The organism is Streptomyces sp. NWU339, from assembly GCF_003143855.1.
GTDB lineage: Bacteria > Actinomycetota > Actinomycetes > Streptomycetales > Streptomycetaceae > Streptomyces.
Genome location: NZ_QFRK01000008.1, coordinates 115,343 through 168,465, shown reverse-complemented (window position 1 = coordinate 168,465; position 53,123 = coordinate 115,343). Strand labels below are relative to the sequence as shown.

General features: G+C 70.6%; 63 protein-coding genes, 1 tRNA gene and 1 riboswitch (1 of these 65 cut by a window edge). Of the genes, 24 read left to right on the top strand and 40 right to left on the bottom strand.

Going from position 1 to position 53,123, the window contains the following annotated elements; translation table 11 throughout:
• A protein-coding gene (locus tag DIZ27_RS12270; RefSeq protein ID WP_146228934.1) for a sel1 repeat family protein crosses the window boundary here: on the top strand, window positions 1-114 show its final stretch. 981 nt of this gene lie to the left of the window's left edge; only the last 114 of its 1,095 coding nucleotides appear in the window; the start codon falls outside the window, past its left edge; it ends in the stop codon at window positions 112-114.
• Between the two features lie 94 nt (window positions 115-208).
• Here DIZ27_RS12270 and DIZ27_RS12265 read toward each other — a convergent pair whose 3' ends face one another.
• Entirely contained in the window at window positions 209-610 is a 402-nt protein-coding gene (locus DIZ27_RS12265) for a DUF2809 domain-containing protein (protein WP_109378400.1), read from the bottom strand.
• Between the two features lie 125 nt (window positions 611-735).
• Complete coding sequence (locus DIZ27_RS12260) at window positions 736-957, bottom strand: immunity 21 family protein (protein WP_258308338.1); 222 nt, start codon at window positions 955-957, stop codon at window positions 736-738.
• A gap of 204 nt (window positions 958-1,161) precedes the next feature.
• Between DIZ27_RS12260 and DIZ27_RS12255 the strand changes: the two genes are divergently transcribed.
• Together DIZ27_RS12255 and DIZ27_RS12250 are read left to right on the top strand one after the other, a co-directional pair.
• Window positions 1,162-1,710 (top strand): SigE family RNA polymerase sigma factor, encoded by a 549-nt coding sequence (locus tag DIZ27_RS12255; protein WP_109378398.1) that lies wholly within the window; start codon window positions 1,162-1,164, stop codon window positions 1,708-1,710.
• Window positions 1,707-2,645 carry a hypothetical protein gene (locus tag DIZ27_RS12250; RefSeq protein ID WP_109378397.1) on the top strand — a complete coding sequence of 313 codons (939 nt, stop codon included), beginning with the start codon at window positions 1,707-1,709 and terminating at the stop codon, window positions 2,643-2,645. The genes DIZ27_RS12255 and DIZ27_RS12250 overlap by 4 nt, the downstream gene beginning before the upstream one ends.
• Window positions 2,646-2,892: 247 nt before the next feature.
• Here DIZ27_RS12250 and DIZ27_RS12245 read toward each other — a convergent pair whose 3' ends face one another.
• Window positions 2,893-3,441, bottom strand: coding sequence for a GNAT family N-acetyltransferase (locus tag DIZ27_RS12245; protein WP_109378396.1), 549 nt, complete (start codon window positions 3,439-3,441; stop codon window positions 2,893-2,895).
• A gap of 473 nt (window positions 3,442-3,914) precedes the next feature.
• Between DIZ27_RS12245 and DIZ27_RS12240 the strand changes: the two genes are divergently transcribed.
• Together DIZ27_RS12240 and DIZ27_RS12235 are read left to right on the top strand one after the other, a co-directional pair.
• A complete protein-coding gene (locus DIZ27_RS12240) occupies window positions 3,915-5,129 on the top strand; it encodes a glycosyltransferase (protein ID WP_109378395.1) in 1,215 nt (404 codons plus the stop codon).
• A gap of 310 nt (window positions 5,130-5,439) precedes the next feature.
• Entirely contained in the window at window positions 5,440-7,611 is a 2,172-nt protein-coding gene (locus tag DIZ27_RS12235) for a TerD family protein (RefSeq protein ID WP_109378394.1), read from the top strand.
• Between the two features lie 166 nt (window positions 7,612-7,777).
• On the opposite strand, the gene bla is transcribed toward DIZ27_RS12235, so the two are convergent.
• Window positions 7,778-8,704: a class A beta-lactamase gene (gene bla, locus DIZ27_RS12230; protein WP_109378393.1), complete on the bottom strand. Its 927-nt coding sequence runs from the start codon at window positions 8,702-8,704 to the stop codon at window positions 7,778-7,780.
• Between the two features lie 135 nt (window positions 8,705-8,839).
• Between bla and DIZ27_RS12225 the strand changes: the two genes are divergently transcribed.
• Window positions 8,840-9,490: an ATP-dependent endonuclease gene (locus DIZ27_RS12225; RefSeq protein ID WP_109378392.1), complete on the top strand. Its 651-nt coding sequence runs from the start codon at window positions 8,840-8,842 to the stop codon at window positions 9,488-9,490.
• A 93-nt stretch (window positions 9,491-9,583) separates the two neighbouring features.
• On the opposite strand, the gene DIZ27_RS12220 is transcribed toward DIZ27_RS12225, so the two are convergent.
• On the bottom strand, window positions 9,584-10,060 hold the full coding sequence (locus DIZ27_RS12220; RefSeq protein ID WP_258308336.1) for an N-acetyltransferase: 477 nt from the start codon (window positions 10,058-10,060) through the stop codon (window positions 9,584-9,586).
• Window positions 10,061-10,548: 488 nt separating this feature from the next.
• Here DIZ27_RS12220 and DIZ27_RS12215 point away from each other — a divergent pair, with 488 nt between their 5' ends.
• From DIZ27_RS12215 to DIZ27_RS12205, 3 genes are all read left to right on the top strand, one after another.
• On the top strand, window positions 10,549-11,013 hold the full coding sequence (locus DIZ27_RS12215) for an LAETG motif-containing sortase-dependent surface protein (RefSeq protein ID WP_181383496.1): 465 nt from the start codon (window positions 10,549-10,551) through the stop codon (window positions 11,011-11,013).
• Between the two features lie 73 nt (window positions 11,014-11,086).
• Window positions 11,087-11,713 (top strand): SigE family RNA polymerase sigma factor, encoded by a 627-nt coding sequence (locus DIZ27_RS12210; protein WP_181383502.1) that lies wholly within the window; start codon window positions 11,087-11,089, stop codon window positions 11,711-11,713.
• A complete protein-coding gene (locus tag DIZ27_RS12205; RefSeq protein ID WP_109378389.1) occupies window positions 11,710-12,117 on the top strand; it encodes a hypothetical protein in 408 nt (135 codons plus the stop codon). Before DIZ27_RS12210 ends, DIZ27_RS12205 begins: the two co-directional genes overlap by 4 nt.
• Before the next feature lie 72 nt (window positions 12,118-12,189).
• Here the strand turns inward: DIZ27_RS12205 and DIZ27_RS12200 are convergent, their stop codons facing one another.
• Complete coding sequence (locus tag DIZ27_RS12200) at window positions 12,190-12,858, bottom strand: histidine phosphatase family protein (RefSeq protein ID WP_109378388.1); 669 nt, start codon at window positions 12,856-12,858, stop codon at window positions 12,190-12,192.
• Window positions 12,859-13,012: 154 nt separating this feature from the next.
• On the opposite strand from DIZ27_RS12200, the gene DIZ27_RS12195 reads away from it, so the two are divergent.
• Both DIZ27_RS12195 and DIZ27_RS12190 read left to right on the top strand, forming a co-directional pair.
• Complete coding sequence (locus DIZ27_RS12195) at window positions 13,013-13,228, top strand: hypothetical protein (RefSeq protein WP_109378387.1); 216 nt, start codon at window positions 13,013-13,015, stop codon at window positions 13,226-13,228.
• A gap of 158 nt (window positions 13,229-13,386) precedes the next feature.
• Window positions 13,387-13,872 (top strand): carboxymuconolactone decarboxylase family protein, encoded by a 486-nt coding sequence (locus DIZ27_RS12190; protein WP_109378461.1) that lies wholly within the window; start codon window positions 13,387-13,389, stop codon window positions 13,870-13,872.
• A gap of 138 nt (window positions 13,873-14,010) precedes the next feature.
• On the opposite strand, the gene DIZ27_RS12185 is transcribed toward DIZ27_RS12190, so the two are convergent.
• Window positions 14,011-14,385, bottom strand: coding sequence for a VOC family protein (locus DIZ27_RS12185; protein WP_109378386.1), 375 nt, complete (start codon window positions 14,383-14,385; stop codon window positions 14,011-14,013).
• 133 nt (window positions 14,386-14,518) lie between these two features.
• Between DIZ27_RS12185 and DIZ27_RS12180 the strand changes: the two genes are divergently transcribed.
• Entirely contained in the window at window positions 14,519-14,809 is a 291-nt protein-coding gene (locus DIZ27_RS12180) for a hypothetical protein (RefSeq protein WP_109378385.1), read from the top strand.
• Between the two features lie 177 nt (window positions 14,810-14,986).
• On the opposite strand, the gene DIZ27_RS12175 is transcribed toward DIZ27_RS12180, so the two are convergent.
• From DIZ27_RS12175 to DIZ27_RS12135, 9 genes are all read right to left on the bottom strand, one after another.
• Window positions 14,987-15,859 carry an urea transporter gene (locus DIZ27_RS12175; RefSeq protein WP_181383494.1) on the bottom strand — a complete coding sequence of 291 codons (873 nt, stop codon included), beginning with the start codon at window positions 15,857-15,859 and terminating at the stop codon, window positions 14,987-14,989.
• Complete coding sequence (locus tag DIZ27_RS12170; protein ID WP_109378384.1) at window positions 15,856-16,632, bottom strand: urease accessory protein UreD; 777 nt, start codon at window positions 16,630-16,632, stop codon at window positions 15,856-15,858. The genes DIZ27_RS12175 and DIZ27_RS12170 overlap by 4 nt, the downstream gene beginning before the upstream one ends.
• Window positions 16,629-17,333 carry an urease accessory protein UreG gene (gene ureG, locus DIZ27_RS12165; protein ID WP_109378383.1) on the bottom strand — a complete coding sequence of 235 codons (705 nt, stop codon included), beginning with the start codon at window positions 17,331-17,333 and terminating at the stop codon, window positions 16,629-16,631. Before ureG ends, DIZ27_RS12170 begins: the two co-directional genes overlap by 4 nt.
• Entirely contained in the window at window positions 17,323-18,018 is a 696-nt protein-coding gene (locus tag DIZ27_RS12160; RefSeq protein ID WP_109378382.1) for an urease accessory protein UreF, read from the bottom strand. The genes ureG and DIZ27_RS12160 overlap by 11 nt, the downstream gene beginning before the upstream one ends.
• 2 nt (window positions 18,019-18,020) lie before the next feature.
• Window positions 18,021-19,760, bottom strand: a complete 1,740-nt coding sequence (locus DIZ27_RS12155) for an urease subunit alpha (protein ID WP_109378381.1) — start codon at window positions 19,758-19,760, stop codon at window positions 18,021-18,023.
• Entirely contained in the window at window positions 19,757-20,122 is a 366-nt protein-coding gene (locus DIZ27_RS12150) for an urease subunit beta (RefSeq protein WP_109378380.1), read from the bottom strand. Before DIZ27_RS12150 ends, DIZ27_RS12155 begins: the two co-directional genes overlap by 4 nt.
• 8 nt (window positions 20,123-20,130) lie before the next feature.
• Window positions 20,131-20,433: an urease subunit gamma gene (locus DIZ27_RS12145; RefSeq protein ID WP_109378379.1), complete on the bottom strand. Its 303-nt coding sequence runs from the start codon at window positions 20,431-20,433 to the stop codon at window positions 20,131-20,133.
• Between the two features lie 282 nt (window positions 20,434-20,715).
• Window positions 20,716-21,216 carry a DUF2267 domain-containing protein gene (locus tag DIZ27_RS12140; RefSeq protein ID WP_109378378.1) on the bottom strand — a complete coding sequence of 167 codons (501 nt, stop codon included), beginning with the start codon at window positions 21,214-21,216 and terminating at the stop codon, window positions 20,716-20,718.
• Between the two features lie 114 nt (window positions 21,217-21,330).
• Window positions 21,331-21,753, bottom strand: a complete 423-nt coding sequence (locus tag DIZ27_RS12135) for an Hsp20/alpha crystallin family protein (RefSeq protein WP_181383493.1) — start codon at window positions 21,751-21,753, stop codon at window positions 21,331-21,333.
• 225 nt (window positions 21,754-21,978) lie between these two features.
• On the opposite strand from DIZ27_RS12135, the gene DIZ27_RS12130 reads away from it, so the two are divergent.
• Entirely contained in the window at window positions 21,979-22,281 is a 303-nt protein-coding gene (locus DIZ27_RS12130) for a hypothetical protein (RefSeq protein WP_109378376.1), read from the top strand.
• A gap of 81 nt (window positions 22,282-22,362) precedes the next feature.
• On the opposite strand, the gene DIZ27_RS12125 is transcribed toward DIZ27_RS12130, so the two are convergent.
• On the bottom strand, window positions 22,363-22,722 hold the full coding sequence (locus tag DIZ27_RS12125; protein WP_109378375.1) for a VOC family protein: 360 nt from the start codon (window positions 22,720-22,722) through the stop codon (window positions 22,363-22,365).
• A gap of 45 nt (window positions 22,723-22,767) precedes the next feature.
• Window positions 22,768-24,150 (bottom strand): DUF445 domain-containing protein, encoded by a 1,383-nt coding sequence (locus tag DIZ27_RS12120; RefSeq protein ID WP_109378374.1) that lies wholly within the window; start codon window positions 24,148-24,150, stop codon window positions 22,768-22,770.
• A 223-nt stretch (window positions 24,151-24,373) separates the two neighbouring features.
• Between DIZ27_RS12120 and DIZ27_RS12115 the strand changes: the two genes are divergently transcribed.
• Window positions 24,374-25,741 carry an SGNH/GDSL hydrolase family protein gene (locus tag DIZ27_RS12115; protein ID WP_109378373.1) on the top strand — a complete coding sequence of 456 codons (1,368 nt, stop codon included), beginning with the start codon at window positions 24,374-24,376 and terminating at the stop codon, window positions 25,739-25,741.
• A 30-nt stretch (window positions 25,742-25,771) separates the two neighbouring features.
• On the opposite strand, the gene DIZ27_RS12110 is transcribed toward DIZ27_RS12115, so the two are convergent.
• From DIZ27_RS12110 to DIZ27_RS12095, 4 genes are all read right to left on the bottom strand, one after another.
• Window positions 25,772-26,617 (bottom strand): DUF1707 domain-containing protein, encoded by an 846-nt coding sequence (locus DIZ27_RS12110; RefSeq protein ID WP_109378372.1) that lies wholly within the window; start codon window positions 26,615-26,617, stop codon window positions 25,772-25,774.
• 50 nt (window positions 26,618-26,667) lie between these two features.
• Window positions 26,668-27,702 carry an ATP-binding cassette domain-containing protein gene (locus DIZ27_RS12105; RefSeq protein ID WP_109378371.1) on the bottom strand — a complete coding sequence of 345 codons (1,035 nt, stop codon included), beginning with the start codon at window positions 27,700-27,702 and terminating at the stop codon, window positions 26,668-26,670.
• A gap of 3 nt (window positions 27,703-27,705) precedes the next feature.
• Window positions 27,706-28,470: an ABC transporter permease gene (locus DIZ27_RS12100; protein WP_109378459.1), complete on the bottom strand. Its 765-nt coding sequence runs from the start codon at window positions 28,468-28,470 to the stop codon at window positions 27,706-27,708.
• A gap of 67 nt (window positions 28,471-28,537) precedes the next feature.
• A complete protein-coding gene (locus tag DIZ27_RS12095; RefSeq protein WP_109378370.1) occupies window positions 28,538-29,323 on the bottom strand; it encodes an ABC-2 family transporter protein in 786 nt (261 codons plus the stop codon).
• Window positions 29,324-29,725: 402 nt separating this feature from the next.
• On the opposite strand from DIZ27_RS12095, the gene DIZ27_RS12090 reads away from it, so the two are divergent.
• A complete protein-coding gene (locus tag DIZ27_RS12090) occupies window positions 29,726-32,197 on the top strand; it encodes a transglycosylase domain-containing protein (protein WP_109378369.1) in 2,472 nt (823 codons plus the stop codon).
• 24 nt (window positions 32,198-32,221) lie between these two features.
• On the opposite strand, the gene sugE is transcribed toward DIZ27_RS12090, so the two are convergent.
• The 3 genes from sugE to DIZ27_RS12075 all read right to left on the bottom strand — a co-directional run bounded on the left by sugE (window position 32,222) and on the right by DIZ27_RS12075 (window position 33,450).
• Window positions 32,222-32,542, bottom strand: a complete 321-nt coding sequence (gene sugE / locus DIZ27_RS12085; protein WP_109378368.1) for a quaternary ammonium compound efflux SMR transporter SugE — start codon at window positions 32,540-32,542, stop codon at window positions 32,222-32,224.
• 33 nt (window positions 32,543-32,575) lie between these two features.
• Window positions 32,576-32,643: riboswitch (guanidine-III (ykkC-III) riboswitch) on the bottom strand.
• A 71-nt stretch (window positions 32,644-32,714) separates the two neighbouring features.
• The gene (locus DIZ27_RS12080; protein ID WP_109378367.1) at window positions 32,715-33,071 is read right to left on the bottom strand and encodes a co-chaperone GroES; all 357 of its coding nucleotides are present in this window, start codon (window positions 33,069-33,071) and stop codon (window positions 32,715-32,717) included.
• Window positions 33,072-33,120: 49 nt separating this feature from the next.
• Window positions 33,121-33,450: a DUF3618 domain-containing protein gene (locus DIZ27_RS12075; protein ID WP_109378366.1), complete on the bottom strand. Its 330-nt coding sequence runs from the start codon at window positions 33,448-33,450 to the stop codon at window positions 33,121-33,123.
• A 145-nt stretch (window positions 33,451-33,595) separates the two neighbouring features.
• On the opposite strand from DIZ27_RS12075, the gene bcp reads away from it, so the two are divergent.
• The 4 genes from bcp (at window position 33,596) to DIZ27_RS12055 (ending at window position 35,601) form a co-directional block, all read left to right on the top strand.
• Complete coding sequence (bcp, locus tag DIZ27_RS12070; RefSeq protein ID WP_109378365.1) at window positions 33,596-34,063, top strand: thioredoxin-dependent thiol peroxidase; 468 nt, start codon at window positions 33,596-33,598, stop codon at window positions 34,061-34,063.
• Window positions 34,064-34,197: 134 nt separating this feature from the next.
• Entirely contained in the window at window positions 34,198-34,848 is a 651-nt protein-coding gene (locus DIZ27_RS12065; protein ID WP_109378364.1) for an HNH endonuclease signature motif containing protein, read from the top strand.
• Window positions 34,845-35,552, top strand: coding sequence for an HNH endonuclease (locus tag DIZ27_RS12060; RefSeq protein WP_109378363.1), 708 nt, complete (start codon window positions 34,845-34,847; stop codon window positions 35,550-35,552). Before DIZ27_RS12065 ends, DIZ27_RS12060 begins: the two co-directional genes overlap by 4 nt.
• Window positions 35,518-35,601, top strand: a tRNA-Leu gene (locus DIZ27_RS12055). The genes DIZ27_RS12060 and DIZ27_RS12055 overlap by 35 nt, the downstream gene beginning before the upstream one ends.
• Before the next feature lie 52 nt (window positions 35,602-35,653).
• Here the strand turns inward: DIZ27_RS12055 and rdgB are convergent.
• From rdgB to DIZ27_RS12035, 4 genes are all read right to left on the bottom strand, one after another.
• The gene (gene rdgB, locus DIZ27_RS12050) at window positions 35,654-36,256 is read right to left on the bottom strand and encodes an RdgB/HAM1 family non-canonical purine NTP pyrophosphatase (protein ID WP_109378362.1); all 603 of its coding nucleotides are present in this window, start codon (window positions 36,254-36,256) and stop codon (window positions 35,654-35,656) included.
• 49 nt (window positions 36,257-36,305) lie between these two features.
• Window positions 36,306-36,704 (bottom strand): hypothetical protein, encoded by a 399-nt coding sequence (locus DIZ27_RS12045; RefSeq protein ID WP_109378361.1) that lies wholly within the window; start codon window positions 36,702-36,704, stop codon window positions 36,306-36,308.
• Window positions 36,705-36,844: 140 nt separating this feature from the next.
• Window positions 36,845-37,582, bottom strand: coding sequence for a ribonuclease PH (rph, locus tag DIZ27_RS12040; protein WP_109378360.1), 738 nt, complete (start codon window positions 37,580-37,582; stop codon window positions 36,845-36,847).
• Between the two features lie 114 nt (window positions 37,583-37,696).
• Window positions 37,697-37,930 carry a glucose PTS transporter subunit EIIB gene (locus DIZ27_RS12035; RefSeq protein WP_109378359.1) on the bottom strand — a complete coding sequence of 78 codons (234 nt, stop codon included), beginning with the start codon at window positions 37,928-37,930 and terminating at the stop codon, window positions 37,697-37,699.
• Between the two features lie 584 nt (window positions 37,931-38,514).
• On the opposite strand from DIZ27_RS12035, the gene DIZ27_RS12030 reads away from it, so the two are divergent.
• A complete protein-coding gene (locus DIZ27_RS12030; protein WP_109378358.1) occupies window positions 38,515-39,780 on the top strand; it encodes a PTS transporter subunit EIIC in 1,266 nt (421 codons plus the stop codon).
• A gap of 88 nt (window positions 39,781-39,868) precedes the next feature.
• Here the strand turns inward: DIZ27_RS12030 and DIZ27_RS12025 are convergent, their stop codons facing one another.
• Window positions 39,869-40,618: an MBL fold metallo-hydrolase gene (locus DIZ27_RS12025; RefSeq protein ID WP_109378357.1), complete on the bottom strand. Its 750-nt coding sequence runs from the start codon at window positions 40,616-40,618 to the stop codon at window positions 39,869-39,871.
• Between the two features lie 221 nt (window positions 40,619-40,839).
• On the opposite strand from DIZ27_RS12025, the gene DIZ27_RS12020 reads away from it, so the two are divergent.
• Window positions 40,840-41,358, top strand: coding sequence for a type II toxin-antitoxin system PemK/MazF family toxin (locus DIZ27_RS12020; protein WP_109378458.1), 519 nt, complete (start codon window positions 40,840-40,842; stop codon window positions 41,356-41,358).
• Between the two features lie 132 nt (window positions 41,359-41,490).
• Here the strand turns inward: DIZ27_RS12020 and DIZ27_RS12015 are convergent, their stop codons facing one another.
• The 7 genes from DIZ27_RS12015 to clpS all read right to left on the bottom strand — a co-directional run bounded on the left by DIZ27_RS12015 (window position 41,491) and on the right by clpS (window position 46,459).
• Window positions 41,491-42,441: a PLP-dependent cysteine synthase family protein gene (locus DIZ27_RS12015; RefSeq protein WP_109378356.1), complete on the bottom strand. Its 951-nt coding sequence runs from the start codon at window positions 42,439-42,441 to the stop codon at window positions 41,491-41,493.
• 6 nt (window positions 42,442-42,447) lie between these two features.
• Window positions 42,448-42,735, bottom strand: a complete 288-nt coding sequence (locus tag DIZ27_RS12010; RefSeq protein WP_109378355.1) for a MoaD/ThiS family protein — start codon at window positions 42,733-42,735, stop codon at window positions 42,448-42,450.
• 123 nt (window positions 42,736-42,858) lie between these two features.
• Complete coding sequence (locus tag DIZ27_RS48715; RefSeq protein WP_323056066.1) at window positions 42,859-42,954, bottom strand: putative leader peptide; 96 nt, start codon at window positions 42,952-42,954, stop codon at window positions 42,859-42,861.
• 96 nt (window positions 42,955-43,050) lie between these two features.
• Complete coding sequence (locus tag DIZ27_RS12005; RefSeq protein ID WP_109378354.1) at window positions 43,051-43,473, bottom strand: Mov34/MPN/PAD-1 family protein; 423 nt, start codon at window positions 43,471-43,473, stop codon at window positions 43,051-43,053.
• 96 nt (window positions 43,474-43,569) lie between these two features.
• Window positions 43,570-44,997 carry an amino acid permease gene (locus DIZ27_RS12000; RefSeq protein ID WP_109378353.1) on the bottom strand — a complete coding sequence of 476 codons (1,428 nt, stop codon included), beginning with the start codon at window positions 44,995-44,997 and terminating at the stop codon, window positions 43,570-43,572.
• 485 nt (window positions 44,998-45,482) lie between these two features.
• Complete coding sequence (locus DIZ27_RS11995; protein WP_109378352.1) at window positions 45,483-46,085, bottom strand: DUF2017 domain-containing protein; 603 nt, start codon at window positions 46,083-46,085, stop codon at window positions 45,483-45,485.
• Window positions 46,086-46,141: 56 nt separating this feature from the next.
• Window positions 46,142-46,459, bottom strand: coding sequence for an ATP-dependent Clp protease adapter ClpS (gene clpS / locus DIZ27_RS11990; RefSeq protein WP_109378457.1), 318 nt, complete (start codon window positions 46,457-46,459; stop codon window positions 46,142-46,144).
• 166 nt (window positions 46,460-46,625) lie between these two features.
• Here clpS and DIZ27_RS11985 point away from each other — a divergent pair, with 166 nt between their 5' ends.
• Together DIZ27_RS11985 and DIZ27_RS11980 are read left to right on the top strand one after the other, a co-directional pair.
• Entirely contained in the window at window positions 46,626-47,978 is a 1,353-nt protein-coding gene (locus tag DIZ27_RS11985; protein ID WP_109378351.1) for a nicotinate phosphoribosyltransferase, read from the top strand.
• A gap of 218 nt (window positions 47,979-48,196) precedes the next feature.
• Entirely contained in the window at window positions 48,197-48,790 is a 594-nt protein-coding gene (locus DIZ27_RS11980) for a nicotinamidase (RefSeq protein WP_109378350.1), read from the top strand.
• A gap of 14 nt (window positions 48,791-48,804) precedes the next feature.
• On the opposite strand, the gene DIZ27_RS11975 is transcribed toward DIZ27_RS11980, so the two are convergent.
• Both DIZ27_RS11975 and DIZ27_RS11970 read right to left on the bottom strand, forming a co-directional pair.
• Complete coding sequence (locus DIZ27_RS11975; RefSeq protein ID WP_109378349.1) at window positions 48,805-49,149, bottom strand: hypothetical protein; 345 nt, start codon at window positions 49,147-49,149, stop codon at window positions 48,805-48,807.
• A gap of 123 nt (window positions 49,150-49,272) precedes the next feature.
• Complete coding sequence (locus DIZ27_RS11970; RefSeq protein WP_109378348.1) at window positions 49,273-51,633, bottom strand: immune inhibitor A domain-containing protein; 2,361 nt, start codon at window positions 51,631-51,633, stop codon at window positions 49,273-49,275.
• Between the two features lie 359 nt (window positions 51,634-51,992).
• Here DIZ27_RS11970 and DIZ27_RS11965 point away from each other — a divergent pair, with 359 nt between their 5' ends.
• Window positions 51,993-52,286: a hypothetical protein gene (locus DIZ27_RS11965; protein WP_109378347.1), complete on the top strand. Its 294-nt coding sequence runs from the start codon at window positions 51,993-51,995 to the stop codon at window positions 52,284-52,286.
• 106 nt (window positions 52,287-52,392) lie between these two features.
• On the opposite strand, the gene DIZ27_RS11960 is transcribed toward DIZ27_RS11965, so the two are convergent.
• Entirely contained in the window at window positions 52,393-53,073 is a 681-nt protein-coding gene (locus tag DIZ27_RS11960; protein WP_109378346.1) for an RDD family protein, read from the bottom strand.
• Window positions 53,074-53,123 lie beyond the last annotated feature (50 nt).

Below are 53,123 nucleotides of genomic sequence, written 5' to 3'. Positions count from 1 at the left end.
CGGGCCCTGTCGTCGCTCGACATGGACGAGCTGGCCCTCCGCAGACCGGACCGGGGCAGGGTGCGCCTCGTGTGGCATCCCGGAACCGGCAGGTGGCGCATCCGCGGGGAATGACCCATCGTGTGCGCGATCTGGTGTCGTGACCGCGTGGGGAGGCCCGTGCGGTTCCGTCGCGACGGAGTTCGCGGTTCGGGGCGAGTCGGGGAACTCATCCTTGACGGATGGCGGTGACCACAGGACGCTGTGCCGCTGTGTGGACGAGCGCCGACAGGACGGCGCCGACCGCGTACCAGAGCAGGTCGGGCGCGTTGAAGGTGGAGCCCAGGACGAGCCTGGCAGCAAGGCTGTGCACCGCCAGCTCACCGGGGATTCCGGTGAGCTGGAACAGCTCCACCGCGCAGCTGAAGCCCAGGGCCGCACCGGCGGCCGCCGTCGGCTTCACCCGGGGCACGACCAGCACCACGAGCACGTGGATCAGGGCCGTGTAGAGCGCGTCGCCCGCGTACTTGGCGATGTCACCCGTCATCACGGCCCTGATCCCCAGACCCGCCGCCAGGGTCGATAACGCTGTCGCGCAGGCGATCAGGCGCGTGCGCGTGAAAAGTCCCATGCCGGAACCCTACGCGGCCACGCTGTTCAGAAAATGGGACGGCAGTGACCGGCCGACGGGGACCTCGGCGTGATCAGGGCCGGCCTCCACCGGGACGGGAGGCTCGGAGAGGATGTCAACCACGATCAAGGCGAGCACCAGCAGCAGCGTGGATCAGAGGGCACTGGAAGATCGAAGATCTTCTGCACCACGTCCGGGACCGGACCTTCCGCGAGCACGATCTCGGCCGCGGCCCTCAGCCCGGTCTCACCGTCGGCAGCGAGCCGGCGCAGGAAGGCCCGGCGTTCGGGCAGACAGCAGCTCGTGGTGGGCTCGTCCCCCAACACCAGCGCCTGCGCGCCGCCCACGGGCGATCCTCTCCTCGGCATGACCGACCAGAAGACCGTCCCAGGCCGGTCAGCCGACGTGACGATGTCGTCCCAGGAGATGCTCGACGCTTCGGTCCCCGCTGGTGGTTGTCAGTGGCCCCACTCACCTGTCCGACGAGACACCGGATCCCGGGCAACCGAATCCGCCGACACCGTGGTCTGGAGGGCGAGGGAGGGTGCTTGATGCAGGCCAAACAAGAGGCCGAGTTCAAAGAGTTCGTCACGGCGCGGTGGTCCCATCTCGTACGGACCGCGTATCTGCTCACGGGCGATGTGCACCACGCCGAAGACCTGACTCAGACGGCGCTGGCCAAGGCGTACCGCTCATGGCGGCGCGTCTCACGCAGCGACAGGCCGGAGGCGTACGTCCGGCGGATACTGGTCAACTGCAACAGCGACCGGTTCCGCAAGCGGCGGGTCACGGAGGCGCTGACCGCGGTGCCGCCGGAGGTGGCCGGGCGCGACGAGGCCGTCTCGTGGGCCGACGAGCGCAGCGCCCTGCTCGCGGCGCTGGCCGGACTGCCGCCGAAGCAGCGGGCGGTGGTCGTCATGCGCTACTGGGAGGACCTGTCCGAGGCCGAGGTCGCCGAGGTGCTCGGCTGCTCGCCCGGCACGGTCAAGAGCCAGGCGTCCAAGGCGCTGGCGAAGTTGCGTACGCATCCGGGACTCGCGCAGGTCGTGGACGAACCTGTCCGCAGCCGAGTGCCGTCCGGGCAGGGAGGCAGGAAGTGAACGAGGAGCAGAAGCAGCAGGGGACGGGAAGCAGCGGGGACTTCGAGGAGCAGCTGCGCGAGCTGCTCGCCGAGGACGCGAACACGATCCGGCCCGCGCCGGTGGCGTACCCGGCGATCCGCCGCCGGGGCGCGATCGAGCGGCGGCGCCGGGTGGCGGCGGCCGGGGCGGCCCTGGTGACGCTGGCGGCGATGCCCGTGGGGGCGTACGCGCTGGCCGACGGGGATGCGGGCGGGAACACGGTGGCATCGACACCGCCGGTCCTCGCCCCGCCGCAGACGTCGGCGGCGCCGTCCGCGTCGTCGGCGGGGCCCGAGCGGCCGGCCACAAAGGACCAGCTCCTCGACGGGATCACCTTCGGGCAGGCCGTCGACGGGCTGGAGAAGTGCCTCGCATACGACCAGTCGCACGCAGGCGGCCCGTCCGACTTCCGCACGGACCTGGGCGCGGCCGAGGACTACCGGATCATCCTGGCGATGAACAGCATCGGCAACTCCAACGCGCCCGGCGACGGCGTGTACGTCGTCGCGGTGAAGGAGCAACCGAAGCAGACCCGGCTGATCTGCAACGTGAAGGACGGCGAGGCAAGCGGCCTCAACACCAGCGTGGGCTCCGACGACGTGCCGGGCGCCGGCCCCGTGATGGCCGACATCAACGGCGGCAAGCTCTACCAGCAGTCGGTCCTCGACCGCGGCAACTGGAAGCTTCCGTTCCGATGGGGTGTCATCGGCACCGTCGAACCGTCAGTGGCCCGGGTGACCGTCACCTACGGCGGCGCCACCAGCCAGGCCGCCCTGGACCACGGCTGGTTCGTCGCCTCTGACGTCCTGGACCAGCAGGTCACCGTGGCCCCGCGCATCAAGGGTTATGACGCCGACGGCAAGCTGGTCTACGACTCCGACGAGGACGAGGGCTACGAGAAGCGGCTGCCGTAGCGCCACCCGGCCGGGGGCGCCGCACAGGGGACGGCGCCCCCGGATCTCGGTCAGCGGTGCGGCACGGGGGCCTTTCTGGTCGCCGGTGCGGATGTGGCGATCCACACCGAACCGGCATCCGTGATGCCGTCCGGCTGCGCAGGTGAGAACGAGGTTCTGACGCCTCGCGACGGTGATGGCGTCAACTCGTCGGCGTCCGAGGGCCGATCGGGGGCCCCGTGGATCCGTCGCGCTGTCGGGTACGAGCTCAACCGGACGGCGTGACCGAGGACCACACGCCGAACCACTGCTCGGCGCCGAACTCCTCGAACCGCTCCACCTCGGTGAACCCCAGCTTCGCCGCGAGGCGCATCGAGCGGTCGTTGGCGGTCTGGGTGCAGAGCACCACAAGCTCGCCGGGAAACGCGTCGGCGAACCAGTCGAGTGCCGCCGCGCACGCCTCGGAGGCGTACCCGCGTCCCCACGCCTCCGGCAGGAACAGGTAGCCGAGCTCGACTTCCCCGGCATCCGGACGGAGGTGTCCCGGACGCTCCGCGTCGCGCCGGTCGAGCGTGACCGTGCCGATCACCGCTCCGTCGAGCTCGATCACGAAGACGCCGGGGCGCCGCCCGGGTACCTCGGGCACCGCGCGCTCGAGCTCATCACGCGGTCGAGGGCCACCGAGGTAGGTGCACACCTCCGGCGAGGCGAACAGCTCGATGAACGCCGCACGGTCCCGGGCCTCGGACTCACGGAGCACGAGCCGCTCGGTCCTGATCGGGGCAGGTGGCCAGGCGACGGGTCCGAGCTCGGTCATGGCGGGCAACTTATCGCACGCCGCCTGCCAGAGCGGAAGCCTCGAACGCGGCCAACGCCTTGGTCACACTTCCCAGTTCGGCGCAAACCGGTTCTCCCGGGCGGAGCGCCGAAGTAGCCCCGGCAACGCCCTGCCGGTGCGTGCCGCGTGGCGTACGGCGCGAAGTGGCCGACGACCCGGCGCCCGGATGCCGGGTGCAGTGGCCCACGCCGCTCCGATGTCTCGGACATCCGGAGTCCTGTGCCCAACTTCTTTACCCCTGTGACCCGTTCACCGAAGGTCTTCCAACTGGCTTTGTTCACGAGTTCTGGACAGCGGATGTACGGGGCTTTGAGCAGCACGCCGACGTGGCGGTGTTCGATGTTCATGAGCAACGACAGCACAGACGACCGGGGTTGCAGCAGACAGGTGCGCTGAGAGATCCCCTGGCCGGAGACGGTGACCGGGCGGCATTCACCGAAGAGAATCGCTCCATGCGGATTCTGATCATCACCGCCGGTTCACGGGGAGACGTCGCGCCCTTCACAGGCCTGGGGCGGCGCCTGCTGGACGCGGGCCATCAGGTCGTCGTGGCCGCTCACCCGTCCTTCGCCGCACTCATCGGCGGGTGCGGTCTCGACCACCGGCCTGTGCCGGGAGACCCGCAGAGGCTGATCCGGGACTGGGCCCGGGCGACGTCGCGGGATGAGGCCCGGGCTCTGACGAGGGCGTACGCGGACGGACTCGCCGATGGGGTGGCGGAGGCCGTGGCGGGCGGAGCCGACCTGCTGCTCACCGCCTTCGGCCCGGCACCGCTCAGCCGGACGGCCGGTGAAGCGCTCGGCGTCCCCGTCGTCGGCACCTACCTCGTACCGGCGTTCGCCACCGGCCAGTTCCCGCTGCCAGGCGCACGGAGCACCGGCGGCCCGGGGCCGGAGGGAAACCTCGCCGCGGGCCGGGATGTGCTGAGGCGCGCAGAAGGGGTCTTCGCGGGCGCAGTGACCCGGCTGCGGGCCCGCCTCGGGCTGCCCGCCGGCACGCCCTCGGCACCGGTGGACATCCGGCCGGTCTTCCACGGCTTCAGCCCGCTGGTGGTGCCGCGCCCCGAGGACTGGCCGGCCCGGGTCGAAGTGTCGGGCTACTGGTGGCCCGCGCGGCCGGACGGCTGGCAACCCGCGGCCGAACTGGTCGACTTCCTCCAGGCCGGTCCGCCCCCGGTGTTCATCGGGTTCGGCAGTATGGCACCGGGGCAGGGGGAACGGCTCAGTGAGCTGGTGGCCGCGGCGGTGGAGCGGGCAGGCGTGCGCGCGGTGGTGCAGGCGGGGTGGGCCGGACTGAGCGGCTGCGGCGCCGACGTCCTGGCCGTCGGCGACGTCCCGCACGACTGGCTGTTCCCTCGCACCGCCGCCGTCGTCCATCACGCCGGGGCGGGTACCACCGCGGCCGGGCTGCGGGCCGGAGTGCCCGCCGTGCCCGTACCCGTCATGGCCGACCAGCCGTTCTGGGCGTCTCGGCTGTACGAGCTGGGAGTCGCCCCCCGGCCCGTGCCGTTCCAGGACCTCACCGCCGAAGCCCTCGGCGACGCGATCACGGCCTGCCTGTCCGAGCCGTCCCACCGCCGCCGCGCGGCCGAACTCGCCCGTGGAATCGCCGCAGAGGACGGCATCGCTTCGCTTCTCGCCCACATCGGCTCGGAGAGCGCCGGGTGAACCCGGGCCTGCGCCGGTCAAGAGCCCGGGGGCGGCCAGGGGTTCTCGTGGCGGGCGACGGAGAAGTCGACCTGGAGTGCGTAGCGGTGGGCGAGGTAGGAGCTGACCGTGTATTCCAGCGGGGCTCCGTGCTGGTCGGTTGCGACTGCAGACCTCGGTTCGACTGCCGTGCGGGCGGCCCGGCCAAGGGCTGTCCCACGGCGGTCGGTCGCGGATGAGGTGATCCTGCTGTGGCAGGTGTGAGCGCGGCGTCGGAGCGCGTACGAAAACTCCGGTGCGCCGACTCGAACGCCTCTGCGATCATCCCCGGATGGCGCACAGTCTCGAATCGCTGGTCATCCGGCACACCCACCGCCTTCCCTCCCCCGGGGGTTCCGCCGGACAAGGAGCCACCGCCGCGCGGCAGTTCGACGCGGCGCTGACGTCCGTGGGCTTCAAGCTCTCGGCGGAGCTGCTGGAGCGGCTGTCGGGGCTGTCCGAGGCCGCGGTCGTGCACACCGCCCAGCGGACGCTGCGCACCGTGAGCGAGATGGTGGGCGACCACGTCCGGCACAACTCGTACTTCATCGACTTCCCGGCGAACGTGCCGGACACCGAAGAGTTCTGGATGCGGTGCGTGGCGGAGGCGCTCGGCGACGGCACCTCGCGCGAGAGCGTGCTGACGCAGCTGGCACACGGGGTGCTGGACCTGCTCAGCCTCCCCACGTACGGCCGGTACCAGCACACCTACGAGGAGATGCTCGCGGCGCAGGACGAGCTGATCGCCTCGGCGGGCGACCGGGTGACCGTCCTGCACCTCGGGCGGGGCCTGGACGACGAACTCACCGACCTGTACCTGGCCCTGGCGGGCAGCACGACACCCCTGGGCGAGGAGCACCTGCGCGACCTCAGGACCCTCGCCGAGTGCTGCGCGCTCGGCCCCCAGCCGGAGTCGATCCCGGTCCGGGAGAACCGGGCCGTCGTCAACGAAGCCCGTCTCGCCGTCGGCACGGACCTCCTGCTGGACACCGTCACCGACGTGCTGCGGCTGGCCTGCGCACTGTCGGGCGGCGACGTGACGCTGCAGGAGCCGACCCGGTTCCGCACTCTCCCGCGGCCGGCCCGCCGTGCACTGCTCGCGGGCCTCGACGCCGTGGTCGCGGCGAACCCCGCCAAGCTGGCCGACGTCCACGCGCACCGCGAGCCCTTCAAGCGGCTCGGTGAGCGTCTCCACCCGCACGAGTACCCCCGCTGGCCGCACGCCGCCGATGTGTTCGCCGTGGCGCGGGGCGAGAAGGAGGCGCGGTCCTTCGACAGCCGTGTCGAGGAGCTGCTCGGCGCGTCCGACGTCCCCGGTGCGGTGCGGCTGCTGGAGTCCGCTCCCGGCAAGCTGTTCCGCGCCCTGGACCTCCTGCTGCGCAGCGCCGCCGGCCAGGACGAGCGGGACGCGGTGGTGGCCGCCGCGGTGCGGGTCGCCCCCGAGGTCTCCGGCCGGGTCGTGCTCTCGGTCCGCGAGCACTTCCAGAACCGGGAGCGGGAGACCGGCGCACCCCGGATCTTCGTCAACCGCCGCGGCCGCGGCTGGGCCACCCCCGACACCCGGCCGCCGGTCCCCACCGCCGACCGCGACCGTCTGATCGCCGCCCTCGACACCGAGCTGCGCCACAGGCTTCCCGCACCGGGCCGGCTGCTGCTCGACCCCGACGTCCTCGACGTGGCGCTCCCGCTCAGCGGCAGGGCGACCGCGGCCGGGCTCGGCGTACTGCCGCGAGGTTCGCTCTCGGCGGTCGACGGCGAACGGCTGCGCTTCTTCGTGTACTGGAAGCAGACCGAGCACCGGACCGACTACGACCTCTCGGCGCTGCTCCTCAACGCGGACTACAGCACCCGCTCCTGGCTCTCCTACACGTCCCTCAGGGCTGCCGGGGGCAGGCACTCGGGCGATGTCACCGAAGCGCCCGACGGGGCCTCGGAGTTCATCGACCTGCCCCTGGGCCGGGTACGCGGCGCGTTCATCGTTCCGCAGGTCAACATCTACGCCGGCGAGGGCTTCGAGGAGGTCGAGGAGTCGTTCTTCGGTTTCATGCTGCGCGACGGCGAACAGAAGGGCCGGCCGTTCGAGCCGCGCACGGTGCGGATGAAGTCGGACCTCCGCGGGACGGGCCGAGTGGCGCTGCCGCTGGTGTTCCGGCGCGAGGACGACGGCCGGTGGCGCGCGAAGTGGCTGCACCTGTACCTGAAGGGCATCTCGTCGGCCAACCGGGTCGAGCAGAACCAGGTGTCGGTGTCCAAGGTGGTGCGCGCCGTCGTGGAGCGCGAGCACCTGACTGCGCGGTACCTGGCCGACCTGATGTCCGGCGACACCACGGCCGTGGATCTGTGGGACGGCGGGCCGGTCCCGGACGAGCCCGTGACGTACATCGGTCTCGAACGTCCCGAGGGGCTGCACCCGGACTCCCGGGTCATCACCCTCGAAAACCTGCGCGACGTGGTCCCGGGCTGAGTGCTAGCGTTGCCCGCGGCGAGGCCATGAAGGGGCTTCCTTCTCAACTCCTTTCCTGAACAAGTCCTTTCGCTTTCCTCGCCCTCCACATCGACATCGCTCCGGGCGGTGCCCGCGCTCACCGCGCGGGCACCGCCCGAGCCGTTTCCAGATCCTGTTCCAGGGGTCAGGTGAGCGCTCTCGCCAGGAGGGTGGCGGTTTCGGCGATCAGCGGGTTGTCGGGGGAGGCGTCGGGCTCGTGTTTCGTCGTGAGGACCGCCATGACCAGGGGTGAGCGGCCCGGGGGCCACGCGATGCCCACATCGTGGTTGGTCCCGTACATCCCGCCCCCCGTCTTGTCGGCGACGGTCCAGTCGGAGGGCAGGCCCGCCCGCAATTTCGCACCGCCCGTGGTGTTGGCGAGCAGCCAGTCGGTGAGCCGTTCGCGGTCGCCGACCGCGAGTGCGGTGCCAAGAACCAGACGGGCGTAGGTCCGTCCGACGGCGCTCGGGCTGGTGGTGTCCGTCGTACGCCACGGTTCGGCGGAGTTCAGTTCGGGCTCCCACCGGTCGAGCCGCGTCGTCCTGTCCCCGACGGAGCGGCAGAACCGGGTGATCGCGGTGGGTCCTCCCAGCTCCCGGAGCAGGAGGTTTCCCGCGGCGTTGTCGCTGTGGCAGATCGTGGCGGCGCACAGTTCCGCGACCGTCATGCCGTCGGCGAGGTTCTCCGGCTTGCCGGTGATCGGTGCGTAGCCGGAGTCCGTGACGTCCTTCCCGGTGTACCGGATGCGCCTGGCCAGGAACTCCCCGTCGCGGTCGAGGTCACGCAGCACAGCCGCGACGGCCAGTGTCTTGAAGAGCGAACAGACGGGGAAACGCTCGTGCGCGCGGTACCGCACCGTCCGGCCGGTGGCGGCGTCGCGGGCGTAGACCCCCAGCCGGGCGGAATGCCGCCGTTCGAGATCTCTCAGCCGGCGCATGATCTCGCTGCCGCCCTCGGGTGTCGACGCGTGGGCGTTTCCGCTCGCGGGCAGGGCGGCGGCCAGTGCTGCTCCGGCTCCCAGGGCGAGCACTCCACGCCGGGACGAGGGTTTCCCTGCGGTATCCAAGATCATCCTCTCCTCCGGTCAAGGTCTCCACTGTCAAGAGCACCCGTCCGGATCAACTGGTTCCGTCCGAGGGGAAGATCGCCGAGGCTCCGACAGAGAAAATCCGTACCGTGCCGGCCGGAGAGGGCGGAGACTCCTCACATGACCGACATGGGGGCGTTCCGGGAAGCAGTCGTCGCGTGGGATGCCGGTGGGCCGGGTGAGCCCGCGCGCGAGCTGGCGGCGCGGTTGCCCGTCCGGGCGGTCGTCCTGCTCGAAGGGCCGAGCGATGCCGCGGCCGTCGACGCGCTGGCTGAGCGGCGCGGGCGGGACCTGGAGGACGAAGGGATCTGCGTACTGCCGATGGGCGGTGCGATGAGCGTCGGGCGCTTCGCCCGGCTTCTCGGGCCGTCACCCGGCCTGGACCTGCGCCTCACGGGACTGTGCGACGTGAGGGAACGTCGCTTCTACGCCCGTGCCCTGACCGGGTCGGCGGTGGCCGGTGCGGCCCAGCCGCAGCGGTTCTTCGTCTGCGCGGCGGATCTGGAGGACGAGCTGATCCGCGCGCTGGGTGTGGCACGGGTGGAGGAAATCGTCCGGGCCGAGGGCGACCTGCGTGCCCTGCAGAGGTTCCTGCGCCAGCCCGCGCAGCAGGGCCGCACCCCGCAGCAGCAGCTGCGGCGCTTCCTCGGCACGAAGAAGGGGCGCAAGATCCGCTACGGCCGCGTCCTCGTCGAGGCCCTCGAACCCGACCGCGTACCCGCCCCGCTCGACGACCTGCTCGCCGGCCTCTTGACGCATCCGTCGACTTGATTTCGGTCCGGCGCGGTGTGGGGCCGCGGGCGCGGCGACGGCCGGACCCGGGGCGGGTGCGTGAGGGCACCCGCCCCGGGGCGGTCGGGTTGCTCAGAGCTGCCGGTAGTAGACGGTCACCGGGAGCGGGGTGCAGCCGAGTTTCTCGTACAGGGCCCTGGCGGGTGCGTGGAAGGGGTCTCCCCCGGTACCGATCTCGACCACCTCGGCTCCGAGGGACCGCATCTGTTCGAAGGCGTGCTCGCACAGGGCGGTGCCCACCTGGTGCCGGCGGTGCTCGGCGGACACGGCGAGGTGCGTGACACTGCCGTTCCTGCGCGCCGGGTCGACGGTCCAGGCCACGTAGCCCGCGATGCCGTCCTCGGTCTCGGCGACCGCGACGTACGCGTGCCGCTCGGGTGCGTGGAGTTCGGCGACCTGCTTGCGGTAGTCGTCGCGCCAGTCGCCGTGCTGGTTGGCGAAGACGGCCTCGCCCACCAAGGGGCGGAAGGAGTCCTCGTAGAACGGCCGGAACGTCTCGATGGTCAGTTCGGTGAGTGGCGCCAAGTCGCCGTGAACGAACGCGCGCATGCGCATGGAAGTGTGCCTTTCGGGGCTGAGGGCTTGATACCCGGGGACACCCGGGGGAAGAGAGGGCATCGGTCGGCCCGCTCCCCGCCGATCGCGGTCGGATCGGCGGTGAGCCAGGCCCTCAGCGGCGGGTACGCCAGGCGGCAAAGCACTCCACGACCCGTATCGTACGCCCCAGCCTGCCCGCGCAGGCGTGGGATCCGTCCTGGGCGGGGGGGCGCTCGGGATTCGTGCACGGTTCGTCGGCGAAGCGGTGCGTCGACGGGGCAGGCGAGCATGCGCTTCGGCGTACGAACGTACACTCCGTCGGCCGGCGGGCGGCTGGTGCCGGAACTCATGGAATGCGCCGGGTTCCCAGGCGACCTCGGCGACCGCCCGGTCCTGGCCGAAAGTTTTTCGCGGAGGGCGGCAACCTCCCGCACACTCGCACGTCGTGCAGGGAGAAGGGCATGATCTCGTGCCCCCGACGCACATCGGGAGAAACCGCCTTGTCCTACCTGAAGCGCGCAGTCGTCACCGCCGTCGCCACCGGCGCACTGGCCGCGACCGCCGTGCCCGCCTGGGCGACGGCCGAGCCGAGCGCCACGCCGTCTGTCGCCTCGTCGCCGGTCACCAGCCTTCCGCCGAGCGCCGCCCCCTCCGCCGCCCCGACCCCGGACGCCAGCCTTCCACCGAGCGCCGCCCCGTCCGCCGCCCCGACCCCGGACGCCAGCCTTCCACCGAGCGCCACATCGTCTGCCGCCCCGTCGCCGGTCACCAGCCTGCCGCCGAACGACACCAAGCCGATCCCGGACGTCAGCAGCGCCCCCGGCGCCACGCAGTCCTCCACCGAGCCCGAGCTCGCGCACACCGGCTCCGACTCCACCACCGTCGCCATAGGTGCCGGCGCCGCCGGGCTCGTCGCGCTCGGGGCCGGGGCCCTGTTCGTCGTGCGGCGGCGTGCCCTTCGCTGACGTGCTCGCCTCAAGAAACCCTGTGCTGCACCACGCCCTGCCGTTCCGCACCGTCGCACCCGGATTCCCCCGGGTGCGGCCCGGCGGCGGGCGGGGCGTGCGTGCGGCCCTGCGCACACTGCTGCTGCTCCGCGACCGGTCGGCCCCTCCTGCCGACCGCCCGCTCGCAAGGCACCCGCGGCCCGCGGCCCCGTACGGCACCGCGGCCCCCCGACCCCCCACCCTCACCGACCTCTACCACGCGCACCGCCTCGGCATGGTCCGCCTTGCGGTACTCCTCGTCGATGACCTCGCCACCGCCGAGGACGTCGTCCAGGACGCCTTCACCGCCCTCTACCGCCGCCACGGCGAGCACATCACCGAGGTCGACAACGCGCTGGGGTACCTGCGCACGGCGGTCGTCAACACCTCCCGTTCGGTGTTGCGGCGCCGTCGCACCGCCCGCGCCTGGACCCCGCCCGCCCCGGTCGACGTCCCCTCCGCCGAGGAGCACGTGGTGCTGGACGAGGCGCACCGCGAGGTGCTCGCCGCCCTGGGCCGGCTCACCCCGCGCCGCCGCCAGGTCCTGGTCCTGCGGTACTGGGCCGACCTCAGCGAGGCGGAGATCGCCCAGGCCCTGGGGATCAGCCGGGGCGCGGTCAAGTCGAACGCCAGCCGCGCCCTGGACGCGCTGGAACGGATTCTGGAGGGACGGATATGACGGCCGGAGGGGAACGCGAACGCCTCGTGGAACGCCGACTGCGGCAGGCGCTCGAAGCCCGGGCGGAGTCGGTCACGGCAAGGGATCTGCGGCCGGCCTCGCCGCCCCGCCCGGCCCGCCGACGGCTGTGGTGGAGGCGGGCCCCGACGTCCCGGGTCGGCCTCGCCGCTCTGGCCGGCCTCGCGGCCGCCGCCCTGGCCGGGGCCGCCTACCTGATGCTGGCCCCGGAACCGGCCGACCCGCGCCCCGTCCCGCCGGCCGTCCCGCCCGGGACCACCTTCCCGACTCCCAGCACGACGCCCGGTACGACCCCGAGCGCGACACCGAGCCCCCGGCCGAGCGGCAGCCTGCCCGCGGACCGGTCCGCAGTGCCGTCCACCTCCCCCAGCCACTCGTTCCCGTAAGGCACCGGTGGTCCGAGGGGGCGATCCGGCGGCCGGGTCAGGCACGCGGTGGCGTGAGGGGCCGGACAGGCCCTACCCGTCGACGCCCTCGACGGCTTCCCCCGCGGGGCCGCTCGCGTCCGGGCCGCTGTCCTCGGGACCGATGGAGTGCTCTTCCCAGCGGCGCACCCACCAGCCCTCGCCGGGGGCGCCGGAGAGGATGACGACACCGGTGTTCCGCAGCGCGTGCGCGGAGGCGAAGTCGACGTCGACGTTCTCCGCCCGGGCCGCCACCCACATGCGGATCGCGGCGCCGTGGCTGACCATGGCCACGGTCTCGGCCCCGGTGGCCGCGGCCTCCTCCACGACGGCGTCGTACCGCCCCAGGGCCTCCACCCCGTTCTCGCCGCCCGGCATCCTGAGTCCGGTGTCCCCCGCCGACCAGGCGAAGGCGGTGGTCAGGTAGGTCTCGGAGGCCTCGGCGTCCCCTCGCATCTCCAGGTCGCCGGCGGACAGCTCCCGGATGCCGTCGCGCACCCGGACCTCCAGTCCCGTCCGGGTGGCCAGCGGTGCCGCGGTGAGCTGGGCGCGCAGCAGGGTGGAGGCGTAGAGGGCGTCGATCCTCTCCTCCGCCAGCGCGTCCGGGAGGGCGGCCGCCTGCTCCTGTCCCAGCGGGGTCAGCCCGGGGCCGGGTTCTGCCGTGTCCAGCAGGTGCTTGAGGTTGGAAGGGGTCTGGCCGTGGCGTACGAGCAGGAGGCGCATGTTCGGTTCTGTCTCCGTAAGAGCCGGGGGTCGGTCTTCCACTCTGCCACTCCACTCGTCTCCGTCTCGGGTCGCCGTCTGCGGACCGGCTGGCCATGCTGGTGCTGGGAGCGGCCTGCTTCCCGGCGACCTTCCCAGCGACAAGGAGTACGGCATGTCCACGGACACGGTCGGACGATTCCTGACGGCTCTGGACCCGGACCACCGGAAAGCCGTCAGCGCCAAACCGCGCGAGGAGCAGGAACAGCTCGCGGCGGCCTGGGAGCGGGAGCTGGAGAGCGACACCGAGCTCGACTCCCTCGACGAGCTGTCCCCGGCGGCGGCGGAAGCCGAGGCGGCCCGCCGCGTCCTGGCCCGCGGGACGGGCTGATCCCGACGGCGCCCCGCGCGCCTGACACCGGCCCTCGCGGATGTGTGACGTCCATGGGCCATGGCGCGGGTCACACGGCCGGCCTGTCACAGGGAGCGGGGCGCCGGCGTCTCGTGTTCGTCCAGTGCAACACCACGAACACGAGTGAGGACGACGTCATGGACGCCCGGTTCAACCTGTTCGGCAACGAGATCTCCCTGAAGTTCACCAAGCGGTTCGCCGGCGCCGGCCTGGTGGTCCAGCAGTCGCCGCTGCCGAGGTCCACGCAGGAGCTGGTGTCGCTGCGCGCCAGCCAGATCAACGGCTGCGGTCACTGCATCGACATGCACACCAAGGAGGCGACGGCGGCCGGTGAGAGCGCGGTCCGGCTCCACCTGGTCGCCGCCTGGCGCGAGTCCACCGTGTTCACCGACGCCGAGCGGGCCGCGCTGGCGCTCGCCGAGGAGGGCACCCGGCTCGCCGACGCCCACCAGGGCGTGTCCGACGAGACCTGGTCCCAGGTGCGCAAGCACTACGACGACGACCAGACCGCCGCACTGGTCGCCCTGGTCGCGCTGATCAACGCGGCCAACCGGCTCGCCGTGATCGTGCACCAGCGGGGAGGCTCCTACGAGCCCGGCATGTTCGCCGCCTCGGTCGGCTGACGTCGACCGACCGGGAGGCGTGTCCGGCCCGCCCGGCCCGTGATCATGCGATCAGGGCCGGGCCACCGGTTCACGTGCCGCTCGACGACGTGCTGTCGGACGGTCGACGGAAGGCCTGCCGGCCGCCCGTGCCGTCCGTCAGCCCAACTCGCCTCGTTCGATGCAGAATTCGTTTCCCTCCGGGTCGGACATGGTGATCCAACCCCTGCCGTCGGGGCGAGTGTGGTCGGCCAGTCGGCGGGCGCCGAGGGTGAGGGCTCGGGCGACCTCCTCGGCGCGGGTGCGGCCTGTCGGCTTCAGGTCGAAGTGGAGGCGGTTCTTGGCAGTCTTGCCCTCCTCCACTCGGACGAAGAGCAGGCCCGGGGCGCCGGTCGGGTCCTCGATCAAAACCTCTGGGTCCCCCGGTTTGTCCTCGTCCGAGATCGAGTTGCCCAGCAGGGCACTCCAGAATTGGGCGAGTTCGTAGGGATCGCCCGTGCAGTCGAAGGTGATGTGGCGGATGGTCGGGTTCAACGGTCCTCCGAGGACGCTCGGTCGACTTGACTCGGCTTGCTGCTCGAGCAGGATGTCCGGCGGGGAGGCCGGGCGTCGAACCATTTGTCCGACGCTCCGGTGTCACGACGACAGCAAACTTCCTGGGGGACGAATGAGTCTGATTCCGCTGGTGCTGGGCGTCGGGATCGTACTGGGCGGACTTGCACTGGCGACGGACCACCGTGGCGTCGCCCAACGGGTCGTGGACACACAACTGAACCCCGCATACACCGAATCCGGCATCCTGCGGGGCTTCAGCAGGCTGGGGAGGGAACACCCCGGGATGGACTTCTCGCGCAACGCACCGAGACTCCGAATGCTCGTGCGGATATGGGGCGGGATCGCCGTCGTGGCAGGACTCGGGTTCCTGGCTGTGGGCGTCGCGCTCCTGGTTCGCGCCTGATCTTCGCACCGGTCGAAGGACCGCCCGGACGGCGAGCCGGCGAAGCGGAAGCCACCACGCCGGTCCCGGCCCCGCTCAGCTCACGTGGTGTCCGCCGGGGCAGTGGGTCCCGCCTCCTGTGCGCGCATGCACCACGCCACCAGCGACTACGGCATCACCGAGTCGGCTTGCGCTCGGTTACTTCTCGTGCTCCGAGCGAGCACGCCAGAGGTCGGCACACCACATCGCCAGCACGAAGGGAAACGTGGCCGGAGTGAGTCCAACCGCTTCGATCCCGGCCTGCAACAGCAGCACCGCGGGAACGGCGAGGACGCATGCTCGCCATCCTCTGCCGGTGCTGAGCATGCCCACCACGACGAGCACGGCGTTGAAGCCGTAGACGCCGGTGGTGATCTCGTTGGCCGGGAACAGCGGAACCCCTTGCACGATTCCGTACGTCGCCAGTGCGGCTGCGAGGGCTCCCACTGCCAGGGTCCACCGTGAAACCGCGAGTCCGGCGAGGATGAACAGGCCCGGCAGCAGACCCGTCACGAGGAAGACCTCGGCCGCGCTGGCGAAAACGCCCAGTCCGAGCACCGGGTGGGACGGTGGCGCCGAAGGCCAGTGCCTGAACTCGCCCAGGTACTCCAGCAGCCAGTAGGTGAACACGAATGGCGCAGTGTAGGCCGGTACGCGCAGAAAGTACCGGGCGACGTGCGTGAGCAGCGCGGCTGTCACCGCTCCCCCGACAGCGGCGAGTGCGGTGAGCCACAGTGGACGGAACGAGCCGGCGGCTCCCAGGGCGATCAGGACGGAATTGAAGCCGTAGAGTCCCTGCCCGATCCGCTCGGCCGGTACCCGCAACAGCGCGGCGGTGGCGGCCCCGACCGCGCTTCCGAGCAGTGCGCACATCCCGGCGACCGGGCCGGAGACGAACAGCCCCGCCAGGAACAACACACCGGTGAGCGTGTTGTTCTGCAGGTACACCTGCGCGACTCCGCGAAGGATCCCCCGCAGTGCGTCGAGGCCGAGGGCATTGCGATGTTCCGGTGGGGGCGTCTTCGTGCTCACCAGTGCTCCTCCGTGAGCTCCTTCCCGTCCGGGTGCGTCCGAAGGGCTTCGGTCAGCCGGTGCTGCGCGGTCACCGCGTCGGAAGCCAGGGCGGTGGCCGTCGCCCCGCCGGCGGCCAGCGGGGTCAACGACCACCACTCGCCGCTCGTCGGCCCCACCGGGTCGTTCTTCCAGACCACGGATTCGGTGGCCACGACCCGCGCCCCGGCGAGATAGCCGGCACTGGCCTCCAGGCGGGGGTTTCCGAGTTCGAGCGTCTGCCGCAGCAACGGCACTTCCCCGCGCGTGATGTGCGTGCTGGTCTGCAACAGACCGGAACGCTCACTGCTGCGCCCGAGTACCAGTACCTCGCGGCAGCGCACGAGCGCGCCCTGCGCCAGCTTCGCCCGGAACTCGGCCTCGTGCTCGGCTCGGGCGGTCACGACGGTGTGTTCCGGCAGGTACTCGAGGGTGCCGCCCTCGGCGACCTCGACATGAACGGTGCTGCGGCTGCCGCCCCGGCGGTGGCCGGGCAGCACCAGTGTGGCGGCGACACCGCGCAGCAGCAGGCGCGCGCCCGCTCCGACCCGCACCCGCAGGTCCAGTTCGTCTCCGCCGAGTGGGGACGTCACCGAGTTGACCAGGTGCACCACCGCCCGGTCCGCCGGTCCCGCGGCGGGTCGGACGGCCCCGCGCCGGGGCATCAGGGTCAGCGGTGAGGCCGAGGACAGCTCCCGGACGACGCTGCGGCCCCGCGGGTCGAGCTCCACGGTCAGGCGCGCGCGGGCCTTCACCGCGCCAACTGCTCTCGGACCCAGGCCGTCACCTCGGGCGCTTCGGGGGTGTCGGTCAGCGATTGGGTGATCACCGGAAGCCCGCCGCGCATCCGGTGCGCGTCGGCGGTCATGACCGCCATGTCCGCACCGACCCGCTCAGCCAGATCGATCTTGTTGATGACCAACAGGTCGGCCGTGGTCACGCCGGGACCGCCCTTGCGGGGCACCTTGTCACCTCCGGCGACGTCCACGACGAAGATCTGGACGTCGGCCAGCCCGCGGCTGAACACGGCCGTCAGGTTGTCGCCGCCGCTCTCGATCAGGATCAGGCGCAGACCGGAGTGGCGCTGCTCCAGGCGTTCGACGGCGTCGAGGTTGGCCGTGATGTCGTCGCGGATCGCGGTGTGCGGGCAGGCCCCGGTCTGCACGGCCTCGATCCGGTCCGGGTCGAGGACGCCGGCACGCCGCAGGAAGTCCGCGTCCTCGGTCGTGTAGATGTCGTTGGTCACCACGGCGAGGTCGACCTCGGCGCCGAGGGAGCGGCACAGGGCGGCGACCAGTGCGGTCTTCCCGCTTCCGACCGGACCGCCCAGTCCGATGCGGAGCGGGCGTCCCGCGGTGGGCGCAGAGCCGAAAGGGTCTGGTTCCGGCGCGGTCGGATCGAAGTTCACCGGGTGCCGGTGGTCGTGGTCGTGCCGGTGGTCGTGGTCAGCTGGCAAAGAGCCTCACCTCGTCTCGATGGTGCTGTTGGTGGGCCTGCGCCAGCAGATCGAGCGCGGGAGCGCCCACCGCGGGTAGAGCAGCCGGGTCGTGTCCGGCCACGGAAGCGGCGTACTCGGTGATGCGTTCGAGATCCGGCCCGAGTGCGGCCACGGCGGCGTTCGCGGCGAAGGGATCGAGGCCCAGCAGCCGCACAGCGGCCGAAGCGGGGCCGCTGACCGACAGGTACGCCGCCACAGCGGCGGCCTCCTGCGGCGTGCCCGCACGCGCGCCCCCCATCAGAGCGCCGATGACAGCCGGGTGGTGTGGTCGCGTGGACACCGCCAGCAACGCGTCGAGCGCTGCCGAGGGCCAGGCGATGCGACCGGCACGCGCGGTCCCGCGCCCCTGCGCGCGGGACGCCTCGCGCTGCGCGGGGAACGGCGTGCGCGCGTCGATCTCGGAGTCCAGCCGCCGCCAGTACCGGTCGTCGACTCCCGCGGCGGCGGCGTGAGCGGCGGCGGCGGCGAACACCGCGGCCAGGCGACCCGCGCTCCGCAGCCGTCCGAACAGGAACTCCCGCAGTCCTCCGGGACCGGTGACCAGACCTCGGTGCACGGCTTCCTCCACCCCGCCCGAGTGCGCGTGGCCCCCGCCCGGAAAACGGGCGTCGGCAAGTGCCAGCATGACCAGCGAGCACGACATGGTCAGAACAGGAAGTAGCGTTGCGCCATCGGCAGCTCCGAGACCGGATCCGGTTCGACGAGTTCCCCGTCGATGCGCACCGCGAAACTGTCCGGGTCCACCCGGATCTCCGGGGTGGCGTCGTTGAGCGGCAGGTCGGCCTTGGTGGTGGAACGGGTGCTGGTGACACCGATGAGCCTACGGAACAGACGCAGCCGTTCGGGGAGCTCGGCGTCCAGCGCTGTCGGGGCGACGAAGTGCACGCTGCTCGCCGCGGCCGGCTTCAGGAACGACCCGAACATCGGACGCGAGAACACCGGTTGCGGTGTGGGGATCGAGGCGTTGGCATCGCCCAGCGCGGCCCGCGCGGCGAACCCGCCCTTGAGGACCATGTGGGGCTTGACGCCGAAGAACTTCGGTTCCCACAGCACCAGGTCGGCGATCTTGCCGACTTCGACCGAACCGACCGCGTCCTGGATGCCGTGCGTGATCGCCGGGTTGATCGTGTATTTGGCGATGTACCGGCGGGCGCGCATGTTGTCCGCGCGGTGGTCGCCCGGAAGCGAGCCCCGATGCCGTTTCATGGTGTGTGCGGTCTGCCAGGTGCGCATGACGACCTCGCCGATGCGCCCCATGGCCTGCCCGTCGGAACTGACCATGGAGATCGCGCCCACGTCGTGCAGCACGTCCTCGGCAGCGATCGTGGTCGGTCGGATACGGCTTTCGGCGAAGGCCAGATCCTCCGGAATCGACGGCTTCAGGTGGTGGCACACCATGAGCATGTCGAGGTGCTCGTCGATCGTGTTCACGGTGTGCGGGAGGGTCGGGTTCGTCGACGACGGAAGGATGTACGGCTCGGAGGCGACCCGGATGATGTCCGGTGCGTGCCCTCCGCCGGCGCCCTCGGCGTGGAACGCGTTGATCGACCGGCCGTTGATGGCCTCCAGGGTGGACTCGAGGAAGCCGGACTCGTTGAGGGTGTCGCTGTGGATCGCGATCTGCACACCGGTTTCCTCGGCGATGCGCAGGGCGTTGTCGATCACCGCGGGGGTGCATCCCCAGTCCTCGTGCAGCTTCAGGCCCCCGGCGCCCCCGCGCAGCTGCTCGGTCAGTGCTTCGCCGCGCATGGTGTTGCCCTTGCCGAGCAGCAGGATGTTCAGCGGGACGCCGTCTAGGGCCTGCAGCATACGCCCGATGTTCCAGTCGCCCGGCGTCACCGTGGTCGCCCTGGAGCCGTCTGCCGGCCCGGTACCGCCACCGATCAACGTCGTCGTTCCCGAAGCCAGCGCGACGTCGATCGATCGGGGATCGATGAAGTGGACGTGGCAGTCGACCGCCCCGGCGGTGAGGATCCGGCCGTTTCCCGTGATGATCTCCGTCGACGGACCGATCACCAGCGCCGGATCGATGCCGTCGGCAGCGTTCGGGTTGCCTGCCTTGCCGATGCCGACGATGCGTCCGTCGCGGATGCCGACGTCGGCCTTGACCACTCCCCAGTGGTCCAGGATCACAGCGCCGGTGATGACCACGTCCGCCGTGCCCTCGGCGCGGATCGCCATCGACTGCCCCATCGACTCGCGGACCACCTTGCCGCCGCCGAACACGGACTCGTCACCGGAACCGTGCGGTCCCAGGCTGCGATCCTCGGTGACCTCGATGAACAGGTCGGTGTCGGCCAGGCGTATCCGGTCACCGGTACTGGGGCCGAACAACTCGACGTAACGTGCACGGTCGATCCGCGGTGTGTTCTGGTCCGAGGTCATCGGTGCCCTTCACCCTTACGTCCATAGGCGAATTCGGTCGGCTGGTGGTCCCGGCTGTCCAGGTCACCGGCCCATTCCAGGCGCAGCCCCCGGATCCTGCGGAGCCCGGAGATGGGGACCAGCACCACCTCCCGCTCGACGCCGGGCTCGAAGCGCACGGCGGTACCGGCCGGAATGTCCAGTCGATGCCCCCACGCGGCCTGGCGGTCGAACTCCAGCTCAGGATTGGCGGCGGCGAAGTGGTAGTGCGAACCGACCTGCACCGGCCGGTCCGCGGGGTTCACCACGCGGATCCGCGTGCGGACACGTCCGGGGTTCAACGGCACGGCTTCGTCCGCGGGAATGATCTCTCCTGGCAGCACGGGGCCTCCTAGGCGATCGGCGAGTGGACGGTGACCAGCTTGGTTCCGTCCGGGAAGGTCGCCTCGACCTGCACGTCGTCGATCATCTCCGGGACGCCTTCCATGACCTGCTCACGTCCGAGAACGCTGCGTCCACTGGACATCAGCTCTGACACGCTGCGCCCATCACGAGCTCCCTCGACGACGTGCTCGGTGATCAGCGCGATCGCTTCCGGGTAATTCAGCCGCACCCCCCGCTCCAGTCGGCTGCGGGCGAGTTGGGCGGCAACGCAAACCAGAAGTTTTTCCTGCTCCTGCGGTGACAGTTGCATGGTTCCTTTGTAGTACTGCGAGAGGCGATCGCAACTTGAGCTTGAATCCCACACCGTTGCGTCACTGACTTCGCTCGTCAGGGCGAACCTTCGCGAAGCCCCTGAAGAGCTCGGGGCAGTGGCTGTATCCCGTGGTGGGTGAGGTATGCGGGGGGGGCGGGCTGACCGCTGTGGGGCGGAGCGCCTCGCGGCTGCGGACGCGGGCCAGGGCGACCGGGGCGAGGCGGGGGTGAGGACCGGCGGAGTGGTCCGGGGCCCGGAGAGAGCGGGCCCCGGAGCCGGCTACTTGGCCCGGGACAGTTCCGCTCGGCCGAAGAGGAGGGCGTAGCCCGGGGGCAGTCGGTCCAGGATGCGGGTCACCAGGGCGTCACCGACCAGGGGCGGCAGGACGCTCAGGACCGAGCTGGTGTCCCAGCGGGCCGTGGCCGGGGTCGCCCCCTCGATGCGGGTGGCCAGCGAGTCGACGAACTCCGCCGCCGTCAGGGGTCGGGTCGCCGGGATCTGGGAGGCGATCACCCTGGCCGCCTCCTCCGGCAGAGCGCGGGCCAGGTCGACGCGTTCGTCGCCGACGACGTGGCCGCCGAGGGCGGACAGGACGATGCGGGTGACGCTCTCCGCCTCCGCTCTCGTCGGGTACCGGCCCGCCTCCCGTACCGCGTCCACCAGTTCGCGCCAGCCGTCCTCCCCGCCGTCGTCGCGGCGGGTGCGGCGGTCGCGGTTCGGGGCGGGGATCACCCCTTCCGTACGCGGCGTCACGGGCTTCTGCGGCGTCAGCGTGGTCATGTTGTGGCTCCTCTCCCTTCTCGGGGCTTCGGTCGCCCTCGCATCGGACAGGCATGGGGGCGCGTCCCGCGGAGGCCGGGGCCGGGGTCCGCGGGACGCGTTCCGTGCGTGCTGTCAGCCGCCGATCTGCTTGCGGCTGTCGCCGCCGGTGATCTGGATGCGGCGCGGCTTGGCCTGTTCGGCCACCGGGATGCGCAGGGTCAGGACGCCGGCTTCGTAGGACGCGTCGATGCGTTCGGTGTCCAGGGTTTCGCCGAGGAAGAGCTGACGGGTGAAGGAGCCCGTGGGACGTTCGGCGACCAGCAGCTCCGCGTTCTCGGGAGCCGGGGAACGGCGTTCGGCGCGCACGTTGAGGACGTTGCGCTCGACGTCCAGTTCGATCGTCTCGGGGTCGATGCCGGGGAGGTCGAAGTGGACGATGAAGTCGTCCCCTGCCCGGTATGCCTCCATCGGCATCACCGAGGGGCGGCCGGTGGAGCCGAGGACCTGCTGCGCGAGTCGGTCGAATTCGCGGAAGGGGTCCGTGCGCATGAGCATCACAGCTCACTCCTTTCATCAATGGTCCAGGTGCGATGCCCTACGCCTTCTTATATAACTCGCGGGAGGAAAGTTGACAACCCCATACTCAACTCCCGGCTCCGGCACCCACGGCCCTCTCACGACTCGGCCCACCACGGGCGCGATACGGCCGGTCCGGGGGTTAGCCTCGGAGTCTTGTGAGGGCCCGCCCTTCAGGCGCGGCGGCAGAAGACAGGACAGAACATGGCGAAGGTTCCCGGCTCGGTACTGGCCGCGAGTGGACTGGTCGGCGGGTACGGCGTGGCCCGCTGGACGCGGAAGCGGGAGCTGGGCGGGGTCGTGCTCGCCGTCGCCGGGGCCGCCGCCGCGCGGCAGTGGCGGGAGCGGGCCGGAGGAACGGCCGCGGGGGCGCTGTCGGCGGCGTACGTCGCCGCCTTCGCCGGGTCGCATCCGCTCGCGAAGAAGGTCGGCGCCTGGCCGGCGGTGTTCGGGGCGGCGGGGGCCGTGGCGCTGGCGTCGTGGGCGGTCGCCGACCGGCGGGGCTGAGGGAGTCCGCCGGGGCGGGACCGGACGGCGGGTTCAGGCCCGCCGGTCAGGTCGCGCACGTCCGGCGGGCCGGGGGCCCGGTCAGGTCCGGTGGCTCAGCACGTTCACGACGCGGCCGTTCGGGTCGCGGACGAAGAAACGGCGTACGCCCCACTCCTCGTTCCGCAGCTCCCGTACGATCTCCGCTCCCGAGGCCAGCACCTGCTCGTACACCGTGTCGACATCCTCGACCTCCACGCTCAGGTCGGGGACGACCGGTCCGGTGCGTTCCTCGGTGAAGAAGCTGATCTGGGCGGTGGGGTTGGCGGGGGACGCGAGCGTCATGACCCAGCCCATGTTCATGACCTCCTCGAAACCGAGCAGGCCGTAGAAGTCGCGGCTGCCGCGCATCGCCTGCTCGGAGTCGACGTGGAGGTCGGGCATGATCCTGCGGACGGTCATGGTTTCTCGGCTCCTCACGGTCGGCATGCCCCGGGAGGACGGAGACTACGCCCCCACCACCCGCGCCACCGTGTAGATGGCCAGGCCCGCCAGGGAGCCGACGACCGTGCCGTTGATGCGGATGAACTGGAGGTCGCGGCCGATGTTCGCCTCGATCTTCCTCGTGGTGTGCTCGGGGTCCCAGCTCGCCACGGTGTCCGTGATCAGAGAGGTGATCTCCTTGCGGTAGGTGGTCACGACGTACACCGCGGCGCTCTCCAGCCAGCCGTCGACCTTGCCCTGCATCTTGGGGTCGGCCGCCATGCGCGCGCCCAGCGACAGCAGTGAGGCGCGTACCCGCAGCCGCAACTCGCTGCGCTCGTCCTCCGCCGCGGAGACGATCATGGATCGTACGGCGGTCCAGGCGGAGGCGATCAGGTCCTGGACCTCGCCGCGGCCGAGGACCTCGCCCTTGAGGCGTTCGACCCGGGCGCGGGTGTCGGTGTCGGACTGGAGGTCGGAGGCGAAGTCGGCGAGGAAGCGGTCGAGGGCGCCGCGCGCGGGGTGGGTGGGCATGTCGCGCATCTCGGTGATGAAGCGCAGCAGCTCCTTGTAGACGCGGTCGCCGACCTTGCGGTCCACGAACCTCGGGGTCCAGCCGGGGGCCCCGCCGTGCACGGCGTCCATCACGTAGTCGCGGTGCAGCACGAGCCAGTCGTGGGCGCGGGTGACGACGACGTCGACGGCCTTCTTGTGACCGCCGTCGGCGACGATCCTGTCCAGCATCTTGCCCATGCCGGGCGCGATCTCCTGGGCGTTCGCGCGACGCGTGACGGCCTCGCCGACCACCGCCTGGACGTCGGAGTCGCGCAGCACGGTCAGCGCGCCGCGCAGGGCGGCCGACAGCTCGGCGGTGACCCGGTCGGCGTGTTCGGGCACCGCGAGCCAGGCGCCGAGCCGGTTGCCGATGCCGACGGCGCGCAGCCGCCCGCGGACGACGTCCTCGGAGAGGAAGTTCTCGCCGACGAAGTCGCCCAGGGAGACACCGAGCTGGTCCTTCTTGTTGGGGATGATCGCGGTGTGCGGGATGCGCAGGCCGAGGGGGTAACGGAAGAGGGCGGTCACGGCGAACCAGTCGGCGAGCGCGCCGACCATGCCCGCCTCGGCCGCGGCGGCGACATAGCCCGCCCAGGCGCCGGCGCCCCGGTGGGAGGCCCATTCGGCGAGGACGTACACCACGGCGACGAACAGCAGCAGTCCGGTGGCGGTGAGTTTCATCCGGCGCACTCCGCGCTGCTTCTCCTCGTCCGCCGCGCTGAACGTCGTCATCGTGCGGTTCGTGGCGCCGCCGGAGCCGGGACCCGGAGCGGAGCCGGCACCGGGGCCCGCGCCAGGACCCGCACCGGCGTCCGTGGTGTCCGCCGCCCTCGTCCGCTCGGTCCGTTTCATCCGCTCCACTCGCTCCACCTGCTCCGGCCCGCTGCACCTGTTCGGTGATCCCTCACACATTGTCCCTTCCTGTCCGACTCCCGGAACGGAACAGGAGTTCCCGGCGTCTGTTCAACGGGGGATCCGCAGGAAGTCCTGCCGGGGATCCCCCTCGTCCATGACGCATCATGGGATCGTCCGAACGGAGCCTCGGGCTCCCACCGTCCGAGGAGAACAGAACAGCATGACCCGGGGACGTGACGGAGGCGCGGGGGCGCCGCCCGCGAAGTACCGCGCCCTGCTCGCCGCCGTGGTCGCCGCGATCGTGGCCGTTTCCGCCGCCATCTACGTCACGGCGGCCTCCGACGACGGTACGCGACACCGCGGCACCCTCGCCGACGGCCACGGCGCTCCGCAGAACCCGGCCGCACCCGCCTCCACCGGCACCTGGGTCGGCTCCTGGGCCGCCTCCCCCGTCGGGGGCGAGCCCGGCACCGAGACGACCGGCCTCGCGGGCCGCTCGGTGCGCAACGTCGTGCACACCAGCGTCGGCGGCACCAGTGCCCGGATCACCCTGTCCAACCTCTACGGGCAGTCCCCGCTGACCGTCACCCACGCCTCGATCGCCGTCTCCGCCGGCCGGGGCACCGCGGCGGCGCTCCCCGGCACCATGCGGCGGCTCACCTTCGGCGGCCACCCCGCCGTCGTCATCCCGGCCGGCGGCCAGGTGATGAGCGACGCCGTGCGCATCGCCGTCCCGTACGACGGGGACGTCCTGGTCACCACGTACTCCCCCAGCATCTCCGGACCGGTCACGTACCACCCGCGCGCCCGCCAGATCTCCTACGCCGCCCGCGGCGAGCACACCCGCGACACGACCGGCGCCGCGTACACCGAGGAGAGCGCCTACTGGCGCTACCTGACCGCGCTGGACGTGCTGAGCAACGAGGCCGACGGCACCGTCGTCGTCCTCGGCGACTCGCTCACCGACGGCGTCACCTCCACCACGGGCGGCAACAACCGCTGGCCGGACGTCCTGTCCGACCGGCTGCGCGCCGCGGTCGAGGCCGGGCGGGACGTGCCGCGCCACGGCGTCGTCAACGCGGGCATCAGCGGCAACCGCGTCCTCGCCGACGGCCTCGGCCGCCCCCCGGAGAACCCCAGCGGCCTGAACCGGTTCGACCGCGACGTCCTCGACCGTACGAACGTCAGGGTCGTCGTCATCGTCCTCGGCGTCAACGACATCCTGCGCGACCGGAACCTCGCCGACCCGGACGCGGTCGTCGGCGGCCTGAACACCCTCGTCGAGCGGGCCCACGCCCGCGGTCTGAAGGTCGTCGGCGCGACACTGATGCCGTTCGGCGGCCACCGCGGCCACACCGGCCCGCGCGAGGCGGTACGGCAGCAGATCAACGCGGAGATCCGCGCGGGGCGCGTCTTCGACGCCGTCGTCGACTTCGACCGGGCCCTGCGCGACCCGTACGACCCGCGCCGGCTGCGCTCCGACTACGACTCGGGCGACCACCTCCACCCGAGTGACCGGGGGTACGCGCGGATGGCGGAGGTCTTCGACCTGGACGACCTGAAGGGCGGGGCACCGGCCCGGCTGTAGGGAGCGGGCGGCCGGTGCGGTCCGGCCCGCTCAGCGGTCGCCGTCGCGGCGGGGTTCGCGCTGCTCCTCGCCGTGTCGGCCGTGCAGGGAGTCGAAGGAGCCGTACCCGTGCCCGTGGCCTCCGTGGTCCAGGAAGGCCTGGCCGGACGAGGAGGCGTCGAGCTCGCGGCTGTGTTCCTGGCGGTCCTGGCGTTCCATGCGTTCCTTGCGTTCCAGCTTCTCGCGGCGGCGTTCCTCGCGCAGCCGCTGCTTCTCCGCCCGGGCCAGCTTGCGCTGGACGCCGACGCCGCCCCAGAAGGCGAACCCCGTGACGATCACCCGCGGGGCGCCCGGGTCACCCGGCTCGCCCTCCTCACTGTGGTCGAAGCCGCCCATGAGGCCGAAACCGCGGACGACGACCTCGACACCCGGCGGGACGATGACGTCCACCCCGCCCATGATCGCGACCGCGTTGATCACGACCTCGCGGTCCGCGAAGTTCGCCTCCCGCAGATCGATCTGCCCGCCGCCCATGAAGGTGAAGCAGTTGAACCGTCGCGGCGCCGTCCAGCGGCCCTTGCGCTGGAACCCCGACATCACGGCGACGGCCCAGGTCGAGGTCCCCTCGCTGCCCGGGACCACCCGGTCCGCCCAAGTGTCGCCCTGCTCCGGGGCCTTGCTCAGGGAGACGGCGGGGGCCGTCACGCCCGGGGCGGGCAGATCGCGGGTGATCGGTTCGAGTTCCCGGTAGGTCCGCGCCTTGTACGTCGCGTCCAGCCGTTCCTCGAACTCGTCCATGTCGAGGCGCCCCTCCGCGAGCGCGTCCCGCAGGACGGCGGCCACCCGCTCTCGGTCGGCATCGGAGGCGCGGAGGTCCGGGACTGCGTCGTCGGTCATGCACAGCAGCCTACGAGGTCCCCCGATCGAGGGCTACGAGCGACCGGGGGCTACGAGACCGCCCGCCCCGCCGCGTCCGCCCGCCCCGTCCCGTCCGACTGCTCCGCCTGCTCTGCCCGCTCCGCGTACATCTTCGCGATCACCGCCTCGATGTCCGGCTCCCGCACCGACAGGTCGACCAGCGGGTACTCCGCCGCGATCCGCGCCACCAGCGGAGCCGCCGACTCCGCCGCCGGGAACGCCAGCCACTGCCTCGGCCCCTCCACCCGCACCACCCGCGCGGGCGCCGGCGCGTCGATCGGGGGCAACTCCCGCTCCAGGTCCACCACCAGGGTCCGCTCGCTCTCCCCCGCCCGGTGCAACCCGGCGAGCGGGCCGTCGTACATCAGCCGGCCGTGGTCGATGACCATCACCCGCGAGCACAACTGCTCGATGTCCTGCAGGTCGTGCGTGGTCAGCAGCACCGTCGTGGCCCGCTCGGCGTTCAACTCCCGCAGGAACTCCCGCACCTTGGTCTTGGAGACGACGTCCAGACCGATGGTCGGCTCGTCCAGGTACAGCACCTCCGGGTCGTGCAGCAGCGCCGCCGCGATGTCGCCGCGCATCCGCTGCCCCAGGGACAGTTGCCGTACCGGGGTGTCCAACAGGGCCCGCAGGTCCAGCAGTTCGACCAGCCGCTCCAGGTTCGCGCGGTACCGCGCGTCGGGAATCCGGTACATGCGGTGCATCAACCGGTACGAGTCGATCAGCGGCAGGTCCCACCACAGCGTTGTCCGCTGCCCGAACACCACCCCGATACGGTGCGCCAGCCGCACCCGCTCCCGGGTGGGATCGATACCGGCCACCCGCAGCCGGCCGCCGCTCGGGGTGAGGATCCCCGTCAGCATCTTGATGGTGGTCGACTTGCCCGCGCCGTTCGGCCCGATGTAACCGACCATCTCACCGCGGGCCACGGAGAACGAGAGCGAGTCCACGGCCCGCACCCGCCGCCGCTCCCGCCTCAGGAAGCCGGTCTTCTTCCGTACGTCGAAGACCTTCTCGACCCGGTCGAGAAGGATGAACCCGCCGCCACCGTCGTCGTCCACCGGCTAACTCCCTGTACTCCGATACGAACGAAGCCCCGCCCGCCACGCCACCCCCGCCAGCGCGCAGCACACCGCCGCCACCACCGGCGACACGAACGCCGCCCACTCCGGCAGTCCGAGCGGATACGGCCGGCCCAACACATAGGAAGCGGGCACCCAGTTGACGAAGGCGAGCGGCAGCACGAAGGTCACCCCGCGCACCAGTTCCTGCGCGAACACCGTCGGCGGATACTGCAGCAGCGTCTGCCCGCCGTAGGTGAACGCGTTCTGCACCTCGGACGCGTCCTGCGCCACGAACTGGAACGCCGCGCCCGCCACGAACACCGCGCAGAAGACCGCCGCCCCGCTCACCACCGTCACCGGCATCAGCAGCAGCTTCAGCGGCGTCCAGTCGACGTCCAGCGAGACGAGGGCCCAGCACAGGACGACCAGCCCCTGCAGCAGGCGGGCGACCCGGCGCAGCGCGAAACGGTCCGCGGCGACCTGGGCGAGCACCGGCACCGGCCGCACCAGCAGCGTGTCGAGCGTGCCGTCACGCACCCGCCGCCCCAGCCGGTCCATCGAACCCAGCACCAGGTCCGCGGTCCCGAAGGACAGCATGGACAGGCCGTACAGCAACGCCACCTCGGCCAGGACGTAACCGGCCAGCACGTCGACGTGCGAGAACATCAGCACGATGCCGACGAAGTCCAGCCCGGTCACCACCAGGGACCCCACGGTCGTCAGTACGAACGACGCCCGGTACGTCATGGTCGACCGGATCCACATCCCCGCGATCAGCCCGTACGCGCGCACCCCCTGAACCAACCCGCCGGCGTGCACCGGCCCGCCGACGTCAGCCACCCTGGACCACCACCCGCCGCGTCGCCGCCGACTGCACCAGCCGTCCCGTCACCAGCAGCGCCACCGCCCACCCGCCCTGGAGCACGAAGACCCGCCACGCGCCCGTCTCGCCCATCAGGACGTCGGCCGGCCCCTGGAGGAGCGCCGCCCACGGCAGCACCCGCACGACCTCCCCGAACAGCCCGGGAAAGACGTTCAACGGCAGCACCATGCCCGAGCAGAGCAGCCCCAGGATCATCAGCATCTGCATCACGCCCGTGCCGTCCAGCAGCCAGAACGTGCTCAGCGCCACCAGGTACCGGATCGCGAAACTGACCACCATCGCGAGCAGCACCGTCAGCAGGAACGCCAGCCAGGTCAGCGGATCGCCGGGCAGCGCCACCGGGAAGACCAGCACCCCGAACAAGAAGGGGACCACCCCCCGCCCCAGCAACTGGAACCCCGACCGGCCCAGATCGTGCGCCAGCCACCACCACTGCAGGTCGGCCGGCCGGTACAGATCGATCGCGATCTCACCCGTACGGATCCGTTCCATCAGTTCGATCTCGAAGCCGCCGCCCTGAACGGCCAGCGTCGCGTACAGCGCCTGCCCCAGCCACACGTACGTGACCGCCTGCGCCGGCCCGTACCCCCCGAGATCCGGCCGCTCGTTCCACAGCGCCAGATACGTGTACACGAGGATCAGCCCGAAGACGGTGTTGGTGAACACCCCGGCCACCGTCGCCGCCCGGTACGTCGCGTACCGCCGAAAACCCCCGGCCACGACGGCCAGATACAACCGAACCGAGCCCCCACCTGGGCGTACGCCGGTACTCGCGGCCACGCCCACACCCGCGCCCCCGGCCGCGTCCACACCTCCGGCCTCGCCCACCACCGCCTCCCGGCCTCTCCGCGTCCGACACCGAAGCGCAGGATCGTACTGCCCGCGCCTGACGCCCCGCCAGGCATTTTCCGGCGACCTCGCGGGCAGACGACCCCGCACCGGAACCGGCGGCCCACGGCCCTACCCCGTACCTCGAGGGCCATACGTGTGAGAAGCCGCATGCGAGGCCGAGACGCGCCGTCGACAGGGAAGTGAGCGCCGGATGCGACAGTCCTCTATAAGAGGAATGCACGACGCGAATGTGAACTCATCACGCCTACCGCAACGAACACGGCGAAACAGGAGGCCGTACTCGACATGAGCGACGAGCCGCAGCCACAACAGCACGGCCAGGGCTGGGCACCGCGGGAGCCGCGGGCCGCCGGCACCCCGCAGCGCGGAACCGGAACCGGGACCGGGACCGGGACCGGGAGCGGAACCGGGGGCAAGCGGGTGCGCACCGGATGGCGCCGGTTCGTCCCCACCTGGCGGATGGTGCTCGGCGGCTTCCTCGTCGCCGCCCTCCTGCTCGTCGGCGGGTTCTTCCTCGGCTACAGCCTGGTGCACATCCCGTCCGCCAACGCCCTCGCCACCCAAGAGGCCAACGTCTACCTGTACGCCGACGGCTCCGTCCTCGCCCGCGACGGCGTGGTCAACCGGGAGAGCGTCAGCCTCGACCGGATCTCCGCGGAAGCCCAGCACGCCATGCTCGCCGCCGAGGACCGCGACTTCTACACCGAGTCCGCCGTCGACCCCCAGGCGATGATCCGCGCCGCCTGGAACACCGCCACCGGCAAGGGCAAACAGTCCGGCTCGACCATCACCCAGCAGTACGTGAAGAACTACTACCTGCGCCAGGAGCAGACCGTCACCCGCAAGGTGAAGGAGTTCTTCATCGCCATCAAGCTGGAACGCGAACAGAGCAAGGACGAGATCCTCGAGGGCTACCTCAACACCAGCTACTTCGGGCGCAACGCCTACGGCATCCAGGCCGCCGCCCAGGCCTACTACGGCATCGACGCACAGGACCTCGACGCCCCCCGCGCCGCCTACCTCGCCGCCCTCGTCAACGCCCCCAGCCAGTACGACGTCATCGCCCACCCGGAGAACCGGCCCGCCGTCGAGTCCCGCTGGAACTACGTCCTGGACGGCATGGTCCAGCAGGGCTGGCTGAACGAGGCGGAGCGCACCGGCCTGAAGTTCCCCGAGCCGAAGGAGACCACCACCTCCACCGGCATGTCCGGCCAGCGCGGCTACATCGTGCGCACCGTGAAGGACCACCTGATCCGGAACAAGATCCTCGACGAGGAGGAACTCGACGCCGGCGGCCACCGCATCACCACCACCCTGCACAAGGACAAGCAGGACGCCTTCGTCGACGCCGTCAACGACAACCTGATCGACCGGCTCGACCCGGAGAACCGAAAAGTCGACACCTACGTCCGCGCGGGCGGCGCCGCCATCGACCCCCGCTCCGGCAAGGTCGTGGCGATGTACAACGGCATCGACTACGTCAAGCAGTACACCCCCAACGCCACCCGCAGGGACTACCAGGTCGGCTCCGCCTTCAAACCGTTCGTGTTCGCCTCCGCCGTCGAGAACGGATCCACCACCCAGAGCGGACAGCCCATCACCCCGAACACCGTCTACGACGGCACCAACGAACGAACCGTCCAGGGCTGGCCCGGCGAACGCTACGCCCCGGCCAACGAGGACGACCGCTCCTACGGCCACATCACCGTCCGCGAGGCCACCGACAAGTCCGTCAACGCCGTCTACGCCCAGATGGCGGCCGACGTCGGCTCCGACAAGGTCCAGCAGACCGCCATCGACCTCGGCATCCCCGCCACCACCCCCGAACTGACCGCCTCCCCCTCCATCGCCCTCGGAGTGGCCACCGCCAGCGCCCTGGACATGGCCGAGGCGTACGCGACCCTCGCCAACCACGGCGAGCACCGCGCCCACACGATGATCGAGAAGATCACCAAGGACGGGAAGAAGACGGTGCCGCTGCCCGAGCGGAAGACCCGCCGGGCCGTGAGCCGCGAAGCCGCCGACACCACGACCGCCGTCCTGCGCGGCGTCGTCCAGAACGGCACCGCCTCCGCCGCCCAGGGCGCCGGCCGCCCCGCCGCCGGCAAGACCGGCACCGCGGAGGAGGACAGGGCCGCCTGGTTCGCCGGCTACACGCCCGAACTGGCCACCGTCGTCTCCGTCATGGGCCAGGACCCCGTCACCGCCGCGCAGAAGGAGCTGTACGGCGCCATGGGCCTGTCACGCATCAACGGCGGCGGCCCCCCGGCCGAGATCTGGGCCCAGTTCACCCGGGAGGCGCTCAAGGACGAACCCGTCAGCGACTTCGACCTCCGGCTCCAGCGCGGCGCCGAGCACACCGCACCGCCCACCGCGAGCGCCGACCCGTCCTCGAGCACCACGGACGACGCGTCCCAGGCGCCCGGCACGGACGAGAGCGCGAACCGGAACCCGGGCCAGGACGAGGACGGCACCGAGGGCGGGACCCAGGGCCGGACCGACGAAGACACCACCGGCGACATCCCCACCGGCGGCGGCACGTCGGACAGCGGCACCACACCCGCCGGTGACACCACGGGCGTCACCGGCGACGGCACGGGCAACACGGGAAACACGGGCAACGGCGGCACCGACGGAGCCAACGGCACGGACGGGACGGGCGGACCCCCCGGAACCGGCACGGACACCGGCAGAGGCGGCCAGGGCAGCCAGGACGGCCTCACCGGCTTCATCCAGCAGAGCGCCCGCAGACAGTGAGCGACCGGGAGCAGGCGACCGGACTCAGTGCCCCGAGGTCACCTTCAGCCCCACCACGGCGACCACCAGGAGAGAGACGAAGAAGATCCGCGCGGCTGTCACCGGCTCCCCCAGCACCACCATGCCCAGCACCGCCGCCCCGGCCGCACCGATCCCCACCCACACGCCGTACGCCGTACCGATCGGCAGCGTCTTCGCCGCGTACGACAGCAACACCATGCTCGCGACGATGCCGGCGCCGGTGAGAACACTCGGAACGAGACGGGTGAAACCCTCGGTGTACTTCATACCGATCGCCCAGCCCACCTCGAGCAGACCGGCGACCAGCAGCAGAACCCAGGCCATGACAGGCACCTCCGGGACACGAAAGGAAACGGGGGTGCGTCGTCTTTGCCTTCACCCGGTACGGCGCGTCTCGTCGGGGCCCGGCGGGCCTCGCCACCAGGTCCGCCCACTCTAGCCAAAAACAGGGAAAAGGGCTGGTGACGATGGTCACCAGCCCCTCCTCGACCCAGATCTACAGGTACAACCCCGTCGAGTCCTCCGAACCCTCGAACCGGTCCGCAGCCACGGCGTGCAGATCACGCTCCCGCATCAGCGCATAGGCGGTGCCCCGCACCTCGACCTCCGCGCGGTCCTCCGGATCGAACAGCACCCGGTCACCCGGCTCCACCGTCCGCACGTTCTGCCCCACCGCGACGACCTCGGCCCACGCCAGCCGACGGCCCACCGCCGCCGTCGCGGGAATCAGGATGCCGCCCCCGGAACGCCGCTCGCCCTCGCTCGCGTCCTGCCGCACGAGTACGCGGTCGTGCAGCATCCGGATGGGCAGCTTGTCGTGCCGGGGGTCGTGCTCGTTTCTCTTGGCGCTCACACCTGAAACCTACCTGCCTTCACCACGGGCGCACGCCCTCGGGTCCGGGTCAGCGCCTGCGCCGACGCGTCCCCAGGGTCAGCAGCCCCACGACGCCCACCACCAGGAGCGCCACCGGCACGACCCGCTCCAGCCGCGGTGCGCCGTCCTCGTCCACGAACTGCGCCTTCACATCGCTCACCGCACGATTGACCCCGACGTACGCTCTGCCGAGCGTGTGGTCGATGTTGGAGGCGACCCTGGCCTTCGCGTCACCGACGATCGTCTTCGGGTGCACCCGCACACCGATCTCGTCGAGGGTCTCGGCCAGCACCGCGCGACGGCGGCTGATGTCCGCCTCGATCTGCGCCGGGGTTCTGGTGTCCGCCGTGTCCGCCACCGTGTCGCCTCCGAAATCCGCTGAAACCCGTACCTGTGCCGGACAGTCTGTCAGCTTCACGCCGTGCCGTACCGGCAGGGCACCCGGTTACCCTCGATCCCGGCACCTGATCCACCCAGCGCGTACGTACGAGGAGACCAGACCGATGAGCGAACGCCTCCAGCCCGGGGACGAGGCCCCCGCCTTCACCCTGCCCGACGCCGACGGCAACGAGGTGTCCCTGGCCGACCACAAGGGCCGCAAGGTCATCGTCTACTTCTACCCGGCCGCGCTCACCCCCGGCTGCACCAAGCAGGCCTGCGACTTCACCGACAACCTGGAACTGCTGGCCGGAGCGGGCTACGACGTCATCGGCATCTCGCCCGACAAGCCGGAGAAGCTCGCCAAGTTCCGCGAGAAGGAGTCCCTGAAGGTCACCCTCCTCGCCGACCCGGACAAGCAGGTCCTGGAGGCGTACGGCGCCTACGGCGAGAAGAAGCTCTACGGCAAGACGGTCGTCGGCGTCATCCGCTCCACGATCGTCGTCGACGAGGACGGCAAGGTCGAACGCGCCCTCTACAACGTCAAGGCCACGGGCCACGTCGCCAAGATCATCAAGGACCTGGCGATCTGAGCCGGAGAACCCCGACAACGGCTCGTACCGGACCCCCGGTACGAGCCGTTCGCTTTCCATGCGTGACCGTCCGATAAACGGTTCGTTACTCCGTACGAGGCCACGAACGGGTGGTCGGGATCGGAGGGGAACCGATGGGGGCAAGCGCGTACACCAAAGAGCGCCTGGAAGAGGCGGCTAGGGGGGCGCGGACGTTGTCGGAGGCGCTGGTGCGGTTGGGGGTGGATCCGAAGAGTTCGACGCGGGCGTACATCCGGGGGCGGATGAAGAGATTGGGCGTGGACGTTTCGCACTTCGAGCCCGATGGAGTGCGATGGACCAGGGACGTCCTGCAAGCGGCCGTATCCGTCTCGACCAGCGTGTACGAGGTGCTGCGCCACCTCGGGCTCGAAGTCGTCGGCGGTCAGCACGCGCACATCAGCCGCCGCATCAAGGCGTACGGCATCGACACCTCGCACTTCACGCCAGTGGTCCGCACCGAGCGGCAGAGGTACAACCAGCGCCGCCGGACCGCTGCGGAGATCCTCGTCGAGGACACGTCGGATCATGCCAGGCGCATTCCGAGCAGCCGACTCAAGAGGGCGTTTCGCGAACTCGGCCTGGGCGAGCGCTGCGCGCTCTGCGGAATCGGGCCGGTGTGGCTCGGGGAACCACTGCCACTTGAGGTTGATCACATCGACGGCAACTGGCGGAACAACCGGATCGAGAACCTTCGGCTGCTCTGCCCCAACTGCCACTCAACGACGGACACTTACCGCGGTCGAGGCAAGAGGAATGACTCATGACCAGCGGCATCCGGTACACCCCCGGACGACTGGCCGAGGCCGCCGAGAAGTGCGCTGACATCGACGAGGTCATCGCTTTCCTGGGCGCCCGGCCATACGGGAATCTCCGCCGGTACTTGTCGAGACGGTTCGCTCACTTCGGCATCGACATCTCGCACTTTCGTCCCTGCGGCAGACGCCCTCGCCCTACAGAGGACGAGCTACGAGCGGCGGTCACCGAGTCGGCCTCTCTGGCAGAGGTACTGCGTCGCCTGAACCGCCCTGGCAATGGCGCACAACGCACGCAGTTGCGTGAGTGGGTCGCCGAGCACCGCATCTCGACATCACATTTCCTCGGGCAGGCCCATCAGCGAGGGAAGTCCGGTACGACCGCCAAGAACCCTGAAGAGGTACTGGTGAAGCACGACAGCACCAATCGGACAGCAACCAAGCGCCTACGCCGGGCGCTTCTCGGTGTCGGGGTGGCTGAGGAATGCGCCCGCTGCGGGGTCGGCCCCGAATGGCTGGGCAGGCCCATGGTCCTGGAGGTCGATCACATCAACGGGGACTGGCGGGACGACCGGCGGGAGAACTTGCGGTTGCTGTGCCCCAACTGCCACGCGATCACCAGCACGTGGTGCAGAGGAGGCGCCAGGCAACGCGCGACTCCCGGTACCATGACAGGCGCCAGCGGCGGTGGCGCAACGGCGACGCAGCAGACTTAGGATCTGTGGCCCTTGAACGGGCTTGAGGGTTCGAATCCCTTCCGCCGCACACTAACGGCCTGCGAATCAAAAGGTGATGCGCAGGCCGTTGGCATGCGAGTTCAGCCCAGCAGCTCCCGCACCGCCGGTACCAGTGCCCGGAAGGCCTTGCCGCGGTGGCTGATGGCGTTCTTCTCCGCTGCGGAGAGCTCCGCGCAGGTGCGGGTTTCGCCGTCCGGCTGGAGGATCGGGTCGTAGCCGAAGCCGCCGGTGCCGGCGGGCTCGTGGCGCAGGGTGCCGCGGAGTTGGCCCTCGACGACGCGTTCGGTGCCGTCGGGGAGGGCGAGGGCGGCGGCGCAGGCGAAGTGGGCGCCGCGGTGGTCGCCGGGGATGTCGGAGAGCTGGGCGAGGAGCAGGTCGAGGTTGGCCCGGTCGTCGCCGTGCCGGCCGGCCCAGCGGGCGGAGAAGATGCCGGGGGCGCCGTTGAGGACGTCGACGCAGAGGCCGGAGTCGTCGGCGACGGCAGGGTGGCCGGTGGCCCGGGCGAGGGCGTGGGCCTTGAGGAGGGCGTTCTCGGCGAAGGTGGTGCCGGTTTCCTTGACGTCGGGGATGTCGGGGTAGGCGTCGGCGCCGACGAGTTCGTGGGGCAGTCCGGCGTCGGCGAGGATCGACCGGAGTTCGGTGATCTTTCCGGCGTTGCGGGTGGCGAGGATCAGGCGGGTCATGGGGCCCAGTATTCCGGGCCCCGTTCCCTCTGTTGCCGGCCGCCTCGGGCTACGGCGTGCAGACCTTCGTCAGTTCGCCGGCCGCGTCGGTGACGGGGCTGATGTCGGGGGTGTTGTCGCCGTCCTTGAGGGAGGTGCGGACGTTGGCGGTGGCCTGTTCGAGGTCGTCGACGGCCTTGCCGACGTCGGCGTTGTCGGTCTTGTCGCTTATCTCGCCGAGGTTCCGCTCGATGGAGTCGAGGGCTTCCTCGAGCTGGGTGACGTCGTCGGAGGCGTTCTCGACGGCCTGTTGGAGTTCGGTGACGCTGTCGGCGATGGCGTCGGCGGTCCGGACACAGTCGAGTGCCTTGTCGACGGCGCTGCAGCCGGTGGTGAGTCCGGCGGTCAGTGCGACGGCGGCCAGTGTGGCGGCAACGGCTGTGGTGCGGCGTCGGCGGCTCGCGGCCATGGAACGGTCCCTCCCTTGTCGGGCCGGGCGGCCCTTGTGGCTGGCCGGGCGGCCGGGTTCGGTCCGTGCGCCCGTATTCCTTCAGACGCGGTGGTGGCCGGCGCGGTTGCCCGCGTCGGCCACGTCCCTTGGTGCGTCTTTTACCTTTCGAGGACGCTGTCGAGCGCGGCCTGCTGGGCGGTGGTCAGGTCTGCGCAGCCGGTGACGGCGAGGTCGAGGAGGGTGTTGAGTTCGGTGCGGTCGAAGGGGGCCGCCTCGGCGGTGCCCTGGACCTCGACGAAGCGGCCGTCGCCGGTGCAGATGACGTTCATGTCGGTGTCGGCGCGTACGTCTTCCTCGTAGCAGAGGTCGAGGAGCGGGACGCCGTCGACGATGCCGACGGAGACGGCGCTGACGGTGCCGGTGAGGGGCTGGCGGCTGGCGCGGATGAGCTTGTTGTTCCTGGACCAGTTGATGGCGTCGGCGAGGGCGACGTAGGCGCCGGTGATGGCGGCGGTGCGGGTGCCGCCGTCGGCCTGGAGGACGTCGCAGTCCAGGACGATGGTGTTCTCACCGAGTTGCTTGTAGTCGATGACGGCGCGCAGGGACCGGCCGATGAGGCGGCTGATCTCGTGGGTGCGGCCGCCGATGCGGCCGCGGACGGATTCGCGGTCGCCGCGGGTGTTGGTGGCGCGGGGGAGCATCGAGTACTCGGCGGTGACCCAGCCCTCGCCGCTGCCCTTGCGCCAGCGGGGGACGCCTTCGGTGACGGAGGCGGTGCAGAGGACTTTGGTGTCGCCGAAGGAGACGAGGACGGAGCCTTCGGCGTGCTTGCTCCAGCCGCGTTCGATGGTGACCGGGCGGAGTTGATCGGGGGTGCGGCCGTCGATTCGAGACATGGCGTCGAGCCTAGCCGCATGCGGGAAGGGCCCCTTCCGGGGTGGCGGGCTCGCCGCTGCCCGGATGGGGCCCTCGAGAACCTGGGGTCTACCGGTTTCCGGGTTCGCCGGGTGTCACATCATGTCTTCGATCTCGGCCGCGATCGGGTCGGCGTCGGTGCCGATGACGACCTGGATGGCGGTGCCCATCTTGACGACGCCGTGGGCGCCGGCGGACTTCAGCGCGGCGTCGTCGACCTTGGCGGGGTCGGTGACTTCGGTGCGGAGGCGGGTGATGCAGCCCTCGATCTCTTCGATGTTCTCGATGCCGCCGAGCCCGGCAACGATCTTCTCAGCCTTGGTGGCCATGTTCGCTCTCCCTGATCCGAACCGCTTTGTCGCAGTAACCCACAGTTGACACATCTTTGCGAGCGGTCATGCCGCCCGTGCCGAAGGACGGCGTCACGACAGCGGAACCGCCCTCGGCTGGTCTACACCACCGGGAGGGCCGTCGCCAAACCCCGCTGCGGACGCCTCCCCTTGCTCCCAGGTGCTCCCCTTGAAGGGGCCGATGCGTACGCGGAGTCCTGCCGGTGTCGAACCTTCGGTCGGCCCCTGCGCGAACACTGGAACCGCTTCCTCCAGGGCCCGCAGAAGGCGGGCCGCAGCCTGTACTTGCCGAGCAGGGTGTCGGCGGCGGGCCCCTTAAAGTGGAGCCGGTCGTTCGGGCCCTCGGACCATGGTTCCGGGGCCTTTCGGTGCCCCCTCGGGGACGGTGCCGCGGGCCGCGGGGCGGGCACTGCGCGTAGTGCTCCGGTTGCGGAATTCGCGGGTTCCTTATACGGCCTTCATCGTGCTACAACAGGTCTACACCACTGAGTGGTGTAGACCACCGGACGCCGCCGTCCCCTTCCTTATGTCCCCGGGCGGCGCCATGCCCACTGGAGGAAGTTGTGTCCACGGCCAGCGCCGCTCCTGCGGCCGAGAAGAAGAAGGGCTCCGGCGCGATGGCTGTGCTGCAGCGCATCGGCCGCAGCCTGATGCTGCCGGTGGCCGTCCTGCCCGCCGCCGCGCTGCTGGTGCGCCTCGGCAACACCGACATGCTCGGGCGCCCGGAGTACCCGGCCTTCCTGACGAAGATCGCATCCTTCATGGCCGCCGGCGGCAACGCGATCCTCGACAACATGGCGCTGCTGTTCGCCGTGGGCATCGCGATCGGCTTCGCGAAGAAGTCGGACGGCTCGACGGCGCTCGCGGCCGTCGTCGGCTATTTGGTCTTCAAGAACGTCCTCGGCACCTTCACCGACGGCAGCCTGCCCAAGAAGGAAGCCATCGTCGACGGCAAGATCGTGATGGTCGAGCAGGCGGTGGACGCCAAGGTGCTCGGCGGTGTGGTCATGGGCCTCGTCGTCGCCCTGCTCTACCAGCGCTTCTACCGCACCAAGCTGCCCGACTGGGCGGGCTTCTTCGGCGGCCGCCGCCTGGTCCCGATCCTGTCGGCGTTCGCCGGTCTGCTCATCGGCATCGTCTTCGGCTACATCTGGCCGGTCCTCGGCGCGGGTCTGCACAACTTCGGTGAATGGCTGGTCGGCTCCGGCGCCGTCGGCGCGGGCATCTTCGGTGTCGCCAACCGTGCCCTGATCCCGGTCGGCATGCACCACCTGCTGAACTCCTTCCCCTGGTTCCAGGCGGGCGAATACGAGGGCAAGAGCGGTGACATCGCCCGCTTCCTCGCCGGTGACCCGACCGCCGGCCAGTTCATGACCGGCTTCTTCCCGATCATGATGTTCGCGCTGCCCGCCGCCTGTCTGGCCATCGTGCACTGTGCCCGCCCCGAGCGCCGCAAGGTCGTCGGCGGCATGATGTTCTCCCTGGCGCTGACCTCGTTCTTCACCGGCGTGACCGAGCCGATCGAGTTCACGTTCATGTTCATCGCGCCGGTCCTGTACGCGATCCACGCGGCCCTCACCGGCGTCTCGATGGCACTGACCTGGGCGCTGGGGATGAAGGACGGCTTCGGCTTCTCGGCCGGCGCAATCGACTTCGGCCTGAACCTGGGCATCGCGACCAACCCGTGGGGCCTGGCCCTGGTCGGCCTGTGCTTCGCGGTGGTCTACTACGTGGTCTTCCGCTTCGCGATCACCAAGTTCAACCTGCCGACGCCGGGCCGCGAGTCCGACGAGGAACTGGCGGAGCTGCAGAAGGCCGAGGCCAAGTAGCCGCCACGGCTGCACGACCGAGGCCCCGGAGCCGTCAGGGAAGACGGCTCCGGGGCCTCGGTCGTGTGCGGGCTCAGACTGCGCGGGCTCAGATCACGTACGTCGCGCCGGGCGCCGCCAGTTCCACCGGGCCGTCGTAGACGGCGCGGGCGTCGGCGAGGTTGACCTGGGGGTCGGTCCACGGGGCGATGTGGGTGAGGACCAGTCGGCGGGCGCGGGCGCGGGCCGCCGACTCACCCGCCTCTCGGCCGTTGAGGTGCAGGTCGGGGATGTTCTCCTTGCCGTGGGTGAAGGCGGCCTCGCACAGGAACAGGTCGGTGTCGTGGGCGAGTTCGTCGAGTGCCCGGCACACTCCGGTGTCGCCGGAGTACGTCAGCGACTTCCCTCCGTGCTCGAGACGGACGGCGTACGCCTCCACCGGGTGCGCGACGCGTTCGGTGTGCACGACGAACGGGCCGAGCTCGAAGGTGGAGGGCTTGACCGTGTGGAAGTCGAAGACCTCGCTCATGGAGGAGGCCGAGGGGGTGTCGCCGTAGGCGGTGGTCAGCCGGTGCTCCGTGCCCTCGGGTCCGAAGACCGGGATCGGGTCGCAGGGGCCTCCGTGCCGGTAGTAGCGCGCCACGAAGTACGCGCACATGTCGATGCAGTGGTCGGCGTGCAGATGGCTGAGGAAGATCGCGTCCAGGTCGTAGAGACCGCAGTGGCGCTGCAGCTCGCCCAGGGCACCGTTGCCCATGTCGAGAAGCAGCCGGAAGCCGTCGGCCTCGACGAGGTAGCTCGAGCAGGCCGATTCCGTGGACGGGAACGACCCCGAGCAGCCGACGACGGTGAGCTTCATGAAGCAGAAACCTCCGCTGGCGGGGTGAGGAAAACGGGGGTCGTGCGGTGCGTCGAGCGTAAGACGCAAAACCTTCGGTCGCTCCTCCGCCAGGGACGGTTGTGGGGGAACTCACCTGTGCTGTCACCGGTTCGGATGGCCGCGGGTCGCGCGAGGGGTGTGAAAGGGCGCACGCTCGCGGCTCACGCCGGTGCCGTCGGGTGCCCGGTACCGTCGGGGTCATGGACACGTCGTGGTGGCTCGCACTCGTCGCGGTGGTACTGCTCGCGCTGGTCGCCACGCTCGTCGACGGCTGGGGGCGGGGGCACCGGCCCCGCTCCGAACGCCGGTCCGGCGCACGCCGGACGCGGGCCGTGACGGCGGCGGCCCCCGCTGCCTCGGTCACGACCGCGGCGACGGCGGACGCGGGTGCGGGCGGTGGGCCGCGGCCCGCGGAGATCTGGTGGGCCGACGTGCCCTACGAGGACGGGCCGGCGGGGGCCGGGGCGTCGAAGGACCGGCCGTGTCTGGTGCTGGCGGTGCGCGGGGAGCGGGCGACCGTCGCGAAGATCACGACGCGCTTCCGGGAGGGGCGCGGCGGGGTGATCCCGCTGCCCGTGGGGGCCGTGGGGGATGCCCGGGGGCGGGCGAGCTTCCTGGAGACGGACGAGGTGCGCGAGGTGCCGGTGCGGGGGTTCCGGCGCCGGGTGGGGGTCGTCGACCGGGCACTGTGGGAGCGGGTACGGCATCTGGCCCGGTGAGCTCGTGGCGGCGGGACGCCGGGAGCGCCGGAGCCCCCGAAGACCCCGGAACCCCCGGAACCCCCGGAACCCCCGGAAACGCAGAAGGGGCCGGAGTGGATCTCCGGCCCCTTCGTGCTGCCCTCGTGGGGGTCACGCCCAGAGCTGGCCCTGGAGCGTGTCGATGGCTTCCTCCGTCGTGGCGGCGGTGTAGACGCCGGTCGACAGGTACTTCCAGCCGCCGTCGGCGACGACGAAGGCGACGTCGGCGGACTCCCCCGCCTTGAGCGCCTTGTTCGCGACGCCGATCGCGGCGTGCAGGGCGGCGCCGGTGGAGACACCGGCGAAGATGCCTTCCTGCTGGAGGAGTTCACGGGTGCGGGTGACCGCGTCGGCGGAGCCGACCGAGAAGCGGGTGGTGAGGACGGAGGCGTCGTACAGCTCGGGGACGAAGCCCTCGTCGAGGTTGCGCAGCCCGTAGACCAGGTCGTCGTAGCGTGGTTCGGCGGCGACGATCTTCACGTCCGGCTTGTGCTCGCGCAGGTAGCGGCCGACGCCCATGAGGGTGCCGGTGGTGCCGAGGCCGGCCACGAAGTGGGTGATCGAGGGGAGGTCGGCGAGGATCTCCGGGCCGGTCGTCGCGTAGTGGGCGCCGGCGTTGTCGGGGTTGCCGTACTGGTAGAGCATCACCCAGTCCGGGTGTTCGGCGGAGATCTCCTTGGCCACCCGTACGGCGGTGTTGGAGCCGCCCGCGGCCGGGGAGGAGATGATCTCCGCGCCCCACATGGCGAGGAGTTCCCGGCGCTCCTGGGAGGTGTTCTCGGGCATCACGCACACCATGCGGTAGCCCTTGAGCTTGGCGGCCATCGCCAGGGAGATGCCGGTGTTGCCGGACGTCGGCTCCAGGATGGTGCAGCCCGGGGTGAGCCGGCCGTCCTTCTCCGCCTGCTCGATCATGAACAGGGCCGGGCGGTCCTTGATCGAGCCGGTCGGGTTGCGGTCCTCGAGCTTCGCCCAGATACGGACGTCGGCGGACGGCGACAGCCGCGGCAGGCCCACCAGAGGGGTGTTGCCCACCGCGGCCAGCGGCGAGTCGTAGCGCATCCGGGATCAGGCCGTACCGCCGGCCACGGCCGGCAGGATCGTGACGCTGTCGCCGTCGGACAGCTTGGTGTTGATGCCGTCCAGGAAGCGGACGTCCTCGTCGTTGAGGTACACGTTGACGAAGCGGCGCAGCTGGTCGCCGTTGCTGTCGTCGACGAGGCGGGCCCTGATGCCCGTGTGCCGGGTCTCGAGGTCGGCGAAGAGGTCGGTGAGGGTCTCTCCGGTGCCCTCCACCGCCTTCTGACCGTCGGTGTACTGGCGGAGGATGGTCGGGATACGGACCTCGATGGCCATGGCAGAGGGCTCCTGTCGGTATGTCGTCTGGTCGATGGGCGCGCGGCGGCGCGGGAGGTGCGCGGGCGTGCCTGCGCGGTGGGGCCGCCGGGGCTCACGGGCCGTACGGCGGGAAGCTCGGTGTCAACAGATGGCGCTGGCGAGTCTGCACAGGTCGACGTGCAGCCGCGCCACGAGCAGCTTGCCCGGCGTCTTGTCGCTCACGTCGTGGAGAACCATGAGCTCATCGTATCGATTCCCGATGACGGGAACCGAATGCCGTCTCACACTGCGGATGACTGACGACCGGTATGCGGGAACGTGCAGATCGGTGCGTCAGTACGCCTCGACGACCTTGACCTCTTCCTCGGTGACCTCGCCGTCCACGATGCGGAACGAGCGGAACTGGAACTCGCCGAGGCCGTCGAGGTCGGCGGTGGAGACCAGGACGTAGTGGGCGCCGGGCTCACTGGCCAGGTTGATGTCGGTGCGGGAGGGGTGGGCCTCGGTCGCGGTGTGCGAGTGGTAGACGATCACCGGTTCCTCGTCGTTGTCGTCCATCTCGCGGTACAGCTTGAGCAGGTCCTTCGAGTCGAACTCGTAGAACGTGGGCGAGCGGGCCGCGTTCAGCATGGGGATGAAGCGCTCGGGACGGCCGGAGCCCACGGGGCCCGCCACCACACCGCACGCCTCGTCGGGGTGGTCCTTGTGCGCGTGGGCGACGATCTGGTCGTACAGGGCCTGGGTGATGGTCAGCATGGGGCTCAGGATAAGCAGAGGGCCGTCCCGTACCGAGGGGTGGTACGGGACGGCCCGGATGCCGGACGCGAAGAGCGCGGGCGCCGGATGTCCGTGCTAGCCGTCGACCTTCTCGAACTCCGGCTCGCGGCGCTCGGTGATGCCCGGGTTGCGGTTCTTGAGGACCGCCCAGCCGATCGCCAGGGCGGCCGCCCAGCCGGCCATCACGTAGAGGCAGATCCTGGCGTCCGCGTCGATCGCGATGAGGGCGGTGACGAAGAGCAGGAACACGATGGCGATGTAGGAGCACACCGAGCCGCCCGGTGCCGGGAAGGAGGAGGCGGGCAGCCGGCCCGCGACCACCTGGCGGCGGTAGAGGACGTGACTGACCAGGATCATCAGCCAGGTCCAGATGCCCGCGGCGGTGGCGATCGACGTGACGTAGCCGAAGGCCTTCTCCGGGACGACGTAGTTCAGGACGACGCCGATGCCCATGAAGACCACGGAGGTGGCGATGCCGAGCGCCGGGGTCTTGGTGGAGGAGAGCCGGCGGAAGACGCCCGGCGCCTCACCGTTGTCCGCGAGGGTGCGCAGCATGCGGCCCGTGGAGTACATGCCGGAGTTGCAGGAGGAGAGGGCGGCGGTCAGCACGACGAAGTTGACGATGCCGGCGCCGGCCGGGATGCCGATGACCGCGAACGCCTTCACGAAGGGGCTGGCGTCGGCGGAGAACTCGGTCCACTTCACCACGCACAGGATGACGGTGAGGGCACCGACGTAGAACAGGGCGATCCGCCAGGGCAGGGTGTTGATCGCCTTGGGGAGCGTCTTCTCCGGGTTCTTGGACTCGCCGGCGGTGACGCCGACGAGTTCGACGGCGAGGTAGGCGAACATGACGCCCTGGAGGGTCATCAGGGACGAGCCGACGCCCTTGGGGAAGAAGCCGTCGAAGGCCCAGAGGTTGGAGACGGCGGCGGTGTCCCCGGCGGCGCTGAAGCCGAAGGTGAGCACGCCGAGCCCGATCACGATCATGCCGATGATGGCGGTGACCTTGACCATCGAGAACCAGAACTCGATCTCGCCGAACAGCTTCACCGAGATGAGGTTGGCCCCGAAGAGGAGGAGCAGGAAGACCAGGGCGGTGACCCACTGCGGGATCTGGGGGAACCAGTAGTTGATGTAGATCGCGGCGGCCGTGAGTTCGGCCATGCCGGTGACGATCCACATCAGCCAGTACGTCCAGCCGGTGAAGTAGCCGAAGAAGGGGCCGAGGAATTCCCGCGAGTACTCGGCGAAGGAGCCCGAGACCGGGCGGTAGAGCAGGAGCTCGCCGAGCGCCCGCATGATGAAGAAGATGATCACGCCGGCGAGGGCGTACATGACGATCAGGCTGGGTCCGGCCTTGGCGATGTTCGCCCCGGCGCCCAGGAAGAGACCGACGCCGATCGCGCCGCCGATCGCGATCATCTGGACTTGACGGCTGTTGAGTCCGCGTTCATACCCTTCGCCGGGTACGGACTCCGTGTCGACCTGCGGTGAGGCCATGTGTCATGCGCCTTTCTCCATGCCGGTCCGGGCCGCTGGTGGGCCCCGGATCGGGTCTCGGTCCCCCCCGGACTGATGGAGCTGAGCGGGTCCGCTCGCACCTGGCCGGCGGTTGCCGGCCCGGTGGCGCACCCGGCGGACGTACACAGGTGGTGTTCGCCGGGCGGTCGTGCAGATTTAACACGGCGGCACTATTGACCGGTCGGCCCATCTGTGACGCACACCACAGGGAGAAGCGGGCAAACGGCACCTGAAAAGCGCATAGGCGGCGGATGTTTTGGCGTGATCATTACCCGGATTTGAGTGTCCTCTGAGCGAACACGTCAACGGACTTTTCCGGACATCCCGATCGGTTGTCCGGCATGGGCTGCGCCGCTCCGCCGAAGGCGCGGGGCCGCACCGCGACGGGGTGTGGTGCGGCCCCGCGGCGGGCGCGGCGCGCTCCGCCGCATGCGTGGCGCGCCCTGCGGCGTGAGGGTCGAGCCCTACGGCATGAGGGTCGTGACGAGGGTTTCCTGGAGGCCGCCGAGCCACAGGTACGCCATCACCATGGGCTTGCGCGGGTCCTCGTCCGGGAGGCGGAAGAGGAGGTCGGTGTCGTCCTCGTCGTCGATCTCCAGCCGGGAGCCGATCGCCAGGCGCAGGTCGTTCAGGGCGCCGAGCCACTGCCGGGACCCCTCGGCCGAGAGCTTCAGCACCGCCCCGCCCTCACCGGCCGCGGCGAGCTCGTCCAGGGAGCGGATCACCGCGAGGGCGTTGTCGCGCTTGCCGGCCCGCAGGTCGTTCTCGGTGAAGCGGCGGAACTCCGCGGAGTGCGCCCGCTGCTCCTCGGTGTCCTTGGGGGAGGCGGGTTCCTCGGGGTCGCCGTAGGCGTCCGGGAAGAGCCGGCGCAGCACCGGGTCGGTGGGCGGCTCGCTCGGGCCCTCGGCGAAGAGTTCGGCGAGCGGGTCGCCGGGGGCCTCCTCGTCCGGGCCGGGGCCGAGGAGCTCCATGAGCTGCACGGCCAGGGAGCGGATGATGGAGATCTCGACGTCGTCGAGGGCGACGGCCGCGCCGCCGCCGGGGAGCGGTTCGAAGTGTCCTGACATGGAGGCGATTCGCTACTTCCGGTCACGCGGGCGGGGGCGGGTCATGTCCGGCGGGGTCACTTCCGGTCCTGCTGGAGGGTGGCCCACAGGCCGTAGCCGTGCATGGCCTGGACGTCGCGTTCCATTTCCTCGCGCGTGCCGCTGGAGACGACCGCCCGACCCTTGTGGTGGACGTCGAGCATGAGCTTGGTGGCCTTGTCCTTGGAGTAGCCGAAGTACGTCTGGAAGACGTACGTCACATAGCTCATGAGGTTGACCGGGTCGTTGTGGACGATGGTGATCCAGGGGACGTCGGGCTCGGGTACGGCGAAGGCGTCTTCCGCCGACTCGGTGCGTTCGATCTCCAGGGGTGCGGGTGACGTCACAGTGCCCATGCTGCCACCGGAAGGCGCCGGGAGCACAAACCGGCCCGCGCGGGCCGCCATACGTCCGGGTTTCACCCGGAATTCCCTCCGGAGGCGCATCCGGGGTCGGCCTCGGGCCGGTCCGCGGCGCGGATAGAAATCGTCAGAGTGACGAAATGGGGATAGCATTCGTCGCATGAACACAGCGGACCTTGGGCTGCCGGTGACTGTTCCGTCCACGGCGCTCTTCACCGACCACTACGAGCTGACGATGCTGCAGGCCGCCCTGAACGGGGGCACCGCCGACCGGCGCAGCGTGTTCGAGGTCTTCACCCGGCGCCTGCCGGACGGCCGCCGCTACGGTGTGGTGGCCGGCACCGGGCGGGTCCTGGACGCGGTGGAGAACTTCCGTTTCGACGGAGCCGTCCTCGACTTCCTGCGCGAGAAGAACGTCGTCGACGGGCGGACCCTCGACTGGCTGGCCGACTACCGCTTCTCCGGTGACATCTGGGGCTACCCGGAGGGCGAGGTGTACTTCCCCGGCTCGCCGATCATGCGGGTGGAAGGCAGCTTCGGGGAGTGCGTGCTGCTGGAGACCGTGATCCTGTCGATCCTCAACCACGACTCGGCGATCGCCGCGGCAGCCTCCCGGATGTCGTCCGCCGCCGGGGACCGGCCGCTGATCGAGATGGGCGCCCGGCGCACCCACGAGCTGGCCGCGGTGGCCGCCGCCCGGGCCGCGTACCTCGGCGGCTTCACCTCCACCTCGGACCTGGCGGCCGGCTTCCGCTACAGCATCCCGACCGTGGGCACCTCCGCGCACGCCTTCACCCTGGTGCACGACAGCGAGCGGGACGCCTTCCGGGCACAGGTCGCCTCCCTCGGCGGCGGCACGACGCTGCTGGTGGACACCTACGACGTGGCCGAGGCGGTCCGCACGGCCGTCGAGGTCGCCGGGCCGGAGCTGGGCGCCGTACGGATCGACTCCGGTGACCTGCTGCTGGTGGCGCACCGGGTGCGGCAGCAGCTGGACGCGCTGGGCGCCACCGGTACGAGGATCCTCGTGACCTCCGACCTGGACGAGTACGCCATCGCCTCCCTGGCCGCCGCGCCGGTGGACGCGTACGGCGTCGGCACCCAGCTGGTGACCGGCTCCGGGCACCCGACGGCCTCCATGGTCTACAAGCTGGTCGCCCGCGCCGAGTCCGCCCACCCGAAGGCACCGCTGGTGCCGGTGGCGAAGAGGTCCACCGGCGGCAAGACCTCCGTCGGCGGCCGCAAGTGGGCCGCGCGGCGGCTGGACGAGTACGGCGTCGCCGAGGCCGAGGTGGTCGGCACCGGGCGGGTGCCCGACGCGCTGGCCGACCGGCAGCTGCTGGTGGAACTGGTCAAGGGCGGTGAGGTGACCGCGACCGCGCGCGAGCCGCTGGACGTGCTCCGTGAGCGGCACCGGGCGGCCCGCGCCAACCTGCCGCTCTCCGCGACCCAGCTCTCCCGGGGAGAACCCGTCATTCCGACGGAGTACGCGCACGAGGGCTCGGGTAGCTAGAACTGCGTGTCCCGCCGTGCGCGCCGCACTCGCCGCGCGCACGGCTCCCCGGCCGGGACCCCGGTCCGTCGTGCCGCACCCCTGTCCGCACCGTTTCACAGCCGACCCCCACAGCCGATTCAGCACTCGATCCGCACCGATCCGCATTCCATGGGCCCGGAGCCTCACCGGCCGGGTCCGCTCTCCCCACCCGACCCCACAGCCGAAGGAATCCGACCATGCGCCGCGCCTTGATCGTCGTTGACGTGCAGAACGACTTCTGCGAGGGGGGCAGCCTCGCCGTCACCGGTGGCGCCGACGTGGCCGCCGCCATCACCGAGCTGATCGCGCAGGCCCCGGCCCCGGCCGGCTACCGGCACGTGGTGGCCACCCGCGACCACCACATAGCCCCCGGCGGCCACTTCGCCGACAACCCCGACTACGTCAGCTCCTGGCCCGCGCACTGCGTCGCCGGGACGGAGGGCGTCGGCTTCCACCCGAACTTCGCCCCCGCGGTCAGCTCCGGCGCGGTCGACGCCGTCTTCGACAAGGGGGCGTACTCGGCGGCGTACAGCGGTTTCGAGGGAACCGACGAGAACGGCGTGGCGCTGGCCGACTGGCTGCGGGAGCGGCAGATCGACGAGGTGGACGTGGTGGGCATCGCCACCGACCACTGCGTGCGCGCGACCGCGCTGGACGCCGCCCGCGAGGGCTTCCGCGCCCGGGTCCTGCTCGACCTCACCGCCGGGGTGGCCGCGCAGACCACCGAGCGTGCGCTCGAGGAGCTGCGCGGAGCGGGTGTGGAGCTCTCGGGGAAGCCGGTCGTGCAGTAACCGGGACCGCAGGGTCAGGCGGAGGCCGTGGGGCTCCTGAGCAGTGCCCTGATCGGATGCCACAGCTCCACGGCCGGTGCGGTGCCGGTCAGGACGCCGCTGCCGGGTGCCGTGCGCCATATGAGCCCGTCGGGATGGTGCAGTACCGCGGTGATCTCGTCGGGGCTCGGCGGGGCCGCGTTGCCCCGCAGGTAGACGGCGCGCAGGCCCAGGTTGCGCAGCCTGGTCAGGGCGCGCGCCCGGTTGCCCGCGTGCACGAGGAAGCGCACCGAGCCGGCGGGACCGGCGGCGGGGCTGGGCAGGTTCAGCGCCACCACCACGGTGCCGTTCGGCAGCTTGCAGAAACCTCCTGCGGCCATGGATGTCATACCCCCGTCGGACCAGGTGTCAATAAGAAAGCCACAGGACGCACCTAAACACGGATCGGCGGCAACCCGCCAGGGGGTTACCGCCGATCACGCTCTGACCTGCGAAAACGCTATTTACTTCGTCGCGCGGTCCACCTCGAGGTGGACCGTCGAGCCGTTTCCGGGCTCCTTGACGATCTTGATCTTGGTGTTGGTGTCAGTGATCTGGACACCACCGGTCGGGTTCGTCTCGTCGTAGTAGGTGTTCGTCCGGTCGTTGAAGACCGGCACCCCCTTCGAGGAACGGATCTTGGTCGCGACGCCGTTCTTGTGCAGCGTGATGCCGTCCGTGCGGAACGTGCTGAACGGCGCGTCGTACGTCTGGATGCGGTTGCGCATCAGCGTGCCGTCGGACCACTTCAGCGCGGTCGGGTGCGAGTCGACCGGCAGGATCAGGCCCTTGCCCGGGTGGCGGCTGGTGTTGTTGTCGGCCTGGGAGGTGTCCCACTTCCAGATCAACAGGCCGTTCTGGTACGGGAAGTGCTCCACCCAGTCCGGACGGCTGTTCGCGAAGCCGAAGTTGTACGGGCCGACCTTCAACGTCTTGTCGTACGACACGTACTGGCGGTTCTCGGCGATGTAGTACTGCGCGTAGTCCTTGGTGAAGGACGCTCCGATGCGGGAGAAGCCCTTCGCCGTCCAGGCGGCGTCCGCGGTCTCCGCGTTGTCCGTGAACAGGGCGGCGCCGTCCGCCGTCACCGAGATCCGGTCGGCCGCGAAGCCCTTCATCGCCAGTCCGCCGTCGGTCTGGTAGCGGAAGCGCAGGTCGATCTGCTGACCGGCGTAGGCGTCCAGCGGGTACGCCAGCGGCTTGTAGCCGTCGACCGTGCCGTGCAGGGCCGGCTTGTCGCTGCCGTCGCGCGGGATCGGCCGGCCGTCCACCGTGCCGTCCAGGGCGGTCCAGTTGGCGCCGTCGTCGGTCGAGACCTCGGCGTAGAGGAAGTCGTAGTCGGACTCGATCTCGTACCAGCCGTCGAGGGTCAGCTCGGCCGACGCCTTGCCGGTGAGGTCCACCGAACGGGTCAGCGTGTTCCTCAGGTCGTCACCGCTGCCGCTCCACCACTGGGTCTCGCCCTCGGCCGGGACGACGACCTCGGTGGTGACCGCCTTCTCGGGCAGCTCGACCACGAGGGCCTGCTTGTCACGGGTGTTGTACTCGGCGGGGCCCAGCTTGTGCTTCGACTTCGTCGCGGCCTTGGCCGTGTCGTAGTCCAGCCAGCCCAGCTGGAGCTTGTCCCAGGCGGTCATGTCGCCGGGCAGGTCACCGATCTCGTTCTTGCCGGTGCCGAGCCAGGAGCCGGAGGACATCAGGGTCCAGAAGCCGGTGGAGTTCTCACCGCCCGCGGTGTCGTAGTGGTCCGGCAGACCGAGGTCGTGGCCGTACTCGTGGGCGAAGACGCCGAGTCCGCCGTTCTCCGGCTGGATGGTGTAGTCGCCGACCCAGACGCCGGTGTCGCCGATCTGGGTGCCGCCGAGCTTGTTCTGCTCGGGCCCGGTGGCGCCGGCGTCGGTGCCGAAGGCGTACCAGCGGTGGGCCCAGATCGCGTCCTCGCCCTGGGCGCCGCCGCCGGCGGACTCGTCCTCACCGGCGTGCACGATCTGGAAGTGGTCGATGTAGCCGTCGGGCTCGTTGAAGTCGCCGTCGCCGTCGAAGTCGTAGCGGTCCCACTGGTCGTACTCGGCGAGATCGGCCCTGATCTCGGCGCCGGTCCGGCCGGCCGCCTTCTGGTCGTCGACCCAGGCGTTGACGCCGTCCTGCACCACGTACCAGGCGCAGTTGTCGGGAACACACTTGTTGGAGCCGTAACGGGCCTCGTTGTAGGGAACCTTGACCCAGTCGGAGACCGCGCCCTCGACCGAGTAACGGCCCGAGGACTGCTTCTCGAAGTACGTCTTGACCGACTCGACACCCTTGCCGGTGCCGAAGTACATGTCCTCGAAGTGCTTCTGGTCGTAGTCCGCCTGCCACGCGGTGGAGTTGTCCACCCTGCGGTCCGGCTCGGCGATCTCGTTGTGCAGCGGGCCGCGGGTACCGCCGTAGCGGCTGTCGATCTTGTCGCCGAACTCGACCAGGATCGTGAAGATCTTGTCGGTCTTCTCGCGGCCGAGCTCGACGTACTTGCCGGTGCCCTTCTTGCCCTTGCCCTTGAGCTCGACGACCTTCGAACCGTTCCGGTCCTTGACCGCCGCCTGGCCGGATATGACCTGGTTCAGGGCCTCTTCGCGCTGCGCCGCCTGCGTCTTGGAGAGCGGCCCCGCGAGGTCGTGCTCCACGTGGTTGTACTCCGCCGGGTCCTGTCGGTCCACGGTGGCGGGCCGGTCGGCCCGGTCGGTCGTGTCGGCCTGGGCCACGGTGAACGCAGAGCAGGTGGCGGTGACCGCCGCGAGCGCCACGCCCGTCGCGGCCGCTCTGAACGTCCAGGGTCTACTGGTCACTTGAGATCCCCTCCCGCGTTCGTGCGCGCGAAAGCAGGGTCCGGGTGATGGATGGTCGCGCACACGTGATCAACGCGTGTAGTCAAGTGACCACATTTGACTAAAGGTTCAGCAGAAAAAACAGACCTTGACTTGAACAGGTCAACTGCATTATGCGGGGACACGGTTCCCTTCGCGGACCTCGGGCGCGGCTTTGTGGACGGCATATGACTCCGTGCGCCCCCTGTGCACCGGCCCTGTCGGTCAGGTCACGCTTACTGTGCGTTCCGCTCGGGCACTCTCGCGGTTAGAGTCGCTTGGCGGCACACCGTTGAGCCGGTGGAAAGCCAGGCCGACAGCCCCCGACTTCCGAGGACACGATGGCCATGCCCCGTCCGACTGTCGCTCAGCTCGCCTACGGTTCGTGCACCGTGGTCTTCTCGACCTTCGTCATGCTGCTGTTGTCACAGACGAGTTCGGGCGTGGGTATCGCGCTCGTCGTCATCGCGGCACTCGCCCTCGGACTGCTGGTGGCCATGACGGTGCCGCTCTCCGAGCCCGCCCGCCCCGCCCCCGTGACACGGCCCGCGCCGCAGGAGCCGGTACGGGCGATCGTGCCGTCACCGGCAGCCGCGCCGGCCCGCGAGGCGGTGCGGGAGCGAGCCGTTTCCTGACACCGTGCCCGGCCGGCCTCCAGGCCTGTCCGGCGGATCAGGGCGCAGGAAACCGACGGCGCCACATCCGCGCCGATCCGCCGGACAGGCCCTGGTCGGCCCGGTGTCATCCGGTGCTCACCACCACCGTCTTGGCCGCCTTGTCGTGCAGGCCCTGCTTGTAGGGCCGGTCGAAGAAGCTCCAGCCGCCCGCGATCACGGTCCAGACGCAGGCACAGCAGAACGCGAACGGCAGCCAGAGCACGGCGGCCCGGATCAGTGACGTCTGCGTGGACGGGGTCGCGCCGTCGGACAGGTCGGCCACCCTCAGTTTCAGCCACTTCTTGCCGAGGGTCTGACCCGTACGGGCCGTCATGAACGTGTCGTAGGCGATGTAGAGGACCGCGACGACGAGGGACTGGACGAGGGACTTCCCCGCGTTGATCTGGTCGCCGTTCACGTTGTACTCGCTCACCCCGAAGGGCCAGGTGAGCAGCCAGACGACGATGCCCACGAGGATCATGTCGATGATGCGGGCGAGGGTGCGTTTGCCGCTGTCGGCGAGCGGCGGCATGCCTGCGAGGGGATCGGTGGGGCCGGGCCCGTAGGGGCTGCCACCGCCCTGGTCACCGCCACCGTCGTACGGGCTTCCGCCACCGCCACCGTACGGACCGCCGCCACCACCGTACGGACCACCGCCGCCCTCGCCCTGGTGCGGCGGGGGCTGGCTGCCGGGCGGGGGGTGTTTCTTGAACGGGTCGTCGTCCGGCGGCTGCTGACCGGAGCCGGGGGGCGGTTCGGTGCTCATGGCCCGAGTCGACCGCGAACCCCCCGGCATCGCATCCGGCGAGCCGCCGT

Bases quoted from the DNA above. Each gene is read 5' to 3' on its own strand.
- rph (WP_109378360.1), bottom strand. From the start codon at position 37,582: ATGTCTCGAATCGACGGCCGCACCCCCGATCAACTCCGCCCGGTCACC.
- DIZ27_RS12060 (WP_109378363.1), top strand. From the start codon at position 34,845: ATGACCAGCGGCATCCGGTACACCCCCGGACGACTGGCCGAGGCCGCC.
- DIZ27_RS12145 (WP_109378379.1), bottom strand. From the start codon at position 20,433: ATGCAACTGTCACCGCAGGAGCAGGAAAAACTTCTGGTTTGCGTTGCC.
- DIZ27_RS12110 (WP_109378372.1), bottom strand. From the start codon at position 26,617: ATGACCGACGACGCAGTCCCGGACCTCCGCGCCTCCGATGCCGACCGA.
- bcp (WP_109378365.1), top strand. From the start codon at position 33,596: ATGAGCGAACGCCTCCAGCCCGGGGACGAGGCCCCCGCCTTCACCCTG.
- DIZ27_RS12010 (WP_109378355.1), bottom strand. From the start codon at position 42,735: ATGGCCATCGAGGTCCGTATCCCGACCATCCTCCGCCAGTACACCGAC.
- DIZ27_RS48715 (WP_323056066.1), bottom strand. From the start codon at position 42,954: ATGGTTCTCCACGACGTGAGCGACAAGACGCCGGGCAAGCTGCTCGTG.
- DIZ27_RS12140 (WP_109378378.1), bottom strand. From the start codon at position 21,216: ATGACCACGCTGACGCCGCAGAAGCCCGTGACGCCGCGTACGGAAGGG.
- DIZ27_RS12205 (WP_109378389.1), top strand. From the start codon at position 11,710: ATGACGGCCGGAGGGGAACGCGAACGCCTCGTGGAACGCCGACTGCGG.
- DIZ27_RS12100 (WP_109378459.1), bottom strand. From the start codon at position 28,470: ATGTGGATCCGGTCGACCATGACGTACCGGGCGTCGTTCGTACTGACG.
- DIZ27_RS12220 (WP_258308336.1), bottom strand. From the start codon at position 10,060: ATGCGCGCGTTCGTTCACGGCGACTTGGCGCCACTCACCGAACTGACC.
- DIZ27_RS12245 (WP_109378396.1), bottom strand. From the start codon at position 3,441: ATGACCGAGCTCGGACCCGTCGCCTGGCCACCTGCCCCGATCAGGACC.
- DIZ27_RS12115 (WP_109378373.1), top strand. From the start codon at position 24,374: ATGACCCGGGGACGTGACGGAGGCGCGGGGGCGCCGCCCGCGAAGTAC.
- DIZ27_RS12240 (WP_109378395.1), top strand. From the start codon at position 3,915: ATGCGGATTCTGATCATCACCGCCGGTTCACGGGGAGACGTCGCGCCC.
- DIZ27_RS12155 (WP_109378381.1), bottom strand. From the start codon at position 19,760: ATGACCTCGGACCAGAACACACCGCGGATCGACCGTGCACGTTACGTC.
- DIZ27_RS12180 (WP_109378385.1), top strand. From the start codon at position 14,519: ATGAGTCTGATTCCGCTGGTGCTGGGCGTCGGGATCGTACTGGGCGGA.
- DIZ27_RS12255 (WP_109378398.1), top strand. From the start codon at position 1,162: ATGCAGGCCAAACAAGAGGCCGAGTTCAAAGAGTTCGTCACGGCGCGG.
- rdgB (WP_109378362.1), bottom strand. From the start codon at position 36,256: ATGACCCGCCTGATCCTCGCCACCCGCAACGCCGGAAAGATCACCGAA.
- DIZ27_RS12025 (WP_109378357.1), bottom strand. From the start codon at position 40,618: ATGAAGCTCACCGTCGTCGGCTGCTCGGGGTCGTTCCCGTCCACGGAA.
- DIZ27_RS12045 (WP_109378361.1), bottom strand. From the start codon at position 36,704: ATGGCCGCGAGCCGCCGACGCCGCACCACAGCCGTTGCCGCCACACTG.
- DIZ27_RS11980 (WP_109378350.1), top strand. From the start codon at position 48,197: ATGCGCCGCGCCTTGATCGTCGTTGACGTGCAGAACGACTTCTGCGAG.
- DIZ27_RS12005 (WP_109378354.1), bottom strand. From the start codon at position 43,473: ATGCTGACCATCACCCAGGCCCTGTACGACCAGATCGTCGCCCACGCG.
- DIZ27_RS12190 (WP_109378461.1), top strand. From the start codon at position 13,387: ATGGACGCCCGGTTCAACCTGTTCGGCAACGAGATCTCCCTGAAGTTC.
- bla (WP_109378393.1), bottom strand. From the start codon at position 8,704: ATGATCTTGGATACCGCAGGGAAACCCTCGTCCCGGCGTGGAGTGCTC.
- DIZ27_RS12020 (WP_109378458.1), top strand. From the start codon at position 40,840: ATGGACACGTCGTGGTGGCTCGCACTCGTCGCGGTGGTACTGCTCGCG.
- DIZ27_RS12200 (WP_109378388.1), bottom strand. From the start codon at position 12,858: ATGCGCCTCCTGCTCGTACGCCACGGCCAGACCCCTTCCAACCTCAAG.
- DIZ27_RS11965 (WP_109378347.1), top strand. From the start codon at position 51,993: ATGGCCATGCCCCGTCCGACTGTCGCTCAGCTCGCCTACGGTTCGTGC.
- DIZ27_RS12265 (WP_109378400.1), bottom strand. From the start codon at position 610: ATGGGACTTTTCACGCGCACGCGCCTGATCGCCTGCGCGACAGCGTTA.
- DIZ27_RS12015 (WP_109378356.1), bottom strand. From the start codon at position 42,441: ATGCGCTACGACTCGCCGCTGGCCGCGGTGGGCAACACCCCTCTGGTG.
- DIZ27_RS12135 (WP_181383493.1), bottom strand. From the start codon at position 21,753: ATGCTCATGCGCACGGACCCCTTCCGCGAATTCGACCGACTCGCGCAG.
- DIZ27_RS12000 (WP_109378353.1), bottom strand. From the start codon at position 44,997: ATGGCCTCACCGCAGGTCGACACGGAGTCCGTACCCGGCGAAGGGTAT.
- DIZ27_RS11995 (WP_109378352.1), bottom strand. From the start codon at position 46,085: ATGTCAGGACACTTCGAACCGCTCCCCGGCGGCGGCGCGGCCGTCGCC.
- DIZ27_RS12090 (WP_109378369.1), top strand. From the start codon at position 29,726: ATGAGCGACGAGCCGCAGCCACAACAGCACGGCCAGGGCTGGGCACCG.
- sugE (WP_109378368.1), bottom strand. From the start codon at position 32,542: ATGGCCTGGGTTCTGCTGCTGGTCGCCGGTCTGCTCGAGGTGGGCTGG.
- clpS (WP_109378457.1), bottom strand. From the start codon at position 46,459: ATGGGCACTGTGACGTCACCCGCACCCCTGGAGATCGAACGCACCGAG.
- DIZ27_RS12225 (WP_109378392.1), top strand. From the start codon at position 8,840: ATGACCGACATGGGGGCGTTCCGGGAAGCAGTCGTCGCGTGGGATGCC.
- DIZ27_RS12195 (WP_109378387.1), top strand. From the start codon at position 13,013: ATGTCCACGGACACGGTCGGACGATTCCTGACGGCTCTGGACCCGGAC.
- DIZ27_RS12120 (WP_109378374.1), bottom strand. From the start codon at position 24,150: ATGAAACGGACCGAGCGGACGAGGGCGGCGGACACCACGGACGCCGGT.
- DIZ27_RS12160 (WP_109378382.1), bottom strand. From the start codon at position 18,018: ATGTCGTGCTCGCTGGTCATGCTGGCACTTGCCGACGCCCGTTTTCCG.
- DIZ27_RS12125 (WP_109378375.1), bottom strand. From the start codon at position 22,722: ATGACCGTCCGCAGGATCATGCCCGACCTCCACGTCGACTCCGAGCAG.
- DIZ27_RS12235 (WP_109378394.1), top strand. From the start codon at position 5,440: ATGGCGCACAGTCTCGAATCGCTGGTCATCCGGCACACCCACCGCCTT.
- DIZ27_RS11975 (WP_109378349.1), bottom strand. From the start codon at position 49,149: ATGGCCGCAGGAGGTTTCTGCAAGCTGCCGAACGGCACCGTGGTGGTG.
- DIZ27_RS12065 (WP_109378364.1), top strand. From the start codon at position 34,198: ATGGGGGCAAGCGCGTACACCAAAGAGCGCCTGGAAGAGGCGGCTAGG.
- DIZ27_RS12130 (WP_109378376.1), top strand. From the start codon at position 21,979: ATGGCGAAGGTTCCCGGCTCGGTACTGGCCGCGAGTGGACTGGTCGGC.
- DIZ27_RS11960 (WP_109378346.1), bottom strand. From the start codon at position 53,073: ATGAGCACCGAACCGCCCCCCGGCTCCGGTCAGCAGCCGCCGGACGAC.
- DIZ27_RS12035 (WP_109378359.1), bottom strand. From the start codon at position 37,930: ATGGCCACCAAGGCTGAGAAGATCGTTGCCGGGCTCGGCGGCATCGAG.
- DIZ27_RS11985 (WP_109378351.1), top strand. From the start codon at position 46,626: ATGAACACAGCGGACCTTGGGCTGCCGGTGACTGTTCCGTCCACGGCG.